At 28.0% G+C, this 57,671-nt stretch carries 50 protein-coding genes and 1 other RNA gene (1 of these 51 running past the window's edge); 10 read left to right on the plus strand and 41 right to left on the minus strand.

Annotated features, from left to right (window positions below; all coding sequences use genetic code 11):
• Positions 1-470: 470 nt before the first annotated feature.
• The 23 genes from KGF48_RS06230 to KGF48_RS06335 form a co-directional block, all read right to left on the minus strand.
• Positions 471-695, minus strand: a complete 225-nt coding sequence (locus tag KGF48_RS06230) for an AraC family ligand binding domain-containing protein (protein WP_227867827.1) — start codon at positions 693-695, stop codon at positions 471-473.
• Positions 696-794: 99 nt separating this feature from the next.
• The gene (locus KGF48_RS06235) at positions 795-1,244 is read right to left on the minus strand and encodes a PTS sugar transporter subunit IIA (RefSeq protein ID WP_227867828.1); all 450 of its coding nucleotides are present in this window, start codon (positions 1,242-1,244) and stop codon (positions 795-797) included.
• Positions 1,234-3,141, minus strand: coding sequence for a BglG family transcription antiterminator (locus KGF48_RS06240; RefSeq protein ID WP_227841117.1), 1,908 nt, complete (start codon positions 3,139-3,141; stop codon positions 1,234-1,236). Before KGF48_RS06240 ends, KGF48_RS06235 begins: the two co-directional genes overlap by 11 nt.
• 221 nt (positions 3,142-3,362) lie before the next feature.
• Positions 3,363-5,258, minus strand: a complete 1,896-nt coding sequence (locus KGF48_RS06245; protein ID WP_227867829.1) for a fructose-specific PTS transporter subunit EIIC — start codon at positions 5,256-5,258, stop codon at positions 3,363-3,365.
• A gap of 24 nt (positions 5,259-5,282) precedes the next feature.
• Positions 5,283-6,173 (minus strand): ketose-bisphosphate aldolase, encoded by an 891-nt coding sequence (locus KGF48_RS06250; RefSeq protein WP_227841115.1) that lies wholly within the window; start codon positions 6,171-6,173, stop codon positions 5,283-5,285.
• Positions 6,174-6,405: 232 nt separating this feature from the next.
• Positions 6,406-6,540 (minus strand): hypothetical protein, encoded by a 135-nt coding sequence (locus KGF48_RS20245; protein ID WP_255611787.1) that lies wholly within the window; start codon positions 6,538-6,540, stop codon positions 6,406-6,408.
• A 240-nt stretch (positions 6,541-6,780) separates the two neighbouring features.
• Positions 6,781-8,475, minus strand: coding sequence for an ABC transporter permease (locus KGF48_RS06255; protein WP_227867830.1), 1,695 nt, complete (start codon positions 8,473-8,475; stop codon positions 6,781-6,783).
• A 1-nt stretch (position 8,476) separates the two neighbouring features.
• Entirely contained in the window at positions 8,477-9,469 is a 993-nt protein-coding gene (locus KGF48_RS06260; protein ID WP_227841113.1) for an ABC transporter ATP-binding protein, read from the minus strand.
• A gap of 18 nt (positions 9,470-9,487) precedes the next feature.
• Entirely contained in the window at positions 9,488-9,634 is a 147-nt protein-coding gene (locus KGF48_RS06265) for a hypothetical protein (protein WP_227867831.1), read from the minus strand.
• Between the two features lie 328 nt (positions 9,635-9,962).
• Positions 9,963-11,006: an extracellular solute-binding protein gene (locus KGF48_RS06270; protein ID WP_227867832.1), complete on the minus strand. Its 1,044-nt coding sequence runs from the start codon at positions 11,004-11,006 to the stop codon at positions 9,963-9,965.
• Between the two features lie 640 nt (positions 11,007-11,646).
• Positions 11,647-11,847, minus strand: coding sequence for a helix-turn-helix transcriptional regulator (locus tag KGF48_RS06275; protein WP_255611550.1), 201 nt, complete (start codon positions 11,845-11,847; stop codon positions 11,647-11,649).
• 12 nt (positions 11,848-11,859) lie between these two features.
• Positions 11,860-12,276 carry a hypothetical protein gene (locus tag KGF48_RS06280; RefSeq protein ID WP_227857089.1) on the minus strand — a complete coding sequence of 139 codons (417 nt, stop codon included), beginning with the start codon at positions 12,274-12,276 and terminating at the stop codon, positions 11,860-11,862.
• 69 nt (positions 12,277-12,345) lie between these two features.
• Complete coding sequence (locus KGF48_RS06285; protein ID WP_227839651.1) at positions 12,346-12,759, minus strand: hypothetical protein; 414 nt, start codon at positions 12,757-12,759, stop codon at positions 12,346-12,348.
• A 946-nt stretch (positions 12,760-13,705) separates the two neighbouring features.
• The gene (locus KGF48_RS06290; RefSeq protein ID WP_227867833.1) at positions 13,706-14,341 is read right to left on the minus strand and encodes a type 1 glutamine amidotransferase family protein; all 636 of its coding nucleotides are present in this window, start codon (positions 14,339-14,341) and stop codon (positions 13,706-13,708) included.
• Between the two features lie 76 nt (positions 14,342-14,417).
• A complete protein-coding gene (locus KGF48_RS06295) occupies positions 14,418-15,380 on the minus strand; it encodes a helix-turn-helix transcriptional regulator (protein WP_227867834.1) in 963 nt (320 codons plus the stop codon).
• A 345-nt stretch (positions 15,381-15,725) separates the two neighbouring features.
• Positions 15,726-18,707, minus strand: a complete 2,982-nt coding sequence (locus KGF48_RS06300) for a DEAD/DEAH box helicase family protein (protein ID WP_227866080.1) — start codon at positions 18,705-18,707, stop codon at positions 15,726-15,728.
• 2 nt (positions 18,708-18,709) lie between these two features.
• Positions 18,710-20,653: a site-specific DNA-methyltransferase gene (locus KGF48_RS06305; protein WP_227866081.1), complete on the minus strand. Its 1,944-nt coding sequence runs from the start codon at positions 20,651-20,653 to the stop codon at positions 18,710-18,712.
• A 38-nt stretch (positions 20,654-20,691) separates the two neighbouring features.
• On the minus strand, positions 20,692-21,489 hold the full coding sequence (locus tag KGF48_RS06310) for a hypothetical protein (RefSeq protein ID WP_227866082.1): 798 nt from the start codon (positions 21,487-21,489) through the stop codon (positions 20,692-20,694).
• Between the two features lie 382 nt (positions 21,490-21,871).
• Positions 21,872-22,150, minus strand: coding sequence for a DUF6809 family protein (locus KGF48_RS06315; RefSeq protein WP_227866066.1), 279 nt, complete (start codon positions 22,148-22,150; stop codon positions 21,872-21,874).
• Positions 22,151-22,385: 235 nt separating this feature from the next.
• The gene (locus tag KGF48_RS06320; RefSeq protein WP_413894789.1) at positions 22,386-23,723 is read right to left on the minus strand and encodes a replicative DNA helicase; all 1,338 of its coding nucleotides are present in this window, start codon (positions 23,721-23,723) and stop codon (positions 22,386-22,388) included.
• Positions 23,724-23,732: 9 nt separating this feature from the next.
• Positions 23,733-24,476 carry a hypothetical protein gene (locus KGF48_RS06325; protein ID WP_227866065.1) on the minus strand — a complete coding sequence of 248 codons (744 nt, stop codon included), beginning with the start codon at positions 24,474-24,476 and terminating at the stop codon, positions 23,733-23,735.
• 21 nt (positions 24,477-24,497) lie between these two features.
• Complete coding sequence (locus KGF48_RS06330) at positions 24,498-24,812, minus strand: hypothetical protein (protein WP_227866064.1); 315 nt, start codon at positions 24,810-24,812, stop codon at positions 24,498-24,500.
• A 3-nt stretch (positions 24,813-24,815) separates the two neighbouring features.
• Positions 24,816-25,016 (minus strand): helix-turn-helix domain-containing protein, encoded by a 201-nt coding sequence (locus KGF48_RS06335; RefSeq protein WP_227866063.1) that lies wholly within the window; start codon positions 25,014-25,016, stop codon positions 24,816-24,818.
• A gap of 137 nt (positions 25,017-25,153) precedes the next feature.
• On the opposite strand from KGF48_RS06335, the gene KGF48_RS06340 reads away from it, so the two are divergent.
• The 3 genes from KGF48_RS06340 to KGF48_RS06350 are packed head-to-tail and all read left to right on the plus strand — an operon-like array spanning position 25,154 to position 27,892.
• A complete protein-coding gene (locus tag KGF48_RS06340; RefSeq protein WP_227866062.1) occupies positions 25,154-25,927 on the plus strand; it encodes a helix-turn-helix transcriptional regulator in 774 nt (257 codons plus the stop codon).
• Between the two features lie 56 nt (positions 25,928-25,983).
• Positions 25,984-26,736: a Fic family protein gene (locus KGF48_RS06345; RefSeq protein WP_227866061.1), complete on the plus strand. Its 753-nt coding sequence runs from the start codon at positions 25,984-25,986 to the stop codon at positions 26,734-26,736.
• Entirely contained in the window at positions 26,726-27,892 is a 1,167-nt protein-coding gene (locus tag KGF48_RS06350; protein ID WP_227867835.1) for a site-specific integrase, read from the plus strand. Before KGF48_RS06345 ends, KGF48_RS06350 begins: the two co-directional genes overlap by 11 nt.
• Before the next feature lie 194 nt (positions 27,893-28,086).
• On the opposite strand, the gene KGF48_RS06355 is transcribed toward KGF48_RS06350, so the two are convergent.
• The 3 genes from KGF48_RS06355 to smpB form a co-directional block, all read right to left on the minus strand.
• On the minus strand, positions 28,087-28,935 hold the full coding sequence (locus KGF48_RS06355; RefSeq protein ID WP_227867836.1) for a GIY-YIG nuclease family protein: 849 nt from the start codon (positions 28,933-28,935) through the stop codon (positions 28,087-28,089).
• 518 nt (positions 28,936-29,453) lie between these two features.
• Positions 29,454-29,803, minus strand: a transfer-messenger RNA (tmRNA) gene (gene ssrA, locus KGF48_RS06360).
• A gap of 157 nt (positions 29,804-29,960) precedes the next feature.
• Positions 29,961-30,416, minus strand: a complete 456-nt coding sequence (gene smpB, locus KGF48_RS06365; RefSeq protein WP_054275121.1) for an SsrA-binding protein SmpB — start codon at positions 30,414-30,416, stop codon at positions 29,961-29,963.
• 513 nt (positions 30,417-30,929) lie between these two features.
• Between smpB and KGF48_RS06370 the strand changes: the two genes are divergently transcribed.
• Positions 30,930-31,757: an AIM24 family protein gene (locus KGF48_RS06370; RefSeq protein WP_227861331.1), complete on the plus strand. Its 828-nt coding sequence runs from the start codon at positions 30,930-30,932 to the stop codon at positions 31,755-31,757.
• Between the two features lie 492 nt (positions 31,758-32,249).
• Here KGF48_RS06370 and KGF48_RS06375 read toward each other — a convergent pair whose 3' ends face one another.
• The 4 genes from KGF48_RS06375 to rnr form a co-directional block, all read right to left on the minus strand.
• On the minus strand, positions 32,250-32,894 hold the full coding sequence (locus KGF48_RS06375; RefSeq protein WP_227867837.1) for an ABC transporter permease: 645 nt from the start codon (positions 32,892-32,894) through the stop codon (positions 32,250-32,252).
• Positions 32,824-34,113, minus strand: a complete 1,290-nt coding sequence (locus KGF48_RS06380; protein ID WP_227867838.1) for an ABC transporter permease — start codon at positions 34,111-34,113, stop codon at positions 32,824-32,826. The genes KGF48_RS06375 and KGF48_RS06380 overlap by 71 nt, the downstream gene beginning before the upstream one ends.
• The gene (locus KGF48_RS06385; RefSeq protein ID WP_227867839.1) at positions 34,110-34,982 is read right to left on the minus strand and encodes an ABC transporter ATP-binding protein; all 873 of its coding nucleotides are present in this window, start codon (positions 34,980-34,982) and stop codon (positions 34,110-34,112) included. The genes KGF48_RS06380 and KGF48_RS06385 overlap by 4 nt, the downstream gene beginning before the upstream one ends.
• A 773-nt stretch (positions 34,983-35,755) precedes the next feature.
• Complete coding sequence (rnr, locus tag KGF48_RS06390; RefSeq protein ID WP_227839645.1) at positions 35,756-37,891, minus strand: ribonuclease R; 2,136 nt, start codon at positions 37,889-37,891, stop codon at positions 35,756-35,758.
• Positions 37,892-38,504: 613 nt separating this feature from the next.
• On the opposite strand from rnr, the gene KGF48_RS06395 reads away from it, so the two are divergent.
• The 5 genes from KGF48_RS06395 to KGF48_RS06415 all read left to right on the plus strand — a co-directional run bounded on the left by KGF48_RS06395 (position 38,505) and on the right by KGF48_RS06415 (position 41,717).
• The gene (locus tag KGF48_RS06395; RefSeq protein ID WP_227839644.1) at positions 38,505-39,119 is read left to right on the plus strand and encodes a DNA alkylation repair protein; all 615 of its coding nucleotides are present in this window, start codon (positions 38,505-38,507) and stop codon (positions 39,117-39,119) included.
• 17 nt (positions 39,120-39,136) lie between these two features.
• Positions 39,137-39,496 (plus strand): winged helix-turn-helix transcriptional regulator, encoded by a 360-nt coding sequence (locus tag KGF48_RS06400; RefSeq protein ID WP_227830264.1) that lies wholly within the window; start codon positions 39,137-39,139, stop codon positions 39,494-39,496.
• A gap of 111 nt (positions 39,497-39,607) precedes the next feature.
• Positions 39,608-40,105, plus strand: coding sequence for a YbhB/YbcL family Raf kinase inhibitor-like protein (locus KGF48_RS06405; RefSeq protein ID WP_227862226.1), 498 nt, complete (start codon positions 39,608-39,610; stop codon positions 40,103-40,105).
• A gap of 295 nt (positions 40,106-40,400) precedes the next feature.
• Positions 40,401-40,775 carry a VOC family protein gene (locus KGF48_RS06410; protein ID WP_227839641.1) on the plus strand — a complete coding sequence of 125 codons (375 nt, stop codon included), beginning with the start codon at positions 40,401-40,403 and terminating at the stop codon, positions 40,773-40,775.
• A gap of 3 nt (positions 40,776-40,778) precedes the next feature.
• Positions 40,779-41,717 (plus strand): AEC family transporter, encoded by a 939-nt coding sequence (locus tag KGF48_RS06415; RefSeq protein ID WP_227839640.1) that lies wholly within the window; start codon positions 40,779-40,781, stop codon positions 41,715-41,717.
• Positions 41,718-42,099: 382 nt separating this feature from the next.
• Here KGF48_RS06415 and KGF48_RS06420 read toward each other — a convergent pair whose 3' ends face one another.
• Positions 42,100-43,188: a rhodanese-like domain-containing protein gene (locus KGF48_RS06420; RefSeq protein ID WP_227839639.1), complete on the minus strand. Its 1,089-nt coding sequence runs from the start codon at positions 43,186-43,188 to the stop codon at positions 42,100-42,102.
• Between the two features lie 276 nt (positions 43,189-43,464).
• Here KGF48_RS06420 and KGF48_RS06425 point away from each other — a divergent pair, with 276 nt between their 5' ends.
• Entirely contained in the window at positions 43,465-43,893 is a 429-nt protein-coding gene (locus KGF48_RS06425; RefSeq protein ID WP_227839638.1) for a hypothetical protein, read from the plus strand.
• Positions 43,894-44,161: 268 nt separating this feature from the next.
• Here the strand turns inward: KGF48_RS06425 and secG are convergent, their stop codons facing one another.
• From secG to hydA, 10 genes are all read right to left on the minus strand, one after another.
• Positions 44,162-44,386 carry a preprotein translocase subunit SecG gene (gene secG / locus KGF48_RS06430; RefSeq protein ID WP_003421948.1) on the minus strand — a complete coding sequence of 75 codons (225 nt, stop codon included), beginning with the start codon at positions 44,384-44,386 and terminating at the stop codon, positions 44,162-44,164.
• Between the two features lie 362 nt (positions 44,387-44,748).
• Positions 44,749-46,041 (minus strand): phosphopyruvate hydratase, encoded by a 1,293-nt coding sequence (gene eno, locus KGF48_RS06435; RefSeq protein WP_227433777.1) that lies wholly within the window; start codon positions 46,039-46,041, stop codon positions 44,749-44,751.
• A 411-nt stretch (positions 46,042-46,452) separates the two neighbouring features.
• A complete protein-coding gene (gene gpmI, locus KGF48_RS06440) occupies positions 46,453-47,982 on the minus strand; it encodes a 2,3-bisphosphoglycerate-independent phosphoglycerate mutase (protein ID WP_413894787.1) in 1,530 nt (509 codons plus the stop codon).
• A gap of 26 nt (positions 47,983-48,008) precedes the next feature.
• Positions 48,009-48,752, minus strand: a complete 744-nt coding sequence (tpiA, locus tag KGF48_RS06445; RefSeq protein ID WP_227867840.1) for a triose-phosphate isomerase — start codon at positions 48,750-48,752, stop codon at positions 48,009-48,011.
• Positions 48,753-48,777: 25 nt separating this feature from the next.
• On the minus strand, positions 48,778-49,980 hold the full coding sequence (locus tag KGF48_RS06450; protein ID WP_227839635.1) for a phosphoglycerate kinase: 1,203 nt from the start codon (positions 49,978-49,980) through the stop codon (positions 48,778-48,780).
• 221 nt (positions 49,981-50,201) lie between these two features.
• Complete coding sequence (gap, locus tag KGF48_RS06455; protein WP_227433773.1) at positions 50,202-51,209, minus strand: type I glyceraldehyde-3-phosphate dehydrogenase; 1,008 nt, start codon at positions 51,207-51,209, stop codon at positions 50,202-50,204.
• A 59-nt stretch (positions 51,210-51,268) separates the two neighbouring features.
• Positions 51,269-52,291, minus strand: a complete 1,023-nt coding sequence (locus KGF48_RS06460) for a sugar-binding domain-containing protein (protein WP_227839634.1) — start codon at positions 52,289-52,291, stop codon at positions 51,269-51,271.
• A gap of 480 nt (positions 52,292-52,771) precedes the next feature.
• A complete protein-coding gene (gene rpoN / locus KGF48_RS06465; protein WP_227867841.1) occupies positions 52,772-54,118 on the minus strand; it encodes an RNA polymerase factor sigma-54 in 1,347 nt (448 codons plus the stop codon).
• Between the two features lie 151 nt (positions 54,119-54,269).
• Complete coding sequence (gene xdh / locus KGF48_RS06470; RefSeq protein WP_227867842.1) at positions 54,270-56,831, minus strand: selenium-dependent xanthine dehydrogenase; 2,562 nt, start codon at positions 56,829-56,831, stop codon at positions 54,270-54,272.
• Positions 56,825-57,671, minus strand: partial view of a dihydropyrimidinase gene (gene hydA, locus KGF48_RS06475; protein WP_227828386.1) — the 3' portion only. 545 nt of this gene lie beyond the right edge of the window; the window shows 847 of its 1,392 coding nt (coding positions 546-1,392); its start codon lies beyond the right edge, outside the window; the stop codon is at positions 56,825-56,827. Before hydA ends, xdh begins: the two co-directional genes overlap by 7 nt.

The following is a 57,671-nucleotide window of genomic DNA, read 5'->3' on the forward strand; positions in this document are numbered from 1 at the left end:
TAACTATATTATACACTATTTTACAATTTCAGATTATATTGACTGTACATAAAATAGTACATATTAGATAATGACAATAAAAAAACTAGAGCTTGAAGAAAATTTATCAGCACTAGTTTAAGTATTATTTATATATTTTGAATCTCTGTTTTTATTTATTAGTATAATAACAACTTAAATCCTTAATTGTAAATGTCAACCCAAAATTGTTCCAAATTTTAAATGAAAATAAGACCACTTTTCATTTTACCTTTTATTACATAACTATATCCTTCTATTTTGTACATGTCTTCATTGTAGATGTCTATCAATATATCGAAAACTGACCTTCTTATTTTTGATGGCCAATCTCTACTACATTTTTTTATACTACCTAATAAATTAATTAATCTTTCTTTTTCCTCATTTAATAAAATTAACTCATTAAAAAAAGATATATCAAACTGGAATACTAATATTTCACTTACTGGTTATGGCAGTATATAATGAATATCGCCTCCGTTTATTATCACTATCTCACCTTTTTTTAGTTGGATGGGCTTATCATTTATAAATAGATTTACTACACCTTCTGTTATAAGTAATATTTCTATTTCCTTATGCCAGTGTGGTGTTGTTAATACTTCTCCTTCATTTGATAGACTACGAAAAGGAAATTCGTGTATTAATTTAGGCATTTCTAAATATATTGCCATAGATATCCTCCCCTTTCTAGTGTTTAAAAATTAATCTATACTATTTAAAAGAATACACACTTTATTTTAAATACCCTCAATTTATAGTTTATACAACATCTATACTTCATAAAATATATCTAATATTTCTTTTTTTGTATGTGCATTTAAAAGTCTTTCACTTATATCTTTACCACCTAAAATATAAGATATTTTAGACATTAATATCATATCCTCAGTGCCTCCAGATTGTGGCATAGCAAACATAATTATTACCTTTACAGGCAAGCCATCTATACTTGGCCAATCTACACCTTCTCTAGATTTACCTATTACCACAGATGCTTTCTTTACATACTTTGTTTTTCCATGTGGCATGGCCATTTGATAACCTATACTTGTAGAGCCTATTTTCTCCCTATGCTTTAGTGCCTTTATAAACTTGCTTTTTGAAGTTATACTTCCTGTATCGTATAATTTATCTACTAATTCGTGTATTATACCTTCTTTTGTAGTTGATTTTAAGTCTAAAATAACACTTTCTTCGCTTAATATTTCTCTAATTTCCATTTGTTTTCTCCAGTACATTATTGTCAAATAATATTTTAATATCCTCTTTTCTTTTGCAGTCTATTATATAGTTTATATAGTTCTTTTGCCTATATAAATTTGATATTTCCATTAAAATATTCTTTAAAAAACTTTTATTGCTAGTTTCTAAATAAATATCAATCGTTCTATTAACATTATTGATATTCATTATCCCCTTATTTAATTTACTTTGATTATGTATATATATATTTAAATCTTTTCCTAATGAAATAGATTTATATTTACTACCTAAACTCACACCTATTAAACTTTCCATCTGCATTACATCAAAATTAAAATATATATTATCTTTTAAATACATTCCTAACAAGTTTGTATCTAAGGTCATGCTTTTCTTAGGTTTAGTAACCAAAGCATTTTTTATATTATTAATATCACTTTCCATTAATAGTACTGATACAACTATATGTAATTTGTCTTTCAAGTCTAAATTTACAGTAGATATTACAAAGTCTACATCATCTAAATTTCGCTTATTCAACTGATGCATAGGAATTATATCAACTATAGTCCATTCAGGAAATTCTCTTTTTAATCTAGCTGCAAGGAGCTGAGATGTTCCATATCCTGTATGGCAAACTACTATTACTCTTTTACTACTCATATTTCTTTCTATTGCTGCTTGAAAATATGTAGCAAGATACGAAACTTCATCTATACTAATATTCTTTAGATTTTCATACTCTGTCATAATATTCATAGTCATCATGCATAATCCCAATACATCTGAAAATCGCTCTTGTATCTCTCCCAATAATGGGTTTTTTATTTGGATATCATATCTTAATCTGTTTAACATAGGTCTTACATGAGATGCTAGACTTTTTTGTAGTAAGTCATCATTTTTGAGATTTATATTTAAAAATTGTGACATATTCTCTATCATTATAGATGATACCTTTTCACTTTCACTTAATATATCTGATTCATCATTGTAACTACTATTACTTTCACTACTAAATCCAGATGATACTAAAAAAATATATATGTACATAATTTCATCTTTCGTTATTTTTACTTTGTATCTATTTTCTATTTTACTTATAAGTGTAGTGACATTTTGATATACTAACTCGTCCAAATTATCTACAGAAACTTCTCTTTCTTCCTGAGACTCTATTTGATTACCTTCTTCGATTCTCTTTAAACATATAAGTATATGGGTAATTAAATTTATATAGTAGGGCTGACTTATAGTGTATCCTAAATTATGTTCTAACTCTGTAATTATAGTTTCTACAAATATAATAGAATCAATATCAAATAAATTCATCAACGCACTAAACGTAGCATAATCTAATCTTGTTAACTCAGATATATCATGCTGTTCATAATTTTCATCTAATAAATCATCCATCATTTTGGCAATCGATTTCCTTATATCCACTTCTTTACCTATAATCTTAGTTCCTTCTAAAGTCTTATTAAGTTTTAAATTGTATTCTTTTATCCATTCCTCTATATATTTAAAATCATTTACTATAGAAGTTTTACTTACATAATATTTATCCGATAACTGATTTATTGAAGTTATATTACTTGAATTTAGTAATAGATACTTTAAAATTTCCATTCTTCTTTGCTCTACTGATAAAGATTTATTTTCCTTCGATTGTATATTTAAACTGTTGATTAAGTCTATGTTCTTTTTTGCTAAAGCTTCTATTAATATTCCATAGCCTCTTTTTATATCAATTTTTATATTAAAAGTTTCTAAATATCTCTCAATCATCTTCAAATCTTTTTGTAAAGTTTTATCTGATACATTTAATTTATCTTTAAAATATTTTATAGGTCTATATTTATTTTCGTTTAATATCAATTTAAGAAATTCAATTTGCCTCGATATAAGCATACTTATCCCTCCCTACTATGTTTATATGTTTATATTAACTACTATTTTAACATATTTCCTAACTACGTAAAATTACTAAGATACTTCCGTATCATAAAAGAATTTATGATACACCTTACTAAATTGATATAATAGATAATATAATTTCGAAATAAAAAGTAAGGATATTTAGAAGTAGTCAACTGATTCTAAATATCCTTACTTTTACTCTTATTTATAATTTAAGCACCAAGTACTTCAACTTCACTATTTTCACTCTTTATAGTAGGCTTTGTTACCCCTATAATTAATGCTGTTATTACTGTACCAACTAATATACAAGCTATATATGCAACTGGTGCACTACATGCAAATGGTATTACAAATATTCCTCCATGTGGTGCCATTAAAGTTATATCTAGACTCATACATATTGCCCCACCTATACAAGAACCAATTATGTTTGCTGGAATCATTCTTAATGGATCTGCAGCTGCAAATGGTATTGCTCCTTCTGTTATGAAAGATGCCCCCATTATAGCAGTTGGTAGGGATGACTTTCTTTCTTCTTTAGTAAACTTGTTTTTGAATATTAACATAGCTAACGATATCGCTAATGGTGGTACCATTCCACCTACCATTAATGCTGCTGATGGTTCAAATATATTACTAGAGAACATCGCCAATCCAAATGCTGAAGCTGTTTTATTAATAGGTCCTCCCATATCTGATGCCATCATTCCTGCTAATATTGCACCTAATAATACTTTATTAGTTCCAGACATACTTTGTAACCATGACTGTAAAGCTTCATTTAACCATGATGCTGGTGTATTAACTACGAAGAACATTATAGCCCCACTTGTGAATGCAATCAGCAGTGGACATATCAGTACGGCATTTAACCCCTTTAATACATCTGGTAAGTTTTCTGTTATCTTCATTACTCCTAAAGCTATATATCCAGTTGCAAATCCTGCGACCATACCTCCTAAGAATCCTGAACCTCCAATAACTGCCATGAAACCAGCTATCATAGCAGGAGCAAAACCTTGTCTTCCTGCAATTGATTTAGCTATAAAACCAGCAAGTATTGGTATGAATAACTTAAATGCTGAATCGCCTCCAAGTTGTCCAAAGAATCCAGCTATAGGGTTGTATGTTTCATGAGTTGGGTCTGATGCAAATATACCAAACATAAATGCTATAGCTATACCAATCCCACCTATTACTACAAATGGAATCATTTCAGATACACCATTCATTAAGTGCTTATAAATACCTTTTTTCTCTGACCCTTGAAGTATTTCTTTTGAATCTTCTAAAGTTTTTCCACCTGGCTTAATTTCTTTAGCCATTCCATTTTCAGCATTTATAATTAAATTTTTGGCTAATGAAACATTCTTAGCATCTGCTACTTTCTTTTGTAATACTTTCTTTCCTATAAACCTACTTGTTTGAACTTCTCTATCACAAGCTATTATTACGTATTCAGCTCTTTTTATATCTTCTTTAGTTAACTTATTTTCTACACCTATGGCTCCATGTGTTTCTATTTTAACTTCATACCCAAGTTCTTGCCCTGCTTCTTCTAACGCTTTTTTTGCCATAAAAGTATGAGCTATCCCTGTTGGACATCCTGTTATTCCAACTATAAGACCTTTATTTTGATTATTACTTGAATCTCCTGATTCTACAGCTTTATAATTAAATATATCTAATATTTCATATGGAGTTTCTGCACTTAGTAAGTTCTTAATAAGATTTTCATCCATTAAATATGTAGCTAGTTTAGATATAATCTTAAGGTGTTCGTCTAAACTTGACTCTGGAACTGCTATCATAAAAAATGACCTAAGTTTTTGACCATCATTATCCGTGATGTCCTTATCTGTTCTTAAATACATCATCACAGGTCGCTTTACTGTACTTGACTTAGCATGAGGGATAGATATTAAATTTCCCATGTTAGTTGGTGATTCTTTTTCACGTTTATTAATATCAATTATAAACTTTTCTTTATCATTTATATAATTTCCATGATACAAATGATTTGCCATATAATCAATTACATCTTTTTTGGTTTGTAATTGTTTATCTAATACAATACAATCACTACGTAATATTTTGTCTACCATAAATTCTGCCCTCCTTTTAATTTGTTATCCAATCACTGATTCTTCTTTTGGTGAAAAGCATTTTAATTTATCTATGTCATTAAATAAATTCATTTTAAACTCTATAACTTCCCTTGCAGCTTCTATACATTGTGGATATATAGCATCTGGTTCATATAAACTTGGATTTTGTTCTAATACTTCTCTGCACTTCTTATAATACGCTGATTTAACATCACTTGAAATATTTACTTTACAAACTCCTAGTTTAACTGCTTGTGCTATTTCTTCATCTGGATTTGACGATCCTCCATGAAGGACTAAAGGTATATCTACTACTTCTTTTATTTCTTTTAATAAATCTAGTTTAAGCTCTGGTTTAAACCCTTTTGGATATATACCATGTGCTGTACCAATTGCAATAGCTAGTGTATCTACTCCTGTTTTTTCAACAAAATCCCTAGCTAATTTTGAATCTGTATATATTATTTCATCACAGCCACCTTCTCCTGATGTCCCTGTTGTTCCTATTGTTCCAAGTTCTCCTTCTACAGATACATTTAATCCTTTTGCTATTTCTACTACTTCCCTAGATATAGCTACATTTTTTTCATATGGTAAGTGTGATCCATCAATCATTACTGATGTAAATCCACATCTTATCGCTCTTAATATTTGCTCTTTATTTGCTCCATGATCTAAGTGTATTACCATAGGTACCTTACTCTTATTTGCTTCTTCTATACAACTAGCTACAAAGCTATCTTCTAAGAAACTTAACTCATTTGGGTGTATTGCAAGTATTACTGGTGCATTTTTTTCATTAGCACTCTGTACTACCGCTTTAAGTATTTGCCCACTCCCTATATTAAATGCTGGTACAGCAAATTGATTTTCTTGTGCGACTTTTAACATTTCCTTCATATTTATTAACATATTGTACCTCCAGATATTTTAAATTTTAGTTTTGATTTGTTTGTTATTTATTTTGTCGTTGTTATATTTAAATAATATCAGGATAATAAATGTTAGAAAATAACAATCGTTTTCCTTTTTAAAAAGGAATTTTTATTATACACTCTAAGTTCCTTTTCACTAAATAATTTTTAGAAGTCTGTATAAGTGGACTCCAATAATTACGATTACTTTGTAAGTATTAATTTAAATTCTATCCTCTAGCTATATCATCTAATTTATAAAAAGATATAAACATATCAAATATACTACTTTCATTTACTAGAAAATTAACGGTTAATAATGGTATATTTGATATACCTGTAGTTATAAATTTAAAGATACTCATCCCACAGTTAATACTATATTGGTATCAAAAAAATTAAAAAGATATTAGCTATTTAGCCAATATCTTGTTGTAGATTTCAATGGTAGAGATGATTTATAGGAATCATACTCACGATTATCTAATTTTTTACTTCCATAAACTTGACATAAAACACCAAAAATGGCACCCATCGAGTTCATATCTAAGGAATAAAGTGACTTGGTTTTCTAAACACCAATTTATAAATTATCCTTTGTTATTTTATGTAAATCTTTTTCTATCTAATTTAAAAATTATTCCTAATGCTATATAGCATATACCAATTACTAATACACCATAAGCCATAGATACTCCTATCTTAAATTCTTGCATATTAGTTACAATAGAAATTGAAATAGGTCTATTGTAAACACCATAAAGTAAGGCTGACATTGTATATTCTCCAATTGTGCGAATGAATACTAATATAGCTCCTGAAATTATTCCTGGCATCATATTAGGGATTATTACATTATAAAAAGTTTTTATCCTTCCAGCACCTAAACTCCTTGACGATTCTTCTAGTCCTAAATTTATTGACTTCATAGCAACCTCATTGGATGAAAATAATAATGGTAAGGCATAAATTGTATATGCTATAGGTAAAATATAAAAACCACCTATTAAAGATTCATTAAAAGCAAATATACTTTTTTGATTAAATGTATTAATTAGGTTAACTGCAATGGCACTTGCAGGCATACTCCAAGGTAACATTATAATAAATTTTGCTAGTCGATTATATGTATTATCCTTTTTAATTACTAAATACGATACTGGTACAGTAATTATCAATCCTACTACCACTGCCATTAAAGACATTTTCAAACTGTTTAATATAGGCTGTAATACACGTGATTTTTGGAAAATCATCTGATAGTTTTCCAGTGTAAAGTCTCTAGGAAATATAGTTGTCATAATTGAATGTGTACTTACAAAGGATAAATATACAATAGTAATTATAGGAAGCATAATCATAATAATTTGCATTTCAATAATAATCTTGCATACAAATGTAAATATGTCTTTTTTTCTATTATCAACTTTATAACTTTGAGATTTTAAGGATGATACTACTCCATATTTTTTGCCATAATACTGTAATAAAATCATAAATGAAATCCCCATTAGTAATAAAATAATTACTTGAACTGATGCTATATCCATATGGTTATTAGCCTTAGACCTAACAATCTGGGTACTTAAAACTTTAAAACCACCACCTATAAGATTTGGAGCTGAGAAAGAACTAATTCCTGATGCAAAAGTTATAATAGTAGAGGTTATAACAGCAGGTGTAATAACAGGCCATATTACATCAAAAAATACTCTTAGCCTTGATGCTCCCATTCCTTTTGCAGCTTCAACTGTTGAGTAATCCACATATTTTAAGGCAACATATACATTTAAATAAAAATACACATACTGAGTATAGGCAACCACAAATAAAATTCCTTTTAATCCACTAAAATCATAAGGTTTGTTGATAAAGGAGAGTAAAATTTCTATAGATTTTGTAACTATCCCACTTTCTCCATAAAGCTGAATACATGCAATTACCATAATTACTCCAGGAATCATCATTGGACTTAGTAAAAGAATATGTATGATTTTTTTGTGTTTATCACAAACAAATGTCATATATAAGGCAAGTGATATTCCCATAATTCCACATACGAGTACAGAACCCAATCCCAAAATTATAGTATTGCTTACTACCCTTAAATTATTAGTATTTGAAAAGTATTCTTTAAAAACTTCAAAAGAATATCCACCATTACCTTGGAATGCTTGTGCAAAAGTATTACCTATTGGTACAATAATATATCCAATCAAAATCCAAAATAATATACTGTATAAAATAATAGAAATAACATTTTTAGTTGTGAATTTACTATGGTTTATTTTTTTAATCATATTATTCACCTTGTAGCACACCTAAATATGCCCTATCCCCTACATTTAGTTTATTGCTATTATTCAGTCTATTAAGTTCAGTTACTTGATATTTTTTTCCATTATTTGATACTGTATATTCTAAAATTGCTCCTAGAAAATTCTTAGATTCTACTTTTACTTTTACAAAACCACTTTGGTTGGTATTTTGCAATAATACCATTTCTTCAGGTCTTTTATAAATATAAGGCTTTGTCTCTTTTTCAATATTAAAATTAACATAATCTTCTTTTTCAATACAATTTGAAGTCCCTACAAAGTTTGCTACAAAATCATTCAATGGGCTTTTGTAAACTTCCATTGGCACACCAATTTGAAGAACTTTACCCTTATCCATTACAGCTATTCTATCAGAAATAGCTAAGGCTTCTTGTTGATCATGGGTAATAAATAAAGTAGTAATACCTATCTTTTGCTGTATCTCTCTTATTTCTTCTCTCATCTTGATTCTTAAAGCTATATCTAGATTAGACATTGGCTCATCTAATAAAAGCATAGTAGGCTCAGTCGCTAATGCTCTTGCTACTGCTACCCTTTGTTGCTGTCCACCAGATAGTTCATCAATCTTTCTTTTTCTAAAATCTTTCATTCCTGCCAATTCTAAATAATTATCACATTTTTCCACTATAATTTTTTTAGATAACTTTTTTATTTTCAATCCATAAGATACATTTTCTTCTACTGTCATATTTGGAAACAGTGCATAGTTTTGAAAAACAGTTCCCATATTTCTATTTTCTGGTTCTAGGTTAGTAATATTTTTATCACCAACATAAATACTTCCAGAAGAAGGTTTTATAAATCCACCAATTATTCTTAAAATAGTCGTTTTTCCACATCCGGAAGGACCTAATAAAGTAAAAAACTCTCCTTCCTTAATGGATATATTAACATCATGTAATACTTTTTCTTTTCCATAATAATGATTAATTTCTTTTAATTCTATATTCTTCATATCGTCTCCACAAATTATCTAATATTTATAATTCTCCAAATATACACATGATGAATCATCATAGATTTTAAATTTAGGAAGCTCTACTGCCATTTCATCATCCTTTTCTAGTTCCCTAACTTTTCTATATATATAATCTATACCTTTAATCTCTGCTATTTTCATCATTTTATCTTTATCAAAAATCTTCTATCTAACTAATTTTCAGTCCCATTTTCATCTCCTTGCCCACATAAATTGTACTTTTACTATAATTAAAAGTTTTGCATAGTAAAAAATTCACTTCACTTGAGCGACTACGTCTACGAATTACTTCATATCGTTAACTACTTCGTCAGTTGCTTAAAAGCTATTTTATTTAATATTGGTGTGTTAGTATCATTTAGTTGTATGAGTTATACAAAAACCATGAGATATCATAGTTCCCTTATACGTAAAATAGCGAGGAAAATCCTCACTATTTTTGTATATAATATTAAATTATTTAATTAGACTATTTTATAGTTTTATTGTTATCTATTATATCTGTTTCCCACTTTTCAATCCAGTTAGATTGATTTTTTCCAATTACAGACCAATCTACATCCATAGCTTTATATTCTTTTGACATCCACTTTGGTGAATCTTTAAGTGCAGAATCTAATGTTGGAATACGGTTAAAATCATTTGCAACCATAGCTTGAACCTTAGCACTTCCAACAAAATCTACAAACTTAGCTGCTACATTTGGATGTGGTGCATTTTTTAGAGCCGCTACACAGTCTGTGATTACGACAGAACCACTCTCTGCATCCACAACTTCTAATGGCATATTATTTTTTTCTTTATTATCTATTATATCACTTAATACTGCAATAGATATAGCAGCTTCACCTTTACCTATTGCGGAATACATAACACTTCCGCTATTGTAGTAGTTCTTTATATTTTTATTTAAACCCTCAAGGTACTTCCAAGCTTCATCTTCACTCTTAGTAGTTGAGTAGTAATTGATTAAGTTACTAACAGTAGAACGCATAGATGATGATAATGAATCTCTAGAAACTATTAAGTCTTTATATTCTTCTTTTGTTAAATCGCTCCAATCTTTTGGTGCTTTATCAGCTGATAATAGTTTTGTGTTATAAAACATCATTACTGGTGTTTTTATAGTTCCATACCAATATCCTCCTGAATCTTTGTAAGACTTATCTAATTCATTATTCCAGCTTGGTTCAGTCTTTTCATATAATCCTTCTTCTTTTAATTGCATGTATGTAGATGTATCTCCACCAAACATTATATCTGCTTGTGGATTATCTTTTTCACTTCTAACACGATCTGCTAGTTCACCTTTTAAGTTTATGAATTCAACATTAACGCCTGTTTCCTTTGTAAATTCTTCAGAAATTGCTCCTAGCATATCCTCTCCATGTGTAGTATATACTACTAATGTATCCTCTAATTCATCACTTTTTGATGTGCTATCATTGCTACAAGCTACAAGTGATAATGACATTGCTACAGTTAATAAGACAGCTGCTATTTTTATCTTCATATCAATTCCTCCCCCATATTCTCCATGTTCATTTTAAATGTTATTATTCTTATAGTCAACGATTCAACAATAATCTATATAATTGTATTTTTCTATAACTACTGATTTTATTATTGTTTTTTTCTATGGCTATACTTATTTTTATACATATAATTTTTATATTCACATTAATCCATTTTTCAATCTGGGTATTTTATTTCTTTAAAACATATTTTAAATATTAATATTATCATTATTTTTATGCATAAAAAATGACCTATGAATAGGTCACCTAAACCAATACTTATATGGTATATGAGATACTTTCTTAAATCACTTATTATTTTTTTATCTAGACTAGCTTCAGTAAATAATGCATGTATGTGTGGTTTCCATTTTAAGTCTTAATTAAAAGTATGAACTACTGTAAAACTATACCTCATCCTCACATCTAAACTTTAAATTTTTATCTATTATTTATTAGTTGACTGTATATTCACTAATTTTTATCATTTACAATACTCTTATTATCTTAAAATAATTATAATCTAACTTTAATCATATATTATATTACATATAAATATTTTTAACAAATTTAATAATTAAATAACTAAATAACTATATTTCATTAACCATCTTATAAATATTTATAGACTATTCACTAGTCTTCTTCAATAAATTCAAACAAATTTTCTACTGTGGTATCGAATACTTTAGCAATATCCATCGCTAACTTTAAAGAAGGATTATATTTTCCATTTTCTAAGTGTACAATAGTCTCACGTCTTACCTCAACTGATTTAGCAAGTTCATTTTGCGTCATAAGGAGTTTTTCTCTATATTCTTTAATTTTTGTTTTCATCAATATTGCCACTTAGTTACATATCCCCCTTTTATCAAAGTATATATACAACACTAATTTAGATAAAGATTGTATAAATAAAACTGCAATAAGAATTATACCAGTATCCAAGTTTGATATATTTATATTCCTTGTATAAGGCGTTGCAAAGAAAATAGCTATTATTACTATAGAATATATCATTATTTTTATTGCAATTTGATTAACCTTTGATAGTATAAATTTAGATGATTCATCAACTAAATCATTATATTTTTTAGTATAAATTGAATAACATCCAAAAACTATTAACCAACTCAGTCCTGGAAGAGATGCAGTACTTGGACCTTTAAAAATATACTTAGTCGCTAATACAGCTATAAAAAAATAAGTCATTAAAAGTAATTCTAAGATTAGCTTTGATCTTACACCAGTTTCTGATTTATACATATAAAATCACTCCTTAAAAATTATATATTCTCTATACTCTTTAATTTTTGTTTTCTTCAATATTATCACTTAGTTGCATATTCCCCTTTTATCAAAATATATATACAAAATTAATTTAGATAAAGATTGTATAAATAAAACTGCTAAGAGAATTACACCTATATCCAAATTTGATATATCCAAAGCTCTTGTATGATTTGCTGAAAAGAAAACAGCTATTACAAAAACAGAGTATAACATTATTTTTGATGCAATTTGATTAACCTTTAATAACATAAGTTTTGATGCCTCATCAACTAAATCATTATATTTTTTATTATACATGAAGTCACATGCCCAAAAAGCGAATAAAATTATAAAAGTAATCCAAATATCTTCCCCTTTAAAAATAAACTTTTTTAATAATAAGTCTATAAAAAAATAGGATATCATAAGTAACTCTGAAACAAGATTTGCTTTAACACCAATCTCTGATCTAGACATATAAAATCACTCCTTAAAAGTTATATATTTATAACACTTGATGTTATAAATATATAACTTTTTCAAATAAATTGCAATAGAATATTGTAAATATTTAGTAATATATTTATAAATATAGTTTATAAAAGATTTCATAATAACCATCAAATAGTTACAAATAATATTATAAAACTACTTCTTTATTCACTTTTATAGAACTTTCTCTCTAAAAAAATTCTTATAATATATAAAATATATTTTTTAATAAATATTACAATACAATACTAGATTAGTTTATTATATCTATTCTCTCAATCATATCATTTACTAACTATTATCCTAATGAACATGTAATATTGAAATGTATAATTATACAACCTAAATGCACCCCAATATACCCTCAAAAAAACCTCTTTTTCTGTGGTTGGAGTATGGTTGGTGGATTTCATCACCAAAATAAAAAATACTAGTCAATATTGACTAGTATTCCCAAGTATTTCATTATTCATTTTTACAAATTGGTGGAGACGAATCACAGGAATAATACCCATGATTAATTCATTTCATATACAACTCTAAGTTTTTATTAAAAATATACATCACTTTACTATTCTATGATATAACACAACAAAAGAAACTACAATCTATGAGTGATGGTTTCATATAGTCTTAGTTCCTACAGTAAGTAAGTAGGAAGGGAGTGTACTCTATATGGAACTAATTATAAATTTTATTATAGGAGCTATCGTTTCTATTTGTATTGGTATAAGTACCAATTACATATATGATAAAATAAAAAAACACTTATCTATTGGTCGTAGTGTGATTTAAAATTTGAATTTAAAATTAAATTCAAATTCACTAAAAAGCAATCTATACTAGAAACCACTACTCTACCCACTAGATTTCAGTTTCTTTTTATTTTATCTAAAACTACATTGTACTACATTACATTTAAAAATAAACCTTAAATTTCTTTATTACAATTCATTAGTTCGAAAAAATATTTAGAGTCATGAGTTTTATAAAGGTTTAACCAAGAACTTAATGCTTCTTCTTTAAAAACATCTAAAACTTTTAAAACTTGTATCGTAAATTCCAATGGTGCGATTCCCGAAGCAGTAATTAAATTTTCATCATTAACTGCAGATTCCATTTTATAATATTTTTCTCCAGTATAACTTGGTATCACCATTTTTAGAAATTCTAAATCATTACTTGTATGATCTCTAGAATCTAGTAAACCTGTTTTAGCTAGCCCTAAAGTAGCACCACAAATAGCTGCAACTATAGCCCCTTGTCCCAAAGCCTCTTTAGCTTTTTCTAATATTATCTCATGAGCTATAGATATCCAAGTATCTCCCCCTGGCAAAATTAATAAATCATTACTTTCCAAATTAAACTCATCAACTGTAATCTCAGGTAAAACTTTTAACCCACCCATTGTTATAATAGGATTTTTATCAACTCCTACTGTAATTACTTTTAGTGGTTTTAATCCTTTTTTAAAATATCTTCCTGTATTTAATTCCGCAGTTAAATATCCAACTTCCCAATCTGACATAGTATCAAACACATACATATATACTTTTCTATTTTTCATCTTTTGCTCCTTATATGATTAATTAATATACCTAATTGTAAAATAACTTAACTGACATACTCTGTCAGTTAAGTTATTAAATTTGATAATGATTAATTAATTCGAGTAAATTTTCAACTATTTTATCTCTAAGACTTAATGGTTCAATTATTTGTATCGATTTTCTATAAGGTATAAGTATATTTGGTATATATGTATATATTACCTCTTCTTGAAGTTTAAATATTGCTTTATTTGAAGTTCTTTCTTTCAAATAATATCCTAGAAGCCAATGCTGACATAAGTTATCTAATGCATTTATACTTCCTTCTATAACTAATGGTATAAGATTATCCTCATCTTTTGTTTCATCCATAATCCCTCTTATAAAAAATTCACTTGCTGAAAATTCCTTTGGTCTATTAAAAGTATTTGATGTTTCTATAACATTACTAATTCTATCTATCCTAAAACTACGAATCTCATTTCTCATTTGACAAAATGCTACTATGTACCAATTATTATTCCAACGAACAATTCCATATGGATTTATAATCCTACATTTTGATTTTTCTTCACGAGCTGTACGGTAGTTAATTTCTACAGATAATTCATTTGCTATACTATTTTTTAACTTTTTAAGTACAGATTCTATGGATATTTTTCCAGTGGGTTTTATTACTTCAAAACCTATTAAATGTTTTGTTAAAATTTCCTCTTGTTTTTGATTTGAATACATTTTTAACTTTGATGTTGCCTTATCTAATGTGTCATCTAAGAAACATCCCTCTTCTTTAGCAAATATAGCTGCATGAAGTAGAGCAGTTTGCTCCTCTGTATCGAAAAAAAGAGGTGCTTTAATGAAATTATTCAAAAGTGTATATCCACCATTATGACCTGTATCTGAAATTATAGGTACTCCACTAGCAGATAATGCATCAATGTATCTGTAGACAGTTCTTATATTTATTTCTAATTTTTCAGATATTTGTTTTGCAGTAACTTTTTTATCTGAGTTTAATATCCATAATATAGACATCATATTGTCAATTTTAGCCATATAGTTTTACTCCTTCATATATGTTTTATAAATTAATTATATAGGTTATTAGATTAATTTTCACAAAAAAAATATTAGCAAATTGCTAATATTTTTCGTGGATTTTAATGGTGGAGACGAGGGGAATCTATAAGTTATATTCACTGTATTTTTTATATTACAAAAACATAGTATATATAAGTATCATATTAAATTTTGTCTTTTATTATATATGATTTTTTCAATACTTTTTCTTTTAATTGGGGTATTGTTGGGGGGTAAGATGAATCATATGAAATATCTAAATAAATAACTACAGAAAAAAATGTCACAAGTTTATTCTAAAATACTGTGACATTTTTATATTTACTTCATAAATTTATCTATATTACTTATAGGTCCTTTAAATATAGCTTTTGTATTCAACGCTTCAAAGTGCTTTTCTGCACACTCTATCTTAGCTTTTTCCTCTGGTCTTAGTAAATGTAAATCACTTACCCCTTTTGTTTCGATAACAAAATACAATTTTTCTATTCCTCTTTTTTCCATAACAACAGCCCAATCAGGGTTATAATTACCTAAAGGAGTATCTATTTTAAACCAGTTTGGAAGCTTAATATAGATTTTCACTCTAGGATCACTTTCAAATCTCTTAGCAAAACTTAACTCCACATTAGAATCACAAACAGCATAATTATATGGAGATTTGCTGCTTTTAATTACTTTATCATTAAGATATGCAAGTAATGTTTCATCTTCACTATTAAAAGACTCAACTGAATAATAGTCATCTATTTTTTCATATTTAATTCCTTCAATAACAAATATTCTAAGCTCTGAATTAATAATCTTTATAACCTCTTCTATAAATTTTTGAGGGTTTCTTTTAAAATCATCTAGTCTATTAGATCTTACTAATATACTTATTATAGTCTTTCTAGTTAAATTAGTTTTATTTTGAAGTTCTGCAATAATATCTGGTAAATAATTAGCTCTGTATGATTCTTCTTCTGCTTCTTCCACTTTTAACCTGGATGTTACACCAGTATCTTTAGCTATACTAACACTATCTTTTCTTGATATTATTCTAGGAGTCTGTATTTTTTCAATTTTAGATATACGTCTGATACAATTTTCAATCAACTTTTCACTACTAAAATCAACTGAATAAATAGTTTTTATATTAATTTTTTGCCATAACTCTACAAACTCATCACTATCTATAATTCCTTTATTCAGCTTAACTTTTTCTTTTTTAGTAGCATCTTTTATCTCATAGACACTACATCTGTGTATCAGATCTTTAACAATCTCACCAAAAAATTCTTTTAATTCTTCACAGCATAAGGTAAATTTATTTTGTTCTGTATTACTTGATACAAATGTATCTAAATCTTTCTTTAGCTTACTCTGTACATTTCCTTTTTTATCAATATATTCATTTTTAATAAGATAATTAAACACTTTTTCAGATCCATCATGTCCAAGAAAAACATCTATTTGCTTTTCATCGTCAAAAACTTTAATATTAGCAAATGAATATCTTTCTATAACTCCAAATCTCATGCCTGTATCCTCTTGCAACTCATTTTGTAAATTATTTACAAAATCTTTATAAGATTCATTAGCCATAACAGTTAATATATTTATATTACTATTATTAATGCGTTCTCCATCTTGATTAACACAAAGTCTAAGACCTCTACCTATCTCTTGTCTACGCTTTATATAAGTACCTGCACTGTCTTTTAAAGTACATATTTGAAATACATTAGGATTATCCCAGCCTTCTTTAAGTGCAGAGTGAGAAAATATAAATCTCAGAGGATTACTCATATCAAGTAACCTTTCTTTATCTTTCATTATTAAATTATATACATTTTCATCATCTTGAGTATTTCCTTTAGTATCCTTTAATTTTCCTTTTTTATCTTTTGCAAAATATCCATTGTGTGTAGATGTTATGGATATGTTTTTATTTATGTTACCTTTAAATCTATCTTGTTTTATAAGATCATTATATTCTTGTTCAAACATATTAACATATTTTCCAGGTATTATAACTCCATTTTCTGAATAATCCCTGTAATTAGCGACCTTATCTATAAAGAATAAACTAAGTACTTTTATACCTTTCTTATTTAGTATAGTTTCCTTTTCTAAATGTGTTTCTATAGTTTTTCTTATTTGAAATCGCTTTATAATATCATTATCTATATCACCTATAGATTCATTTATACCTATGTATTTACCATTTACAACTATATATTCCTCATCTTTACCCCAACTTATATCTTCAATAAAATAATTCCTATATATCTCTCGTTTACCAGATATATCAAATAAATCATCTCCCAATCTTACTCTTTTGTTTGTTCTTTTGATGACACCTTTTTTACCTTGAACATCCATCTCAATTTCAGCTTTGAGTTCTCCAACTCCTATAAGTTTAATATATGGCTTATTGAATGATTCTTCTCCTCTAACAGATAATACTTCAATTTTCTTTACTAATTTTTGTTCATAAGCATCAACAGCATCTAACCTATATACCATATTGTACTTATCTATATGAGTTGCAGAATACCTTAGTGTGCACATATAATTAAGCTCATTTATAGCCTCCTTTGATTTTGGTGTAGTATCAACACTTTGTGGCTCATCTATTATAACTACTGGATTAGTATTCTTTATTAAATCAATTGGCCTTTGTCCATTTAGTTTGTCTAGTTCTCTATGAATTATATTTAATTTAGCATCTTTTTTAGAACTATCAAATCCTTTTCTAAATGCATCTATATTTATAATCATTATTTGTAAATTATTGGAAGTTGAAAAGTTTCTGACTTGTTCTAATTTAGAAGAATCATAAATAAAATATTCAACAGATTCATTGTCATATATATTATTAAAATGTTCTTTAGTTATTTGTAAGAACTTATTAACACCTTCACGAATTGCAACCGAAGGAACAACTATTACAAATTTTTTAAATCCATAATTCTTATTTAATTCATATATACTTTTTAGATATACATATGTTTTCCCTGTACCTGTTTCCATCTCTATTGTAAAATTCATTCCATTAAGATTTTCTGACTTAGGTAAATTATTTCTAACTTGTATATTTTGAACATTTCTCAGAATACTTTCTTCATTTATATTTAATTTATTACCTATAATATTATTATTTTGAAGTTCTCTTATTTGAAGTTGCTTTTCATTTAAGTTACTATCTGTACATATAGTAAAATTTGATTGTTGTTGAGTTTGACCCTTAAATATATCTACAACAGATTTTATAGCTTCCTCTTGATATTTTAGATCTGATCTAAATTTTAATTTCATGCTTATATACTCCTTACATCATTTATCCCAAATCGTTTTAAGCTTAACATGGCATTCATCTTGGCAGAATCCGTTTTAAATCCAGTTTCTTTAAACACTATTTTCATTTCTATAGACTCTGACTTATATTTAAGCATTTCTTTTATAATTTCTTCGGTTATTTCATCTTCTAAACAGATTAACAATGAACCACTGCCTATATTAAATATAATTTTATCTTCTAAAGTTATTTTTTCAATAGAAGTAGCCAATTCTATTCCCATTTTTATAAGTATTTCATAGAGTAAATCTTCTTTACTCCTTCCTATTTTTAAGTTATCTAATCTATCATACAATTTAGATTCTAATTCATTATAATCTAAATCCCACTCTTTTATATTAGAACTATCCAATTTAAATACTTTGAATCCTATATCTAAATCAGATTTTCCACTTTCTGCAATTATCTTTTCTCCTGCTCGTCTTATACGTTCTTTTCCTATCTCACATATGTTATTATATCCTGATTTATATGCTTCATTTGTTTCGTCAATTAATTCTGGAAGCTGTACCATTATAAAACTTCGCTTTCCATTATCCTCTTGATTAAGTTGAATAACTGAGTGTGCTGTTGTTGAAGAACCTGAAAAGAAATCTAACACTATACTATCCTTATCTGTTGCTTGCTCAAGAAGCAATTTTATTAACTTAACTGGTTTAGGGTGATCAAATATTTTATTTTCCAATAAATTAACTAATTCACTAGTTCCAGAAGAACTTGTAATTCCATTTATAATATTTTTGTATTTATATTCTTTTTCATTATTAGCATCTAATCTGTTTTTAGAGTAAAACATATATTTTCCATTTTTTTCTTCAAGTAACATTAATTCTGTATCATTTTCTTCAATAAATTTAGTTATGCTCCACCTCCAACACCCTATTTTGTTATTAGTTTTTCTTAATGGTGGAATTACTTTTATCCACTCATCTCCCAATTTATTCTCTTCATCTATAGTTATTGTTCCATCTTTTTTTGTGTATTTTTCATCAATACATCTTTTTTCATTAGTATTTTTATTAATATATATTGAATATACCAAATTAGGACGAGTTTCAATATTAAACTTACTATTATTATTAAATAGAGGATCTCCTTTTTTATAATAAGATTTACTATCTTTCAAGCAATATTCTTTTAGGAGCTCCTTCCCTGATTCTTTTCTTTGATTTATACTTACTAAATTAATGTTTTTAGCATACATAAGTATATATTCATTAGTATTTGATATAAACTTATCTATACTTCTTCCCCTTTCATTATTAGCCCATATTAATGTAGATATTAAATTATCTTCTGAAAATATTTCATCACATATTTTTTTTAAATTTACCATCTCATTTTCATCTATACTTATAAATATGACTCCATCTTCTTTAAGTAGATTCTTAGCTAACTTTAATCGTGGATACATCATATTTAGCCATTCAGTATGATGTCTACCATTAGTTTCTGTATTTGCCTTAGTAGATTGTTTTGTAATTTCCTTATAATTAATTATATTATCGCTAAAATCATCTTTATAAACAAAATCTTTACCAGTATTATATGGAGGATCTATATATATCATTTTAATTTTCCCAAAGTAACTCTTATGAAGGAGCTTAAGTACCTCCAGATTATCTCCCTCTATATATAAATTATTTGTATCATCCCAATTCTTACTACTTTCTTTATCTGGTCTTAAAGTTCCTCTTGATGGAGTTTGTGCTATTTTTATTGAATTACTTTTCCCATTCCATCTAAATTCATATCTTTCCTCATTTACCTCTATCTCACTACCAAGTAATAATTTTAATTTATCAAAATCTATTTTCCCTTCAATAAATACTTCTGGAAAAAAGCTTTTTAATTTTTCTATATTCATGTGTATTAAATCCATGCTTTGTCCATTTAATTTATTCATTTTTTTCTCCTTTAGTTAAGTTGATTAATTAGCTTAAACTAACACATAGTATTAACACCCTTTAATTCCCCTAATAATTCTTCAAATGTTAAAGACATTTTGTTTGCCTTTTCTTTTGAAATTATGAATCCTAAAGATGTATCTCTTTTTGCTTTAACCATTCTACATCCACTTACACCTCTAGACTGATTTAGTTCCTCATATAAATCTAAAAGATCTCGTTTCCTTAATATCCAAAATAATTCTTTAGTTCCAATTAAAAAGTATCTTGTATTATCATTTTTAAATATTCCACTATTTACCCAATCTTTATTATGAGAATTTAATTTTTCTGCATATTCTATATATAAATTTCCTGTTTCTTTTGATTTCATATCATATTTAATTTCTATTCCAGCCTCACATTCACCTTTACTATATTGACCTTCCTCATTATAAAACAATCCTATGTCTACGCCAAACTCAAGAAATTTATGATCAATAAATACTTCAAATTGATGTGATAGTAAAAGATTTTTTATAAAATATCCATTTTTTTTTCTGTCATTCCATATAACTGGTTTTGAATATTCCCATGGTTCAGTATCAAAACCCGCTAATAATGATTTTATAATCTCTAAATTTTCTTTTAGTACTTTAATAAAATCTGTTCTAAAATAATTGTTTTTAATATCATAATTATATTTTTTTATTAGATCATTAGTTATTATAAATTCTGAGTATTTAAGTTCTCTATTTTGATCAAGTATATAATTGCATTCATATAAATACAATAATATATGTTCTCTAGGTGTCAATTTTCTGTCATACTTAATTTCATCCTTGTTATTATTCATAATATTTATCCCCCTATAATATATTTATTTGAATATATTATATCATAGCATTTTATATCATAAATATATAAATAATATCTTTATATAAGTAAAACTATATAAAATTTATATTAACTAAAAATAAATCAAGTATTTTAATATTTATTTTTATTATCAAGTGATAAATATAGTAATAATTAGCTTTATTAAAATTTTTCTTTATATAACTTAAAAAACTAAAAAATTAAGTCTTCCCAAATTTGAATAACTATTATAAGCCATTATTTAACCCAATTGAATCAAAAGATATCAAAATAATTTTAGCCTCTACTAAACATAAATTTATCATGATGTACATAAAAAAATCACCTTATAATAAACTCTCTGCTTTTAATATTCAAATTTATTTTTCTAACAATTCTATCATAAACTTTCCTCCTGATTTAAACCCCAATTTATAGTAATGTTCTCTTTCAATTTCTATCAATGAATTAAATAAATCATTTAATTCAATTAGTTCTTTAGTCTTATTTTCTTCTAACAATTTCTTTTCTAATGAGTTATTAAGTTTCTTAATTTTTTCCCAGCTTTCAAGATAATACTTGTCTTTTTTTGAATTGATCTTATATACATATTCATTTATCCAGTAATCAAAATATATTTCTATAATTTCATCGTACATGTTAGTACCTCCTTGACTTTCATTAGGTACTTAATATATACTTAATTTGTTAGGTTAGTGTACATTAAGTGCCTAATTTATAAAGGTAGTTGTTATATTTATATGGCAACTACCTTTTTCTAATAAATTTTTCAATCTAATTCTATATATTTTAAATCTTTATTTCAGAATTATACACTTACTATCTAATACTATTTAAACCATAATTTGTATATTATTTAATAAGTCATATTCTTTAAATCTCTTGTATCTTCTTACATTCTTCGAAAGAAAACAAATTTCCTATATACCAATATGGTCTAAATCCTGATTCACCATCTCTATTTTTAGCAATAATAATCTCACTTAAATTAGCACCAAAACCTTTTTCTCTTCGTCTCAGTTCTCTTATATCCTCAATTCCCATTGTCTTACAATAATTAAGAGCTTCTTTTTCTGTAGGTCTATGAATATATACAACTGAATTAGAATCCATATAGATCTGCTTTGAGCTTCTCATTACTCTATCCCCTTTTGGTCTCTCATCCTTCAATTCATCATTTAGTTGAGCAAGTTGAATAACTGGTATATTAAAGTCTAAAGTAATCTTTTTTATTTGCCTTGATAAATCAGCGAATTTAGATTCTCCTACTTCTTTACCTTCATAATCCAAAATTTGCAAATAATCAATTATGACTAAACTAGGCTTAATACTCTTTATTTCTCTCTTTATTCCTGATACTGTATTTACAGAGTCATTTATATAAAGATTATTTTCTTGATTTATTATGCTTAAAGCTTGTATATATTTGACTATTTCTTTATCATCTAAATTTCTATTCTTCATTTTTACAACTGATATTCCAGTTAGTGATGCTATATTTCTAAACAAAATCTGTATATCACTCATTTCTCCACTTATAAAAAGTACTTTCTTCCCTTGAAATATTACATTTCTAAGTATTTGTAACGCCAATGCCGTTTTCCCTCTTCCACTTTTGGCTGCTATTGTAGTTAGTTCACCCCCATATAAACCTCCTATAGTCTCATCTAAGAATTTTATTCCAGTCTTAATACCTTCATTTATTTCATCATTTATATATTCAAAGGCTCTCTCTGATATGGCTGTTATACTTGAATCCTTTTTTATTAATTTTTGATTAGCTTTATTTATATCATTTTCTAACTGATATATAAGAGTATTATCATCTATTTCTCCAAGGCTGAATTTATTAAATTTATCAATTATATTTCTATTTTTATATTTTTCAATAACTATACTGACATAACTCATGAAATTTGATACTGTTGGAACTATTGTTGACAAACTAGTGATATAGCTTATACCTCCAATATTATTCAAATGACCTTTTCTCTTTAATTCTTCTGTAAGAGTTATTATATCTATTACTTCATTTCTCTTATTTATTTCTTTTATAGCACTAAATATATATTTATGTTCCTCATGATAAAACATGTCTTCACTTAACATTTGCTCTAACTCTTCTATTATTGTTGAATCTAATAAAATGCTTCCTAATATTGATTGCTCTGCTTCTGTATTTTTAATTAAGTTATTTGAATTATTTATAATATAACCTCCTTACCACTTTAATTGTGAGTCATCTGGATTATATATCTTTTCATCTTTCTTTAGGTCAATTTCCTTACTATAATAATTTCCTTCTAGTATCTTAGTAAAATTACTTGAATTCATTATCCAATCAAAGTTTGCTTTCCATCCTGTATTATTATTTCCATTTAGAAAACTTGTCTTACTAACTATATTTATAACCTCTAATACAGTTTCTTTATCATATTCTCTTATTCTTGAATTTATTCTCCTCTTTCTTGTATCTGTTAGTTTCTTTACCTTTGAAAGTTCAATACAAGTTGAGTTAAATTTACTTATAATTTCACTATATATAATATTATTTTCATTCTTTATATTCTTGATTGTTGTTGATTGATTGTTAATCGTCTGTTGATTAGGTTGTTGATTTTCTATGTTATCTTGGTAAAGTTCCCAATTTTCAATAGTTATGACTATATATTTGTTTGTTGTTTCATATGTTAGAAAACCAGCATTTTTAAAAACCAACAAACAACTTCTAACCATTTGATAACTAACTCCTTTACCACATCTTTCAGCTATTTTGCTATAGGAAGAAATAAATTGTCCAGACTTTATTTTTGTCCTTTTATTCTCTATAAAAATATAGTTTTCTTTATGACTAGCCATAAGTAATATAGTTATTAATATTACTTTTCTTTCTGGCTTAATATCTTTCCAAATTGATTTATCCAACAACTCCCTATAAAGCTTTATCCACCCCTTATTGCTCAATTACAAACACCTACTTTAAGACTATAACTTAATACCATTTGCATTTTCAATAAACCAATCATCTAATTTATTTTTTATTATGTATACTCGATTATTTATCCATATACAAGGGAATCCTTTATTTTTAGAATGACATAACTGCCTAAATTTTGATTCTCCTATAGGATAAAGCTTTGATGCTTCTTTACATGTTATAAGTTCAGCTTTATTTATTTTAGCATTTTCAATAATTTTATATCCTTGCTTTTTTTCTTGTGCTTCCTCTTCATTCTTTACAATAATGTTTAAAGTAGCTTGTAATGTCTTTAAAACTTCCAAATTATTATTCTCTTTCATATTTTATTCCTCCTTACTAAAAAATAATTCTTCTACTGTTGTATCTAAAACTCTAGATAGTTTAATCATCAAATCATTGCTTGGATTATTAGCCTTACCTGTTTCCAAGTTTGACAAATAATATCTTGATATACCAACTCTATCTGCTAATTCTTGTTGCTTTATACCTTTTTTAATCCTAAATATTTTCAAATTGATTCCCATACTTTTTCCTCCTTTTTTCTAGTTTACATTCGTAAACTTCACACTTTAATTATAATGTCGACATATGTGTACTGTCAATAAAAATATATTATTTTTCTGTTCTCATTTGTGTACTTTTGGGCTATACTTTATACGAGGTGATAATATTGCAAATTGGAAAAAACTTAAAAAAGATAAGAAAACAAAAAGAACTAACACAGATTCAACTTGCTGAAATTAGTGGCATCTCAAGAAATGCTCTAATAAATTATGAAAATGATAAAAGAATCCCTAGTATAGATACCTTATCAAAACTCGCTAAATCTTTGAAAGTTGAAAAGACTATATTTTATTTTGATATTGAAAATGAAGTAATGATCAATGAAGATATTTTATATTTTTTACAGTCTTTATTCCCAGAAGAATACTATTCTTTTGATGAATTTTTAAATGCTATTTCAAATCTTATGGAAGATGATGATATTAGAATTACCTCAAGTTTATTGCTAGGTGCTTGGTCTGACAAAGACCAATATTATAAACTTGGCGAAAAATTAGAACTAAATGAAAGTCAAATTTATAATTGGATACTTTCAGATTGTATATCTAATGCTGAATTAGAATTTTCATTACATCCTGACAACATAAAAGAAATTATTAAAAATGATATTCTTACAAAACAATCAATTGATGAATTACTAGATATTGGTCTATCAGAAGAAAATATAGAAATAATCTATGATTACTTTAGTGAACCAACAGATAATGGGATTAATATTCGACTAAAAAAATTAATATCTCAAAAAGAAAATATGACTATAAAAAATAATGATTACTTTAAATTATTACAAGAAAATAATGAATTAAAGGAGAAAAATAAAAAGCTTGAAAATACACTTAAAGAAATAAAAAAACTACTAACTAAAATATAAAATAATATCAATACTATCTAAAGCAATGATAAAAAACTATGAAAGGAGCTATAATCATGAATAAATCATATATACCAAAATACATATATAAATTCCCTACTAACCTACCTCATGGAGATAAAAAATATACTTTAACATATATTAGAAGAATGATAAGTGAATTTGTATATGATATGGGTAATCTAGAAAATAACCCCTTCACATTCCCAGAAGTACAAACATTACTGGATGGTATAACAGTAGGTGGACATAAATTAAGTGACCAAAATCAAATACTAAATATAAAATCATCATGGGATTATGTAATCAAATTAAGTAACAAAGAAAACTTATCTTTAAATAAAGATACAATTTGCTCTATACATAAAATAGTTGCAAAAGATGAAGCTCTAATCGTTGGAGATTTCAGAAATGGTAATATAGGTATAGCTGGTACCACTCAATATGAGTGCATAGAAGCCACTTTATTAAATGATTTATTTGTAAGTGACATAGATATCATAAATAAAATAACTAACCCCTTAGAAAAGGCTATAATAATAAATTTATGGTTGTCATATTGCCAATTCTTCTATGATGGCAACAAAAGAACTGCTAGACTTATCTCAAACCTAATACTTATAAGTAATGATCTAGGAGTTCTATCAATCCCAGCTAAACATAAACAAGAATACAACACATTAATGCTAAACTTCTATGAAACACTAGAAGCTGATGAAGTTATAAAATTCTTATTAGAGAAATGTATTACATTCTTTGATGGATATAACTATAAATCATATAAGGAGCTGTTTAAAAATGGCAACTAAAAGAGCTAATGGAGAAGGCTCTATCGGAAAATATAAAGATGGTTGGCGTTCCCGTATAATGATTGGTTACAATGAAGATGGAAAACCAATAAGAAAAGAATTTTATGGTAAGACTCAAAAGGAAGTTAAAGATAAATTAGATGCTTATAAAAAACAATATTATTTAAGCTCTGATATTTCAGATGATAAAATAACTTTAGAGTATTGGTTTTACAATTGGTTGTTTGAATATAGAATAAACGATTTAAAACCCAAGTCATTTGAAAGATATGAAAGCATCTATCGTAATTATATTAAAGATACTGATTTAGGGAATATCAAGTTAAAGGACTTAAGAGTATCTCACATACAAAAATATTACAATAGATTGCTTGATTCCAATAAAAGTATACCTACTGTAAGACAAATAAACACTAAACTGAAAACCTGCTTATCAGAAGCTGAAAAACAAGGTCTTATACAACGTAACTATTGTACTATGGCAAATATACCAGTTGAAAAAAAAGAAAATAAGCTTGAAATATTGACTCTTGAACAACAAAAGAGTTTTATAAAAGCTATAGAGAGGCATAAATTAGAAGTATTATTTTTGGTTGCTCTTGGTACTGGACTTAGATTAGGAGAATTATTAGGACTTAAATGGTCTGATATTGATTTTAAGAATTCTAATTTAACAGTTAAAAGAACGCTTCAAAGAACATATTTTATAGATAAAACCGGAAATAGAGAGCTTAAAGTATTAGAGCAAGAGCCAAAGACATCAAATTCTTACAGAACTGTACCTATTCCAAAGGATGTCTTAAATAAATTGAAAGAACATAAAGTAAATCAAAATACAGATATATTAAAGGCTGGAGAATTATATAGAAATGATAATTATGTATTTTGCAATGAATTAGGTCTCCCTGTAGATGATAAAAGGCCTTTAAGGAATCTAAAATCTGTATTAAACAGTTTAGATATAGAGCCTATAAAGTTTCATGGTCTTAGGAAAACTTATGCAACTAGACTTTTTGAGAATGATGTCCCTCCTAAAACTGTACAAGTTTTAATGGGTCATTATGATATATCAATAACTTTAAATATATATACTCAAGTTATGGAAAATAAGAAAGTTGAAGCTGTAGAAAAGTTGGATAAGATATTTTCATTGTAAATATTAAATAAATTAATATAGTCTTTTGACTCCTATATTCAATTTATGACCTATATAAATCTGATTTTTTAATATAAACACATTACCAAATTTGCTAAGATCATATTGTAAAACTGTAAGTAGATTTATTTTCTCATAAATTTACTTACAGTTACATATAAAATATTTAATATATTCTACAATATAGCTATAGATTAAAAACTTTCTTCTTCAATTTGTTTTAATGTCTTTGTTTTGTACTTCCATTCGATCCTTCCATTCGTTGATGAGCCCAATATGACATCTGATGCAGTACTTGGACTATTAAATATATAATCTCGAGTAAATATGTAATTTCCATCTGTATCTCTTTTTAATATACCATTCTCTATAAGACTTTCTCTTCTATTTATCGTACCTTTACTTGCAGAAATTACACAATCTTCTACTGACTTAGAGCCTTTAAGTACGACATATTTATAATCAATTATTTTCATATTAGCTACTACATTTTTTCTGTTTATTGTATAAATATTTTCATCATTATTTGCTACTACATCTATTTGATCTTTTACATTGTTAAATATATCAATTCCTAAAGATGACAAAATTAATTTTATAGAGTCTATAAACTGATTAACTTCTGCTTCATCAACCTCAGATATATTTGGTTTAGCTGGACTATTTCCGTTTTCCATTTCTATATCCTGAGTTTTATTAGCTATATCTATAAGTTCTGATTCTATATATTGTATTTGAGTTTTAGTTATATAACCATCTTTTGATGTAAATACTATTGCTTCATTCCAAAAATCTTTTTTCAAAACATGACTTTTAAGCCTTGGAAGTACAGGATCACCTTCACCTATATAGATTTTCTTTTTACCATCTTCTAATCCCAAAAGGATATATACACCTGGTTTTTGAGATTCTTCTCTTTTCGAGAATGCCTTAATCTTTTGTCTTGGAAATAAGGTTGTATGTATTGTCATATTTGAAATCTCAACTGTTCTTAATCCATTTCCTTCTCCATCTACTAAAAATAGTCTAATAAGTCTTCCCATACTAATAATCTCCTTAATCATAGAGTTTTTAATTTTACACTAATTAATAAAAACTAAAAATATCAACATTAACATTATTTATAGATTTTATTATCTTGGTTAATTGTGATTTAGATCTCATATCTTTTATATATTTTTTATTTATATTCAAAAAAACTTTCTTTAATTTTACTAATCATAATTATCAAATAGTTATTATTATATTATAAGGCAGTTTTATTTTATAATATAGACTAAATTTATCTTTATTCATTATAAATTTTAATAACTTACATAAGGTTTCATATAATATACACCATTAATATCTTTGTAGTCCTTTAATTCAACTTTTTGAAACCCTAGCTAATAATGTTATTGATAAAACAACTTAAAATTCTGAAAATGCACCCCAATATACCCTCAAAAAAACCTCTTTTTCTGTGGTTGGGGTACGGTTGGTGGATTTCATCACCAAAATAAAAAATACTAGTCAACAAAGACTAGTATTTTCAAGTATTTCATCATTCTTTTTTCAAAATTGGTGGAGACGAGGGGAGTCGAACCCCTGTCCGCAAATCTTTTCCTCGCTGCATCTACATGTGTAGCCAACTTTACTAGTATCTCGCCTCACATAACGCCAAGTGGCAGGCTCTATGCTTAGCCAGTCCCAATTAATCTACCCTAAGTCGAGACACCCTCAAAGTAGTTCCCTGCATAATGACGTCCAGTCTTAGCCGGCAGGAGGGCTAAGAGGGACGAGCAGCAACTAGGCTGCTATCGCGAAATTATCGTCTGCGTTTATTTTAAAGTTCCCCAGTTTTTACGTGACCCAGAGTAACACGACACGCAGCCTCAAGTTCCAAACCCACGTCGAAACCTTTACGCCCCCTTGAGTAGTTTATAGTCCATTAGACTCTTCGCAAACTTTATCACCATTTTTATTAAATTTTTAATGTATATATAATATAATACTTTTAAGAATAAAAATCAATGTTATGTTCTAGATAATAAAGAATTTTATTCTAAAAAATACAATTTTAACTAGTTTAATATTTCCCTGTCATTTCTCTTTCTATACGTCTTTGGGCATCTTTCTTAGCCATATCTTGACGCTTATCATATAACTTCTTACCTTTCGCTAAAGCAATCTCTACTTTAACTTTACCATTTTTTAAATATAAACTAAGTGGTATAAGTGAATACCCCTTTATAGTAGTTGCTCCAATAAGCTTTCTTATCTCATGCTTGTGAAGCAATAATTTTCTCACTCTTAGAGGGTCAACATTAAATATATTTCCTTGCTCATATGGACTTATATGAACTTGTTTTAAAAATACTTCACTGTTATCTACAGATGCAAATCCATCACTTAGGTTGACTTTACCTTGTCTTATCGACTTTACTTCTGTTCCTTTTAATTCAATTCCACACTCATATGTTTCCTCTATAAAATATTCATGTCTTGCTCTTTTGTTTGTTGCTAATATTTTTTTACCAGCCATATAAATCTCACCTTCTTTGCTAGAAATTTCTTTAATACACACTAAGAATTTGCTAAATATTTCATATCTATAAATCTTTTGACTACCCTGTATGATAACATATTCAAGAGCTTTAGTCAATATGACAACTCATACATTAAACTAATGGGACAAGATATGATAAATAATGTAACAATATATTGTAGGAAATTGCATCAACTATATTTAGTGCAAAGTCAAAATCAATTACTAAAAATAATCTATCAAACTCAAAACAAAAATTTTAATACTCCAATACCTATTTTTCGCTTTTAGCTTTTAACACTCTCATAAAATATAATACCCACAAATTATAAATACTACTCAAAATACATACTCAAATAGTATACTTCAATTATAAGTATTCTTAAAATTTCTTAATATCTATGTAAAACTTTGATGATAAAGTAGCCAATTTTCCAAAAAAAATGTAATATATAGTTATATCTTATAATATTTTAGAGATAAATTTTAATATAGTAGGGAGAAATTTGTATGGATTTAAGCAAAAAAGTAAAAATTTTAGAAAATACATCAGATGGTAGAAGTGAATTTGAAATATTAGAATTTGAAAAACTTGAAGGAGCTTCTAGCCCAATGATGGCAATGGGATTATATTTTGCTAGAGAAGCTGGCTTGAAAGCTAGACAAATTAAGATAAAATTAAATAATTCATCAATAAAAACAGAAGCTGGTGCATTGTACTATTATAAAGGAAAGATATCTTCTGAAACTAAAATTGGTGGTGTTGGAGGTCTTTTCAAAAAAGGAATATCAGGAGCACTTACTAATGAGTCAATGATGAAACCTACATATAAAGGTACTGGTGAAGTTTACTTAGAGCCTTCTTTTAGACACTATTTATTTATGAGCCTTGACAATGATTCTATAATCGTCGATAAAGGATTATTCTATTGTTGCTCTGACACTATAGAAGTAAAGGCCTTTACACAAAAGAACTTCTCTTCTGCTTTACTTGGTGGTGAAGGTTTCTTCCAAATAGAGTTAAGTGGTACTGGTGTAGTTGTTCTAGAATGTGTTGTACCTCAAAGTGAAATTATAGAGTATGAATTGAGTAATGGAGAAGAATTAAAAGTAGATGGTAACTTTGCAATAGCAAGAACATCTGGAGTTAATTTTTCTGTTACAAAGTCAGATAAATCTTTAATTGGTTCTGCTTTAAATGGTGAAGGTTTCTTAAATACATTTACTGGAAATGGTACAGTTTGGTTAGCTCCTACTCAAGTAATGTACGAAAAACTAAGCTTTGGAGCCATGCCTACTAATGATAATATGAATAATAAGGTTTCTAAGCAAAAATAGAAATTTTATGAAAATTTTATAAACCCATTCATATAAAGTTAATATAAAATATACTTTTGATAGCTTTAGATAAAATTTAGTAAAGAGATATATTTTATAATATAAAGATATCAGTATAAATATAAAAAGGCTGTAGGTAAATTTGTTTCTACATAAATCTACTTACAGCCTCAAATCTAATAATAGCCTCTTTTATAAATATAAATTCATATTTAAAGATATATTTATTTTACCTAATGCACTAATTCAAATCTTATCTGCGTTAAATCATTCAGTTATCAATAAATCCATATTGCATAAAATTATTGATAGCATATATTATAAATCTAAAAACTTTTATTATAGTTCTAATTATTAACCTAAAAATGCCTATTATTAATCTATTTAGTTTTACTACAATAAACAATTTTTATATTAGTATACTTAGTTTACCAATAAACAACTTTTATATTACTCTATTTAATTTGCCTACAGTAAACAATTTTAATCTAACTAACTAATCTTTCTTTTTATTGGCTTTATCAAAAGAGACACAATTATCAACACAATACTACCACATATCAACCAATACTTTTCATCAAAGCTACCTCGACTCATAGACATTATAAAGAAATTTCCGACGTACTTATCTCTAGTCATCATATTTAAAATTAAATATCCTATAGATACCATATATCCTATAATAGTATTATTAAATAAATTTGAAAATAACATACCTAAACTTCCGATAAACATAGCTGATGCAAAACTCCCCACAATATATTTAAATATAGGGAAATTGCCTCCAAGATGTTTTAAAACCAGAACAAATCCAGTAATTAACACAAGCATACTTATAATTGACATTATTATTCTTATTAATTGTATAACTACTTGAGATACTGATTTTGATGATACTATCTCATCAATTTCCTTTGATTGCTCTAAGTAAAATATAGGAACTAGCATTATTATTCCCACTATTACGACATAGTTTTCAAGACATATAGCTGCTGAAACACTATCTAAATTTGCTACCCCTTGTATAAATGGAATCAAACATAACATTCCAATTGAACATATTAGATTAATTAGAGTGCTTAATTTGAAGTTTTCTTTTATTAAAACTAAATAATTTTGAAAACTTTGAACCAACATTAAGATTCCCCCTTCTTTTTTGTTCATATAAGGATGTAGTTAACAAGACAATTATTAAAGCTCCTAATCCCATTAAAAGTCTATTACTCATAATAGTATTAAAGTTTTCTGATATAATAGTTCCATTTAGTACATTATTATGTCTTATCATTAGTCCCATTGATGGATAATCTCCTTCAAGACCTATAGAGTTTATACTGTAAAACCACCAAATTAATTGAACAATAATTGCTACTGGTGTGTCTGTTAATACAGTCAGACTCACTCCTACAGCTGTAACTATCATAAGGGTTGGTAACAACCACCACAGTGTATATTTTACAAATGCTAAATTATCAATAGAAATACCTTCATCTTTAGCAAATGAAATTAAAGGAAGCAATTCTTTTATTCCTAAAATTAAAACTGGCAACATCATCATAAATACAAGAGCAAAATATCTTGATAAAATTATTTTAGATGTTGATGCTTGTTTTGAGTAGACAATTTCGCTCATTCTTGAACGTCTATCTTTCATTGACATAAAGACTGCTACGAACACTGGAAATATACTTAAAATTATACCTATATAGTCACAAAAAATTCTTGCATAGCCATTAGTTACTTTATCTTTTTGTATTGTATAGTTATAATCTTGCATAGCTTCTTCATAAGTAACTGGAATCATACCAAATCTTTCTAATTTATCAATAGAATACGCAGACCCACCACCTAAAATTTCATCTACACTTCGCATTATTTCTTGAAATCTTTCAAATGATAATTTAGAAGTATTTACTTCTATATTTTCCCCACTTTTCCAAATTGAGTTTACTTTGTCAATACTGTTACCAGTTATCTCCTCAATATACTTCTCTATAGTTTGGGTCTTACTTTCATTTAATTTTATATACTTAATAATTCCCATTGGATATGTTGTATATGAATTTGCTTGATATTCTCTAATCAAACTTATAGTTGCACTTGGAATCACTTTATCAGACTTCAAAGATTCTTTTTGACCATATGGATATTGATTGTTCTTTAGGTAGTATTCATCAATATTTTCTACCCTTTGAGGTGCAACCAATGGATTTCCATCATTAGGAATATTTTTGCTTGCGTCTTCTGAAACTGAGCTTCCAAGTTGTGAAATATAGAAAACTACCAATACTACAATAAAAACATAATAAACTGTGCTTTTTAATATGTTTTTACACTCTTTTATAAATAGATTCATATCTTATCTCCTCCCATCATAAGCATATAGCCATCTTCAATAGTCGGATTACATTCTACTGCTGTTTCAAAAGGTTTGTCTTTTGATATGATTCTAAGTGTAGCTTTTCCACCTTGAGTCAACATACCTATAACTACAAATCTATTTTTTATATTTTCTATGTCTTTTTTATCTACTTCAACACTATATACCTTTCCATCAGCAAGTTTTGATAATGCCTCAGTTGTACCATTGTATATAACTTTTCCATTATCTAATATAGCTATATTTTCACATGTTGCCTCTATATCCCCTACAATATGTGTTGATAATATAACTATTCTATCATTGGCAATCTCACATAATAAATTTCTAAATCGTATACGTTCTTCTGGGTCAAGTCCTGCTGTTGGTTCATCTACGATTAAAATTTTAGGATTGTGAATCAGCGCTTGTGCAATTCCAAGTCTTCTATTCATACCTCCAGATAAAGATTTTACTTTTACTCTTTGATAATTAGTTAGATTTACTTTGCTTAATAACTTATTGATAATTTTTCTTCTTTTTCCTGATGGTATATTTGATAAAACAGCTAGATAATCCATTGCTCCATACACTGTCATATTAGGATACATTGAAAAATCTTGAGGAAGGTAACCAACCATATTTCTAATTTCTTTCGTTTTTTCTATAGGAATCCCACACATATCTATTGAACCATCTGTCTTTGATAACAAAGTAGCTAGAATTCGCATAAATGTTGTTTTTCCTGCTCCATTTCTTCCCAAAAGTCCAAACATTCCACTATCAATTTCAATGTTTACATTTTCAAGAGCCATTTTTGAACCAAACCTCTTGCTGAGATTAGACACTGATATTTTCATTTCCATATATAAGTACACCCCCACAAATCATTTTATAGTATTTTATTTTTATGAATTTTTTATTATATTTCATTATATTTCCATAATAGATTCTAAAACTTAAGATATTATTTAGAAATTTCTAAATTTTTTCTAAAGATTTTAATTTCTCTTAATAAATAAAATAAATGTGCTTATATACTAATGACTTCTGTACTATAGTGATTTAAAAATAATTGAAGTGTCTAAAGATATTATCATCATCTCCACCAAAATGACAACCAGTCAGAGTAAACTGAATTGCATGCCCATAATTACTTACCTCCTAAGTAGTATTTTTATAATTTCAACTCATAGCAAAGAGTATTGAAAAGAAAAGCTACTTATAAAAATATCATTACTTCTTAAAAATTAAAGTGTGCATAAGGTAATATTTCTGATGTGGAATCAAAGAATTTTATTACGCACACATACACAAAGATTACATCAATTAGTTCTATCTTTTGAGTAAAATACATGTGTTGTAGTGTCAAAATTATATAAAATAAAAAATAAGTGTATCTCAAGTTCTGAATGATACACTTATTTCCTATTAAAAAATCTATTTTTTTAATATATACTTTTCGCTAAATATTGTAAACATCTACTTTTTATCAAAGATTCTACATTTAGTCATACTATAAACACTACAAATTCTCATTTCTACTTTTAAATATTCCTGTATTTTCTTATTTTAGGATATTAATTTTTCCCTGTTTACTCTTATTTTCAAATAGTAAACCTTATTCTTTATATTTTATTTATTCTTCAATCTTTTCAACTATCTCAAAGTCAATTTCTTTAAAATCTACATTTACACCTTCAACCTTTATCTTAACAAGGTCACCTATTTTATATGACTTCTTAGTTCTCTCACCTAACACACTATAAGAACTTTCATCATAGATATAATAGTCGTCATTCATATTTGCAAGTCTTATCAATCCTTCTATAGTATTACCTAGCTCAACAAATATTCCAAATGAAGTCACACTAGATACAACACCTTCAAACTCTTGACCAACTTTATCCTTCATATAAAGAGCCTTGTAGAAGTCATGTACATCTCTTTCCGCCAATTCTGCTTTTCTTTCTTTTTCAGATGATTGAACAGATGCATAATCCACTATAGTAGTAAGTTGTTCTTGTCTCTTTCCATTTATCTTATTATTTAAAGATTCTTTTATTATTCTATGAATTTGAAGGTCTGGATATCTTCTTATTGGTGACGTAAAATGACAATAGAATTTAGCTGCTAACCCAAAGTGACCACTACATTCTGGTGAATACTTAGCCTGTTTTAAAGAACGAAGCATTATGGTACTGATTGCTCCCTCTTCTGTTTTGCCTTTTATCTTCTCTATTATCCCTTGTAATGCCTTTGGATGTACTTCTTCCTTATCACCTTTTATTGTATATCCAAATGTAGATATAAACTTACTCAATTCTTCCATTTTTTCTAAAGATGGTGTTTCATGTATTCTATACACAAATGGTATACCCATCCAGTAAAAATGTTCAGCAATTGTTTCATTACTTATAAGCATAAACTCTTCTATTATTTTATTAGAAATTCTTCTCTCATATGGTTTTATATCTGCAACTTCTCCATTTCCATTTAGAATTATCTTTGCTTCTGGGAAGTTAAAGTCTATAGCCCCTCTTTTTTCTCTTCTTGACATAAGAATTCTAGCCAAAGTTTCAGAGTTCTTAAAATCATCTACAACATGTTCAAAAGTCTTTTTAAGCTTTTCATCATCTTTTTCTAATATATCAGATACTTCTGTATAAGTCATTCTAGCTTTTGAATTTATTATAGATTCACATATTTCATGCTTAACTACATTTCCCTTATGGTCTATTTCCATAAATATAGAAAGAGTTAATTTGTCTTCAAATGGATTTAAACTACACACTCCATTAGAAAGAGTCTTTGGCAACATTGGAATTACTTTATCTACTAAGTACACAGATGTAGCCCTTTTTAAAGCTTCTTTATCTAATTTATTTTTTTCTCTTACATAATGTGTAACATCAGCTATATGAACTCCTAATTTAAAGTTTCCATTAGATAATACCTCTATTGATATAGCATCATCTAAATCTTTTGCGTCATCTCCATCTATAGTAAATATGTTTAAATCTCTTAAATCTCTTCTTCTTTTTACCTCTTCTTCTGGAATTTCAACAGCTACAGCTTCTGCTTCTTGCAATACCTTCTTAGGAAATTCTTCTGGAAGACCATGTTCTCTTATTATAGAGTCTATTTCTACTCCTCTTTCGCCTTTTTGACCCAGTATTTCTATAATCTTTCCTTCTGGTTTTCTATCTTCTTGTGGCCATACTGTAATTTCACAAACTACCTTATCATTATCTACTGCTCCACTAAAATATCTTTTAGGTATATATATATCCTTAGTAAATTTTTTATTGTCTGGTGTTACAAACCCAAAAGTTTTACTTGATTGAAAAGTACCTACTATTTTAGTTATTTCTCTCTTTATAATTTTTATTATTCTTCCTTCTGCTCTTTTTTCTTCAGTTGCAGGTACAACTATCTCTGCCATAACTCTATCATTATGCATAGCTCCATTTATATTGTCACTTGAGATAAATAAATCTTGTGTGTATTCAACATCAGATTCTACAAATCCAAAGCCTTTTTTATGTGCTGTAAATTTACCAACAAAATATCCCATTTGATTTGGTGATACTATTTTATTTTTCTTAGTAAAACATATATAGCCATCTTCCTCTAATTCTTCTAAAAAATTATAGAACATTGGCATTTCTGATGAATGTATATCAAAAATTTCTGCTAATTCTTCCTTTTTTAGAGGATTATATGCACTTTCGTTTATTAATCCTAACAAACTCTCTTTAAGTCCTGGTATCATTTTTTCCTCCTATTTTACTTTCTTGTTATATTATTTTTTAGTTTTCTATTATATTGCCCTTTGTATATCTTCTATATTACCTTTCATATATCTTCGCACACCGTCTTTTATATTCTTTTATTATTGTTTCAAGTTAAATCAATTATTATATATTTTTATATTAATTGAAACTATCTTAATAAAGCTTTAAAAAAGTTATGATAATTCTCTAATAATATTTTAAGTCATCATAAGCACAATTGTAATTTACTCAAAATATCCTTATTACATCTGCTTTATCACCTAATTATACACCATCATATAGAATTGGTAAAATATTCATTCCATCTAAGTATTACTATATAATAATTTATTCTATTAGTATACGCAAATTAAGTTAAATTTATATAACTCAATTAATTTTTTAAATATAGCTTTTTATAATATAAAACTCATAATAAAAGTAAATTTATATGTTAAATTAGGTTGATTTTTTATTGTTTTTTATTTATTCTAATACTAAAGGCTTGCAAACGTTTTTTGACAAGTCTTTATTTTATCTAAATTAAATAAATTTTTTTATTATGAATAATGTATTAAATTTAAAATAATCTACTTATTGGAGGAGATATACTTGGAAGAAATAATTGCAAAAATTATTACCATAGAAAATGGTTTTAAAGAAATTGAAAATATTGCTAAAAAAATTGTGAAAAATAATGACTCAAAGAAGTGTTATTATCTATCAATTTACTTATATAGATCAGAATACTATCAAGTAAGAGAATTAGCAGTGTTTATATTAGGCTTTATATCAATACATATTTCTGAAGCCTTATTATTTTTAAAAAACAATGTGAGTAAAGATGAAAACTGGAGAGTACAAGAAATATTAGCTAAATCATTTGATTATTATTGTAGTGAAGTTGGATATGATAAATCACTTCCTGTGATAAAAGAATGGTTAAGTTCTGACAATCCAAATATAAAGAGAGCTGTGACAGAGGGTCTTAGAGTTTGGACTATCCGAGACTATTTTAAAACCAACCCCACTGTAGCTATATCATTGCTTTCTAGTTTGAAAGATGATGACAGTGAATACTTAAGAAAATCTGTTGGAAATGCTCTCAGAGACATAAGCAAAAAACATCCAGATTTAGTAAAAAACGAATTAAACTCATGGGATGTTTCAAATAAAAAAGTTGAGCTTGTATATAATCTTGCTTCAAAACGTATTTTGGCAAAATAAATTGGAGGTGACTATACTTGAAGCTTCGTGAAAAATATACATGTCCATTAGAACTAACACATGATATGATAAAAGGTAAATGGAAGTCTATTATATTATGGAGATTACGTATAGGTCCAACTTCTCTATCAAAACTAGAAAAAGAGATTAATGGAATCAACCAAAAAATGTTGCTCGAACAACTTAAAGAATTGATTGAATTTGGGCTGGTTGATAAAAAGACATATGAAGGATATCCACTTAAAGTTGAATATTCACTTACACCTATTCGTGGGAAACAGATGTTAGATGCTTTAGCTATAATGCAAGATATAGGAATTAATTTTATGCTAGAGAATGGTATGGAAGATATTCTTGAGGAAAAAGGGATTTTATAATAAACTAATACACACAAAAAAGTAAGTAATTTACCATTATTTACAACTAGTATATAATAAACTTACAGAAAATTTTTATTAATTTATTATATATTTAGGAGGTAAATTATTGTGAAAGTAACTAGTACAGGTATAGTAAATGGTGTTATAGAAGATAAATATGGGAAAAGAGGAAATCAATTTAATAAAGGTGGTATGCCTACATATTCATTACCTCTAAAATTTGAAGATGCTCCAGAGCATACAGTGTCCTTTGCTGTATTTTTAGAGGACAAAGATTCAGTTCCTGTATGTGGATTTGCATGGATACATTGGCTAGCTGCAAATATAACAAAAGATGAACTAAAGGAAAATGAAAGCATAACAGCTACTGATTTTATTCAAGGAACTACTAGTTGGCATAGTAAATTAGGTGATATTGGTAGATTAGAAGCTAGTGTTTATGGTGGTATGGCTCCTCCAGATAGACCACATGTTTATGAAATACATGTGTTTGCACTTGATACTACTCTTAATCTTGAAAAGGGATTTTATATGAATGAGCTTTTTGAAGCCATGGATGGACATATTTTAGATAGATTTACACTTAAAGGAAGTTATTCTAATTAATTAGATTTACTATAGCTAATCATTAATTTGTCTCACTTAATTAATGATTAGCTTAATTGTTATTAAATTATTTTTCTATTTTAATTAATTATTGATTCAATAGATTTAAATTATTTCTTATATTTTGTTTAACTACTAAATCAATGAATTTCAGATTATTTCTTATATTTTGTTTAACTATTAAATCAATGAATTTTAAATTATTTCTTATATTTTACTAAATCTTATTTTACAGCTTATTAAAAGAAAATATCAACATAGTTAATAAATCTATATAAAATTTCGAGGAGTTATTATGATAAAAAAAATAGACCATGTGGTCATTACTACTAATAATATAGAAAACTGTATCAGTTTTTATAAAAAACTTGGTTTTACATTAAAGAAAATAAATGAAAGATATGAACTTTACTCTGGAGATTTCAAAATAAATGTCCATTTAAAAGGTCATGAACTTACACCTCACAGCAAAAACGTACAAACAGGTAGTGCTGATTTGTGTTTTGAAATAAATACTAATATTGACATGACAAAAACAAACTTAGAACAAAATGGGATTCAAATTGAGCAAGGAATTGTAGAACGCACAGGAGTCTTTGGTAAAATGAAGTCTATTTACTTAAGAGACCCTGATGGAAATTTAATCGAATTGTCAAGTTATGGAGAATAAACTTTGGAAAATTTAATTCTATCTATAAATGTCGTTCTTCCTTTGTTTCTCACAATGTCACTTGGGTATGCTCTGAAAAAATTAGGTTTATTTGATGAACATACCTTAAATAAAATGAATAATGTTTGTTTCAAATCTTTCCTGCCATTATTATTATTTTTTAATATATACAATACAGATTTAAATGGTTCTCTCAACCTCAAACTTATGGCTGTAGCTGTTATAAGTATTTTTTCAATCTTTTTACTCTTAGTTTTTATTATACCTAAAATTGAAAAAGATAATAAAACAAGAGGTGCTTTAATACAAGGTATATTTCGCAGTAACTTTGTTATATTTGGTATACCTGTAACAATTTCACTATTTGGTGATAAAAATATCGGTGTTACATCCTTATTAATTGCAGTTATTGTTCCTATGTTCAATGTATTATCAGTCGTAATACTTGAAATTTTTAGAGGTGGTAAAATAAATATAAAACACATGATTAAAGGTGTTTTAACAAATCCACTCATAATCGCTTCTGTAATAGGATTTATAATGCTCATTTTAAATATTAATATACCTGAGTTTTTACATAAAACTATTGGTGATATTTCTAAAATTGCTACTCCTCTATCACTTATAATTCTAGGAGGGTCTTTTAGCTTCTCTGCTATAAAGGGTCATATAAGACCAATTATACTGGGTGTGTGTGGAAAACTTATTCTTATACCTGCTATATTTTTACCAATTAGCATTTTCCTTGGATTTAGAAATGTCGAATTAGCCTCACTTATGATAATGTTATCTGCTCCAACTGCTATTTCTTCATTTACAATGGCTCAACAGATGAATTCTGATAGTGAGTTAGCTGGACAAATTGTAGTATTTACTTCTGCATTTTCCATAATTACAGTATTTATAATAATATTTATCTTAAAACAGAATAATCTTATTTAGTAATATCCTATAGTATAAGTTGGTATAATAACAAATATATATTTTTATTGTAATAAACATATATTGATAGCATAGTAAATATATATTGATATTGTAATAAATATATACAGAAAATAAGTACTACTCATAACTCAAAAAAATATAGAAAAAGGGGGGTCTCAAAATTAGCTTTTTAGTTCATGAGACACTCTTTTTTGTATGAAATCAACTATATTTCCATTATTTCAACAATGAAAAAGAGGCTTATTTTTCTATTTTGAAACAGCCCCTTTTCTATTGAAACTTGTATTCTTTACTGAAACTTATAAAACTTCAAGTTTTTTTTAAATAGGATATAACTTATTACTTCTAAAAACTATATTAATATATCCTCTTTTTTATATTATTTTTTAGCTTTATCAGTTGATAATTCACCTACAGTTGTATACTTAACATCCCCATCTTTAGGATTTCCCACTTGTACTGGTAGATTAGGTTGTGTTTGCCATTGCCACCATCCACCATCAAATAAAGTGATGTTTTTCCATCCATTTTCATAGCACATTAACCAAGGAATAGTTGCTCTCCATCCAGTTCCACAATAAAATGCTGTATTTGTATCTTTTGTTACATCAATATCTTTAAAATAACCTAATACTTTATCAAAATCTACATAACTTCCATCTTCATTCATATAATCTTGCATACTGCTTGCATCAGTACCTGCACGTCCCCATACAGCACCCTTTGGCTCTCCAGCTTTATCAATATAATTGTATCCACTCGTTTTTCCAGAGAACTCTTCTAAGCTTCTTATACTTACTAATCTAAAGTTAGGGTCATTTTTTAATTTATTTTCTACATCTTTTATGTCCATTACATATTCTGGATGTTCTGGAACTTTTACACCAAACTCTTTTTGAGGTTTTGGCTCTACTGCTCCTTTTTCTACATCATATTTTGCATTTTTCCATGCTTCAATACTTCCATCCATAACTTTAACATTTTTAACACCAGCCCAAAGACAAATGAATGCTATTCTATCTACTCCTGAATCAGAACCATATAGTATAACAGTTGTATCTGATGTAATTCCATTGCTAAGTAATACTTTTTCAACTACATCTGCTGGTTTGATATTGTAGTTATCAAAGTCTTTTACTCCTTCATCATTATCATATTCTAAAGAGTCTGTATCAATATGAATAGCTCCTGGTATATGCTGTTTCAGGTAGCCCTCATTTTGTTCAGTTGCTCCCCATGAGCCTTCTGCTATAACATAATTTTTAGACTCTGGTTGATTTCCATCAATAACACTTTTTACCCACTTAGGTGATACAAATACTTTTGTTGTATCAACTGGGTCAGCTGTAACCTTTTCTGCATTAGCATCTTTATTACTTGCTTCATTTGAATTGTTGTTTGAACACCCAACTAATAATGTCACAATCATAGCTATACATAATAGTAAACTTAATAACCTTTTTTTCACGTTTTTCCCTCCATCTTATCTAGTTTTCACCTAAAAAGTATATCATATAGCTTTTTTCTATTCAATAATTCTACAGCTTATACATAATATTGGATATACAAATTTTCTATACTTCATCTTATCCTTTATACAAAATTTCTATACAACATTCTATTTATGTCTTACTATTAAATTCTATTGATTTATATTATAATATTTGAGTAGTAAACATTATAATATAAATCAACATAATATTTTTAGTTTGTCTATAATTTAATATAATAAGGAGAAATACTAATGAAGAAAATACTCTATAGTATTACAATACTATTTCAAATTGCTTTTCTAATAGGATGTAAGGTCTTTGAAAAATATGCAAATACAAGAATGGGAATGCACAGGTGGGTCACATACACTAACAGAAACTTTGAAAGAGATTATCCTATTGAATCACTTAAAATAGCTCTAGTAGGTATTCTTATCGTTTTTACTATAATTGCAATTATATTGCTAATTCAAAACACCATTTTAAAAAAGAACTATAATTTATTTGGTAAATTAATGGGGCTTTTGACAATAATAATCAACACTCTTTTATTAAAGTTTATATTAACAAATACACAATATACTAATAGTTCCTACTTTTTTTTAATAATGATGCTTAGTGTGGTATCTATTTTGCAAATCATCAAGTTGATTGTGTATACTAGAATGATTAAAAATTAGATATATCAAAGCTATATATATCTAAACTAGATATTAAAAGCTATATATTAGAAACTAAATATTAAAAACTAGATATTAAAAAATTTATTTTATAAATATCTAACTCCATTCATAAAATAAAAGCTGGACTAATAATATAAAATCATTAGTCCAGCTTTTATTTTACGTACTTTTTTATGTTGACGTGCTTTTATTAAAAACTAAATTTAATTTTTAAATGTAACCAAAATGCACTAATTAAATAATGGCCAGTTATTCAACAATATCACTACTTCTTAACTATAAGTAGTGCCAATGCATTTATAAAAAATAATACTGCTGTTATTTTTGTAACTCTAGCAAGAAATGCTTGTTTTCCTTTTGGTTTAAAGTAAGCTTGACTTCCTTCTCCACCAAACTCTGAAGGTAAAGCATTCTTAGAATCTTGAGGCATTATGCTAATTACTAGTAAAATCCCTAGTACTACTTGCACACCCATTAAAATGTTGCTCATTCTTGCCCCTCCTATCTTTTTATTACTTAAATTTCATTACTCTTTAGTGTATCATAATAATATAGTCATTTCAAGACCATTTCGTCATAAATCACGAACAAAACTTATATCAAACTGCTAGAAGATTTTACTGTATTTTTACATAGGAAAATTAATAAATTTTAGAAAGAAAAATATTTAAATCAAAATATATCTATAGTTTTGAATTATAGCAATTATTTCAAAGCTTTTATTTATTTTCTTCATAATAACTTAAATACAAAAAGGGACAAGTGCTTTGAAAAATCAATTAACACTAATCCCTTTTATTTCTTATAAGATAAACTTAAAATCTTTTATACTATCTTTTTAATCTTTAAAAATTATTTTTTTAAGTTATAGAAAGATTTTAATCCACAGTATCTAGCTTGTTCTCCAACCATTTCTTCTATTCTTAATAATTGGTTGTATTTAGCAACTCTATCAGTTCTTGATGGAGCACCAGTTTTTATTTGTCCAGCATTTACTGCAACAGCTAAATCTGCTATAGTAGAATCTTCAGTTTCTCCTGATCTATGAGATATAACAGCAGTGTATCCTGCTCTCTTAGCCATTTCTATTGCATCTAGAGTTTCAGTTATTGTACCTATTTGGTTAACTTTAACTAATATAGAGTTAGCTACTCCATTTTCAATTCCTTTTTCTAATCTTTCTGTATTAGTAACAAATAAGTCATCTCCAACTAATTGTAATTTGTTTCCTAATTTTTCAGTTAATAATTTCCATCCATCCCAATCTTCTTCATCTAAACCATCTTCTATAGTTATTATTGGGAAGTTGTTTGACCAGTCTTCATATAAAGCAACCATTTCAGCAGCAGTTAATTCTTTTCCTTCTCCAGCTAAAACGTATTTTTTAGTTTCTTTGTTGTACATTTCTGTAGCAGCAACGTCAAGTCCTAACATAACATCTTCACCTGGCTTATATCCAGCTTTTGTTATAGCTTCAACTATTAATTCTAAAGCTTCTCTGTTTGAACCTAAGTTTGGAGCGAATCCACCTTCGTCACCTACACCACAAGCTAATCCTTTTTCTCCTAAAACTTTCTTTAATGAATGGAATACTTCTGCTCCCATTCTTAAACCTTCTTTAAAGCAACAAGCTCCTACTGGTAATATCATGAACTCTTGAACATCAACGTTATTATCAGCATGTTCTCCACCATTTAATATGTTCATCATTGGAACAGGTAATTGCTTAGCATTTACTCCACCTAAGTATTGGAATAATGGTAAACCTATTTCATCAGCAGCTGCTCTAGCTACTGCCATTGAAACACCTAATATAGCATTAGCTCCTAATTTACCTTTGTTTGGAGTTCCATCTAATTCTATCATCATTGCATCTATAGCTGGTTGGTCAAATGCATCCATTCCTTCGATTTCTGGTGCTATTATTTCATTTACGTTAGCAACAGCTGTTTCTACACCTTTTCCTAAGTATCTTCCTTTGTCTCCATCTCTTAATTCAACAGCTTCAAAAGCTCCTGTAGATGCACCTGATGGAACTATTGCTCTTCCCATTGCTCCATCTTCTAATACTACTTCAACTTCTACAGTTGGATTTCCTCTTGAGTCTAATACTTCTCTAGCATATACTAATTCAATAACTGACATTTGTATATCTCCCTTCGATTTTTCTATTAGTTAAATTTTCATTTACTGTAAACATCCGTCTACTAGTTTTAATCTACTTATTATATTATAGTACAGAAAGTTATTTTTGAAAATTAGATACAAATTTATTTGATGGGTAAATTTGTAAAAGTTTCTATTTTTATTTTATTTTTTATAATTTTTAACTTATCTGTTATTCAAAATCAATCTTCAATACATAAATATATAGATAGATTTAAAACATAAAACACAAAATGTACAACTAATGATTCTAATAATTTTTGATTTTATAATATATATTAATTATTATTTTTTACATCATTTTATTTAAACTTTATAAAATGCACTTAAACTGAAATACTTTTTAAGTTTATTTTATTGTAAGTTACTATCTTACTTACTTAAATTTAACTATTTTGAAATAAGTGAATGACCAGTCATTTCTTCTGGTTTTTCTAACTTCATCATATCTAAAACAGTTGGCGCTATATCAGATAATCTTCCTGAATCTAATAATTTTGCACCTTCAAATTCTTGTCCAACAACCACAAATGGCACTGGATTAATAGAGTGGGCTGTTACAGTCTTTCCTGTTTGTGGGTCTAACATGTATTCAGCATTTCCGTGGTCAGCAGTTATTATTGCACTTCCACCTAGCTCTATTATTTTATCTACTAATTTTCCTACACAAGTATCTACAGTCTCAACAGCCTTTATAGCTGCTTCAATACTTCCTGTATGTCCTACCATGTCAGGGTTTGCAAAGTTTAAAACTATAAAGTCAAACTTATCTTCTCCTAGTTTTTCTAAAGCTTTGTCTGTTAATTCATATGCAGACATCTCTGGTTGTAAGTCGTAAGTTGCAACTTTTGGAGAAGGTATTAATAATCTCTCTTCACCTTTGTTTGGCTCTTCTACTCCACCATTAAAGAAGAAAGTAACATGTGCATATTTTTCAGTTTCAGCAGCTCTTAATTGAGTTTTTCCATTCTTAGCTAAATACTCACCTAGAGTGTTAGTTAAAGATTGTGGACCAAATGCTATATGCACTTCTTTTATAGTTATATCGTACTCTGTTAAACATACAAAGAAGTTTTTAATTTCTTCTCTTTTAAATCCATCAAACTCTTCACTTACTAAAGCTCTTGTTATTTGTCTTGCTCTATCTGGTCTGAAATTGAAGAATATAATTGAATCATTTTCTTTTATACTTCCAACTGCTTTATCATCTTTAACAATAACTGTTGGCATTATAAATTCATCATTTTTTCCATTATCATAAGAGTTTTGAATAGCTTCTTCAATAGAAGTTGCTTTTTCACCAATACCTCTAACCATAGCATTGTATGCAAGCTCTACTCTTTCCCATCTCTTATCTCTATCCATTGCATAGTATCTACCAGAAACTGTAGCAAATTCCCCTACTCCAATTTCATTCATACTAGATTGTACTTCCTTAGCATATTCCAATGCACTTTGAGGGTCAGTATCTCTACCATCAGTAAATGCATGAACATACACTTTTTCTACACCTTTATCTTTTGCCATTTTGATTATGGCTTTAAGATGGTCTATATGTGAATGTACTCCACCATCAGACAAAAGACCCATTACATGAAGAGAATGTTCTTTTGCATTGTCCATAGCTTCACATAAAACTTCATTATTAAAAAAGTCACCATCTTTTATAGATTTTGTTATTCTAGTTAAATCTTGATATACAATTCTACCTGCACCTATATTAGTATGACCAACTTCTGAATTTCCCATTTGACCATCAGGTAGACCAACATCAAGACCACTAGCATTTATTAATGTATTTGGATATTTTTTCATTATTCTGTCTAAATTAGGAATTTTGGATTCAGCAATTGCATTTCCCTTAACTTCCTTATTATATCCAAACCCGTCCATAATAATTAAAGCAACTGGTTTTTTCATCATTTCACTCCTTAGAAATTAACGCCTTAGAAATTAACAAGGTCTAAATAGTCATTAGCAGCTAAACTAGCTCCACCTACTAAAGCTCCATCTATATCACTTTGACCCATTATTTCAGCTACATTTGAAGGTTTAACACTTCCACCATATTGTATTCTAACTTCATTAGCTAATTCTCCATATAATCCTTTTATAACTTCTCTTATATAAGATATAACATCATTAGCATCTTCAGCAGTTGCAGTTTTACCAGTTCCAATAGCCCAGATTGGTTCATATGCAACAACTACTTTTGCTAAATCATCTTTAAGAACATTCTCTAAAGCTTTTTCAACTTGAACTTTACAAACATCTTTAGTTTTTCCAGCTTCTCTTTGTTCTAAAGTTTCACCAACACATAATATTGGGTCTATTTCTACTTCTAAAGCTTTTAAAACTTTTTTGTTTACAGTTTCATCAGTTTCATTGAAGTATTGTCTTCTTTCTGAATGTCCTATTATAACATAGTCCATATCTATTTCTTTTAACATAAGAGGTGAAACTTCTCCTGTAAATGCTCCTTTTTCTTCAAAGTGCATATTTTGAGCACCTATCTTTATATTTGTACCCTTAGTAGCTTCTTTTAAATCCTTCAATAAAGTAAATGGTGCACATATAACAGCTTCTGCTTTACCAGCATTAACTTTCCCTTTAACTTCATTTACAAACTCTAAAGCTTCTTTTATTGTTTTATGCATTTTCCAGTTTCCTGCAATTATAGGTTTTCTCATTTTACAATCTCCTCTATATAGTAGTTTATTTATTATCTAATGCTGCAATACCTGGTAATTCTTTACCTTCTAAAAATTCTAGTGATGCTCCTCCACCTGTTGATACGTGAGTCATCTTATCACCAAATCCTAATTGATTAACTGCTGCTGCACTATCTCCACCACCAATTACAGTAGTTGCATCAGTTAATTCTGCCATAGCTTTAGCTACTGATAGTGTTCCATTTGCAAAGTTTTCAAATTCAAATACTCCCATTGGTCCGTTCCATACTACAGTTTTTGATTCTTTTATAGTTTTTACAAAGTTTGCTATAGTCTTAGGTCCCATATCTAGTCCCATATAATCTTCTTTTACATTAGCATCTTCTGTTACTATTGGAGTTGCATCTGGTGCAAAGTGGTCTGCCATAACAACATCTACTGGTAATAATAAATTAACGCCTTTTGCCTTAGCTTTTTCCATCATTTCTTTTGCATATTCTACTTTATCTATTTCAAGTAAAGATGTACCTACTTCATAACCTTGAGCTTTTAAGAATGTATAAGCCATGCCTCCACCTATTATTAGATTATCAACTTTTTCTAATAGTTCATTTATAACAGCTAATTTATCAGAAACTTTAGCCCCTCCAAGTATAGCTGTAAATGGTCTTACAGGATTTGCAACAGCTTCTCCTAAGAATTTTAATTCTTTTTGAATTAAGTATCCACAAACTCTCTCTTGTAAAAATTCTCCTGCTCCAACTGTTGAACAATGTGCTCTATGAGCAGTTCCAAATGCATCATTTACAAATATTTCAGCAAGTGAAGCTAATTCTTTAGAGTAGTTTTCTTCGTTTTTAGTTTCTTCTTTTCTATATCTAGTATTTTCTAATAATACTACATCTCCGTTTTCCATTTTTTCAGTAGCTTTTTTTGCATTTTCTCCTACAACATTATCATCTGCTGCAAATACAACTTCTTTACCTAACATTTCAGATAATCTCTTTGCAACTGGTGCTAAAGATAATTCTGGTTTAGCTTCTCCTTTTGGTTTTCCTAAATGAGAACATAATATAACTTTTGCTCCTTTAGAAATTAAATATTGAATTGTTGGTAAAGCTCCGTTTAATCTATTTTCATCAGTAATTACACCATCTTGTAATGGTACATTAAAGTCACATCTCACTAATACTTTTTTCCCGCACACATCGATATCTTCTATAGTTTTTTTGTTTAGCATTGACATAAATATCTCTCCTTTTAATAAAGTAATTTTTTATTGCCAAGTATAATATAGTACATACTTTTACCCTATTAAATATATCATATTATCATATTTTTATATATAGTATGTAACATTATTTAGGTGTATTTTATATATTTTTTCTTAAAAAAAGTCCAGAGTCCGTAGTGTTAAACTACAAACTCGGACTTTGTCAATCTACTTTTCTATTTTCTAAAAGCTGACTATTTTGCTAATTGTGCAAAGTATCCTAAAGTTCTTATTAATTGAGAAGTATAAGACATTTCATTGTCATACCAAGAAACAACTTTAACTAATTGTTTTCCATCTACTTCCATAACTTTTGTTTGAGTAGCGTCAAATAATGAACCGTAGCTTATTCCGATTATATCAGAAGATACTAACATTTCTTCAGTGTATCCGAAAGATTCGTTTGAAGCTTCTTTCATAGCTGCATTTATTTCTTCAACTGTAACATTTTTTCCTAATGTACAAACTAATTCAGTTATTGAACCAGTTACAACTGGTACTCTTTGTGCTGCTCCATCTAATTTTCCTTTTAATGCAGGTATTACTAGACCGATTGCTTTTGCAGCTCCTGTAGTGTTTGGAACTATGTTTCCAGCAGCAGCTCTAGCTCTTCTTAAATCACCTTTTGGATGAGGACCATCTAAAGTATTTTGGTCATTAGTGTATGCATGTATAGTAGTCATTAATCCTTTTTCTATACCATATTTATCATTTAATACTTTAGCCATTGGAGCTAAACAGTTAGTTGTACAAGAAGCTCCTGATATAACTGTTTCAGAACCATCTAATATGTCACTGTTTGTGTTGAATACTATTGTTTTTAAATCTCCAGTTGCTGGTGCAGATATAACAACTTTTTTAGCTCCTGCTTGTATATGAGCTTCTGCTTTATCTTTAGAAGTAAAGAATCCTGTACATTCTAATACTATATCTACTCCTAATTCAGCCCATGGTAGGTCAGCAGGATTTCTTTCTGCTGTTACTTTTATTTCTTTTCCGTTTACTATAAAAGCACCTTCTTTAACTTCTATTTCACCGTTAAATCTTCCTTGAGCTGTATCATATTTAAATAAATGAGCTAACATTTTAGCATCTGTTAAGTCGTTTATTGCAACAACTTCAAACTTATCTTGTTGCTCCATCATTTTTCTTAATGCTAATCTTCCTATTCTTCCAAATCCATTTATAGCTACTTTAACCATTTTCGCTACCTCCTATAAAGTAAATGTATGTTGTCTAGCTCTGTGCTAGTTCTTGACTTTTATAATAATGACAATATCTTATAAGCACTTTCTTCATCTGTTACAAGAACCATGTTTTTATGCATATTTGATATGGCTAATAAGGCTTCTGCTTTTTCTGTTCCTGCAAAGATTGCAATAGTTTCCTTTACTTCTTTAACTGTCTCTAAATCAATTCCAACAGTATTTAATTTGTAAACTATTTCTCCATCTTTGTTGAAATAATATCCAAATGCTTCTCCAACTGCATTTTTAGATAATATCTCATTAACTTTATCTTCTGGAAGTTTTCTTCTCTTTGCCATGACATCTGCTCTACCTATGCTGAAAACTAAAATGTCTGTTCTTTTAATATACTCCAAAGTTGTCTTAATCTCTGGCACTTGGCTAAGAGTTTTCATTGCACTCTCGTCCAGCTCATCTGGTATATGTAAAAGTTTGCAATTAGAGTGTAATTTCTTACTTACTGAAGCAACTATACTATTAGACTGCATCTCTACATCAGTTCCCATGCTTCCTCTAGCTGGCACTATTGTAGAATTTGGATACCTTTTATCAGTTTTAATAACGTTTGAAAACTCCAACATAGTGCTTCCCCCTGTTATTGAAACGATATCTCCATCTTTTAAAATACTTAAGAAATGCTCACATCCATATCTAGTTACATCTTTTAGTAAGCTTCCATTTTCATCACAGCTTCCAGGAACTAGTATTACCTTTTTTATTCCAAGCTTTTCTCTGACCCTATCTTGTAAATTAGACAATCCCATGATGTCACTCATGATGTCTTTAAGTTTATCTAACAAATCAGAACCTTCTTTAGTGATAGTCATTCCAGATACAGCAACATCTATAAGTCCTTGTTCTTTTAAAAACTCTGTTTCTGACCTGATTATTCTTTCACTAATTTCTAATACATTTGATAAAGTTCTTCTACCTATTGGTTCACTTAAAGATATTTGTCTTAAAATAGAGTATCTTCTTTCCATAAGTTCAATTGCCTGTGGAATTAGTTTCTTTTGAATTTCTAATAAGTTCTTCATAACATACTCCTTATTGCTTTCCTTTAGGGACTTTTTTTGTCCCTAGTGTTTATTTCAGTCCCACAAGATAATTTTATTTTATAGGATTTGCGTATAGATTTCAATAGTTTTTCAAAAACTTTTTTATTTTTTTGTTTTATAGCAATTTCTCCACCATTTTCAAAGTACAGTATTTTTTCTTTTTTATATAATATTTTTATGGTTTTTATTCTAATATTTTTGACTCAATCTTATATGTTCTACTCTGCTAGATTCTATATGTCTTTGTTTTTATACTTTATGTTTTTATTTTTATACTCTCAAAATTAACAATAACAGTTTATTTATCTTTGTATTTTTTAACTCTAGTTATCGTTATAATTCCTGATTTTTTCCTAATATTTAATTTTCTTTCCAATACTTAAATTCATTTATATAATGCTCATTTGTCTTGTAATTAACCTTTTCCCCTTATTTTACTAATATTCTTTTCTCTTTTTACTAATATTCTTTTCTCTTACTTGAAGACAAAATTCCTAATTCTTCACGATACTTGGCAACTGTTCTTCTTGCAACATTGATTCCTTTTTCTTTTAATAGCTTAGATATATGGTCATCACTTAAAGGTTTCTTTTTATTTTCGTCTTTTATTGTTTCCTTTATAATTTTTTTTATGCTTGTACTAGATGCCATTTCATGGTTTTCTGTTTCAATAGCACTACTGAAAAAGTATCTAAATTCATATACTCCAAAAGGTGTCAGCATATATTTCCCATTTACACCTCTACTTATAGTAGATTCATGAAAATCTAATTTTTCTGCTATGTCTTTCATTTTTAAGGGCTTTATATATTTTGTTCCTTTTCGCAAAAATTCATCTTGTGCTTTTACTATTTCTTCTGCAATTCTAAGTACTGTAGTCTTTCTACTTTCTATATTTTTCATAAGCCCTGTTGCTGAATTTAGTCTTTCTTTTATAAATTCTTTTGCACTTTCATCAGACTGTGAATTTTTTAGTATGTCTTTATAATAACTGTTTATTTTTATTTGATAGGAGTCTTTTTCATTTAAATATACAATAAATTCATCATCAATTTTTTCAACTGTTACATCTGGTTGGATATATACACTTTTTTCTACTGAACATGTTCTTCCTGGCTTAGGGTCTAATGTCTTAATTATATTTATTAGTTCAACGCATTTTTGTAGTGACATATTGTATTTTTTGCTTATCTCTTTATATTTATTATTTGCAATTAAATTTAAGTCTTTTGTAACGATTTCCTCTAAAATTTCATTATATATTCCTAAGCTTGCCATTTGAATCATCAGACATTCCGAAAGACTTCTTGCACCTACTCCACTAGGTTCCAATTGCTGAACACTAATCAAGCATTTTTCAAAAAATTCTTCATCTATCTTTAAAGTATCAACAATTACTTTTTCCTCAGTTCTCAAATATCCGTCCTCATCTAAACTATCAATTATATATTCACAGACTTCCATTTGTTTATCTGTTAGCTTATATAGGCTTATCTGAAACTTCAAATCCTCATATAAATTTGACGAATATTTAACTAAATTTTCTAGATTAACTTCATTGTCGGGATTATAACTTATTTCTGTTCTATCTAAACGTCTTGATTTTTCCATATCTTTTATATATTCTTCCCAATTTATCTCCCCACTTTTCTCAACTTCGACTAATGGGTTATTCTCTGCTTCCCTTTTAATCTCTTCTTCTAACTCTAACTTACTCATATTTAATATTGATAATGATTGCTTAAGTTGTGTAGTCATTATTAGCTTCTGAGACTGAGTTAACTCTAGACTATTATTAAAATTCATTTTGCTCACCTCTCAATTTTATTAAACTTATTTTATAAAAGAAAAACCCTCCTGTATATGTATATTCTATCATTTAAAATATACCTTATGCAAAAGGGTTTTTTTTATTTACAATTTAATTGATTTTTTTTATTTAATATTTATTTTTTTGTTATTTTTTTTTACTATATGGCGTATTTTGAAGTGGTAGTTCAGTTCTAAACTCTTTATCAAATACATAATAAGCATTTTGCACTGCTGGTGCAGTAGGAACTGTACAAATCTCTCCTACACCTTTTGCTCCATACGCCAATAAATCTTTGTTTTTTTCAACTATTACAGCTTGTATTTCTGGTATATCTGTAGATTTAAATAAGCCTAATGTACCAAATTTAGCTGTAGGTACAGAGTTAACTACTGGGTAATCCTCTGTTAAGGCATATCCAAGACCCATAACAACTCCACCTTCTATTTGCCCTTCTAAACTGATTGGGTTTATAGCTCTTCCTACGTCATGTGCTGCTACTACTTTTTCTAATTTTCCATTTTCATCTAGCATTACAACTTGTGTTGCATATCCATAAGCTACATGGCTTACTGGATTTTCTTTATCAGAACCCATTTTGTCTGTAACACTTGCATATTCTCCGTAAAATTCTTCTCCCTCTAAATCAGACAATACTTTACCAGTTGCTAAAGCTTCTTTTAACTTAATTGATGCAACCTTAGTAGCTTCCCCTGTAAACACGGTCTGTCTTGAAGCTGTAGTATTACCAGAGTCTGGTGTCAAGTGAGTATCTGGAACTTCATGTACTATGTTTTCAGGTAGTAAATTAGCAGTTTCACAAACCACTTGAGTCATAACAGTACCAAGACCTTGACCTATACAAGAAGCACTTGTTCTTATATGAACTTTGCCATCTTTTATTACCAATCTACATCTTCCCACATCAGGTATACCTACCCCTACACCACTATTTTTCATTGCACAAGCTATACCTGCACGTGGGTGTTTTTCATACTCTTCTTTTACAGCTTCTAATGTTTCTGCCATTGCTGTTCCTTCATCTGCAAATTGACCATTTGGTAAAACTTGACCAGGTCTTATTGCATTTTTATATCTTATTTCCCAAGGTGATATTCCAGCCATTTCAGCAAGTAAATTTAGATTACATTCTGTAGCAAAACAACTTTGTGTAACTCCAAAACCTCTAAATGCTCCCCCAGGAGGATTATTAGTATATACTGCTGTTCCAGTTATATCAATATCCTGATAATTGTATGGTCCTGCTGCATGAGTACATAATCTTTGTAATACTGGCCCTCCAAGAGATGCATAAGCACCTGTATCAGATATTATAGTTGCTTTCATACCTGTTAGATATCCATTTTCATCACATGCTGTTGTAAATTCCATTTCTGTAGCGTGTCTTTTTGGATGAACAATAATACTTTCTTTTCTTGTAAGCTGTACTTTTACAAATCTCTTTGTGTGGTATGCAAGTAAGGCTGCATGGTGTTGAACACTCATATCTTCTTTTCCACCAAATCCGCCTCCTACCATCTTATTTATCACTCTTACTTTTTCATGTGGTAATCCTAACATATCTGCACATTCATGTTGAGTAGCAAATACTCCTTGGTCTGTTGAGTAAATTATTACTCCATCTTCTTCATAAGGACCTGCTACTGCACATTCAGGTTCTAAAAATGCATGTTCTGTTGCAGGTGTAGTGTATTTTTTAGTTACAACATATTTTGAATTCCTTATTTTTTCTTCAGCATTTCCTCTTACTAAGTGTTCCTTAACAAGTACATTACCTGTTTCATGTATCTTTGGAGCATCTTCTTTAAGAGCCTCTGCTGTAGTACTTAAAGGTGTCAATTCTTCATAATCTATCTTAACTAGTTTTTTCGCTTCTTCTAATGCTTCTCTAGTTTCTGCTGCTACTAAAACTATTCCATCTCCTAAATATCTAGTTATTTCACCTTCTGGGATTAATGTATCCCAATCTTTCTTTAAGTGACCTACTTTTATAGTTCCTGGAATATCTTTAGCTGTAAGAACTGTAACAACTCCTGGATAAGCTTTTGCTTCTTCTATATCTATCTTTTTAACTAACGCTCTTGGATATTTAGCTCTAACTGCTGAACCATAAATCATACCTTCTAATCTCATATCATCTACATATTCAGAGTATCCAAGTGTTTTACCTACTGCATCAACTCTGTGAAGACTTTCACCAACTAGACCTTTGCAGTTTACTTTTGGCACATCTATATCTTCTCTAAATATCTTTGCTGCCAAACTCACAGCTTTAATTATTTTTACATAACCTGTACATCTACATATATTACCTTTTAAAGCTTTTTTTATGTCATCTTCAGTAGGATTATTATTAACGTCTATAAGTGCTTTTGAACTAATTACCATACCTGGGATGCAAAATCCACATTGAACAGCTCCTTGGCTGGCAAAAGAATATGCAAAAACATCTCTTTCTCTTTCTGATAATCCTTCTATAGTTGTTATATTTTTTCCAGCTAATTTATCAGTTTTAAATACACATGCTTTGGTTGCTTTACCATCTATTATAACCATACAAGTTCCGCAAGCACCTTCTGAACAGCCATTTTTAACTGAAGTTATATTCATATCTTCTCTAAGGAAGTCTAAAAGTTTTTTACCTTCTTTTGCAACAACTTTCTCTCCGTTTAATATAAATTCTACCATTCTCTAGCCCCCTCTGTTAGACGCCTTTTTATATATCTCCCACTTGGAGTATTACAAATTAATTCTCCCTCTCTAACAACTTCTTTTCCTCTTAAATAAACATGTTCTATTTGACAATCTACTTCATAACCTTCATAAGGCGTATAATCTACATTTTGTAATTGTTTTTTTGCTTCTATTTTAGATTTTTTATTTGGATTTAAAACTAATATATCTGCATCACTACCTATTTCTATAGTGCCTTTTTCAGGATACATTCCAAACAATTTAGCGGCATTAGTTGATGTTACCTCTACCATCTTGTTGATAGATATTTTATTTTTACAGACTCCATATGTGTATAAAAGACTCATCCTATGTTCCACACCTGGAGAACCATTAGGAATTTTACTAAAATCGTTTATTCCAAGCTCCTTTTGCCCCTTATAATTAAAAGAACAGTGGTCTGTACCTATAGTATCTATTTGATTATTTAAAATAGCATTCCATAAAATTTCATTATTTTCTTTATCTCTTAAAGGTGGTGACATTACATATTTAGCACTTTCAAATCCATCTAAATCGTATAATTCATCACTTAATAGAAGGTATTGAGGACAAGTTTCAACTATCACATCTACTCCTCTTTGCTTAGCCTTTAGAACTTCTTCCAAAGATTCTTTACAACTTAGGTGAACAACATACACCTTAGAATTTGCAACTTCTGCTATCTTCATAAGTCTTGAAGTAGCTTCTGCTTCTAATATAGCTGGTCTAGTTAATTGATGATATTTTGGAGATAAGTTATTTTCTTCTTTTGCTTTATCCACAAGTTCACATATTATATCCCCATTTTCACAA

Source organism: Clostridioides sp. ZZV15-6388, from assembly GCF_020657755.1.
GTDB lineage: Bacteria > Bacillota > Clostridia > Peptostreptococcales > Peptostreptococcaceae > Clostridioides.

Excerpts from the sequence above, each read along its gene's own strand:
- gpmI (WP_413894787.1), bottom strand. The coding sequence starts at position 47,982 with ATGAAAAAACCAGTTGCTTTAATTATTATGGACGGGTTTGGATATAAT.
- KGF48_RS06280 (WP_227857089.1), bottom strand. The coding sequence starts at position 12,276 with ATGTATAAATCAGAAACTGGTGTAAGATCAAAGCTAATCTTAGAATTA.
- KGF48_RS06245 (WP_227867829.1), bottom strand. The coding sequence starts at position 5,258 with ATGGTAGACAAAATATTACGTAGTGATTGTATTGTATTAGATAAACAA.
- KGF48_RS06355 (WP_227867836.1), bottom strand. The coding sequence starts at position 28,935 with ATGGGAAGACTTATTAGACTATTTTTAGTAGATGGAGAAGGAAATGGA.
- KGF48_RS06380 (WP_227867838.1), bottom strand. The coding sequence starts at position 34,113 with ATGAATCTATTTATAAAAGAGTGTAAAAACATATTAAAAAGCACAGTT.
- KGF48_RS06265 (WP_227867831.1), bottom strand. The coding sequence starts at position 9,634 with ATGAAAATAGCAGAGATTAAAGGTATAGATTATATATATAGAAAAGTT.
- KGF48_RS06460 (WP_227839634.1), bottom strand. The coding sequence starts at position 52,291 with ATGAAGAACTTATTAGAAATTCAAAAGAAACTAATTCCACAGGCAATT.
- KGF48_RS06385 (WP_227867839.1), bottom strand. The coding sequence starts at position 34,982 with ATGGAAATGAAAATATCAGTGTCTAATCTCAGCAAGAGGTTTGGTTCA.
- KGF48_RS06375 (WP_227867837.1), bottom strand. The coding sequence starts at position 32,894 with ATGTTGGTTCAAAGTTTTCAAAATTATTTAGTTTTAATAAAAGAAAAC.
- KGF48_RS06230 (WP_227867827.1), bottom strand. The coding sequence starts at position 695 with ATGGCAATATATTTAGAAATGCCTAAATTAATACACGAATTTCCTTTT.
- KGF48_RS06275 (WP_255611550.1), bottom strand. The coding sequence starts at position 11,847 with ATGAAAACAAAAATTAAAGAATATAGAGAAAAACTCCTTATGACGCAA.
- KGF48_RS06305 (WP_227866081.1), bottom strand. The coding sequence starts at position 20,653 with ATGAATAAATTAAATGGACAAAGCATGGATTTAATACACATGAATATA.
- KGF48_RS06335 (WP_227866063.1), bottom strand. The coding sequence starts at position 25,016 with ATGGGAATCAATTTGAAAATATTTAGGATTAAAAAAGGTATAAAGCAA.
- rnr (WP_227839645.1), bottom strand. The coding sequence starts at position 37,891 with ATGATACCAGGACTTAAAGAGAGTTTGTTAGGATTAATAAACGAAAGT.
- KGF48_RS06370 (WP_227861331.1), top strand. The coding sequence starts at position 30,930 with ATGGATTTAAGCAAAAAAGTAAAAATTTTAGAAAATACATCAGATGGT.
- gap (WP_227433773.1), bottom strand. The coding sequence starts at position 51,209 with ATGGTTAAAGTAGCTATAAATGGATTTGGAAGAATAGGAAGATTAGCA.
- KGF48_RS06310 (WP_227866082.1), bottom strand. The coding sequence starts at position 21,489 with ATGAATAATAACAAGGATGAAATTAAGTATGACAGAAAATTGACACCT.
- KGF48_RS06270 (WP_227867832.1), bottom strand. The coding sequence starts at position 11,006 with ATGAAGATAAAAATAGCAGCTGTCTTATTAACTGTAGCAATGTCATTA.
- KGF48_RS06255 (WP_227867830.1), bottom strand. The coding sequence starts at position 8,475 with ATGATTAAAAAAATAAACCATAGTAAATTCACAACTAAAAATGTTATT.
- KGF48_RS06350 (WP_227867835.1), top strand. The coding sequence starts at position 26,726 with ATGGCAACTAAAAGAGCTAATGGAGAAGGCTCTATCGGAAAATATAAA.
- secG (WP_003421948.1), bottom strand. The coding sequence starts at position 44,386 with ATGAGCAACATTTTAATGGGTGTGCAAGTAGTACTAGGGATTTTACTA.
- rpoN (WP_227867841.1), bottom strand. The coding sequence starts at position 54,118 with ATGAATTTTAATAATAGTCTAGAGTTAACTCAGTCTCAGAAGCTAATA.
- tpiA (WP_227867840.1), bottom strand. The coding sequence starts at position 48,752 with ATGAGAAAACCTATAATTGCAGGAAACTGGAAAATGCATAAAACAATA.
- KGF48_RS06315 (WP_227866066.1), bottom strand. The coding sequence starts at position 22,150 with ATGTACGATGAAATTATAGAAATATATTTTGATTACTGGATAAATGAA.
- KGF48_RS06290 (WP_227867833.1), bottom strand. The coding sequence starts at position 14,341 with ATGAAAAATAGAAAAGTATATATGTATGTGTTTGATACTATGTCAGAT.
- KGF48_RS06240 (WP_227841117.1), bottom strand. The coding sequence starts at position 3,141 with ATGCTTATATCGAGGCAAATTGAATTTCTTAAATTGATATTAAACGAA.
- KGF48_RS06410 (WP_227839641.1), top strand. The coding sequence starts at position 40,401 with ATGATAAAAAAAATAGACCATGTGGTCATTACTACTAATAATATAGAA.
- KGF48_RS06295 (WP_227867834.1), bottom strand. The coding sequence starts at position 15,380 with ATGGCTAAAATTGACAATATGATGTCTATATTATGGATATTAAACTCA.
- KGF48_RS06330 (WP_227866064.1), bottom strand. The coding sequence starts at position 24,812 with ATGAAAGAGAATAATAATTTGGAAGTTTTAAAGACATTACAAGCTACT.
- KGF48_RS06425 (WP_227839638.1), top strand. The coding sequence starts at position 43,465 with ATGAAGAAAATACTCTATAGTATTACAATACTATTTCAAATTGCTTTT.
- KGF48_RS06300 (WP_227866080.1), bottom strand. The coding sequence starts at position 18,707 with ATGAAATTAAAATTTAGATCAGATCTAAAATATCAAGAGGAAGCTATA.
- smpB (WP_054275121.1), bottom strand. The coding sequence starts at position 30,416 with ATGGCTGGTAAAAAAATATTAGCAACAAACAAAAGAGCAAGACATGAA.
- KGF48_RS06450 (WP_227839635.1), bottom strand. The coding sequence starts at position 49,980 with ATGTCAATGCTAAACAAAAAAACTATAGAAGATATCGATGTGTGCGGG.
- KGF48_RS06260 (WP_227841113.1), bottom strand. The coding sequence starts at position 9,469 with ATGAAGAATATAGAATTAAAAGAAATTAATCATTATTATGGAAAAGAA.
- KGF48_RS20245 (WP_255611787.1), bottom strand. The coding sequence starts at position 6,540 with ATGAGTATCTTTAAATTTATAACTACAGGTATATCAAATATACCATTA.
- KGF48_RS06285 (WP_227839651.1), bottom strand. The coding sequence starts at position 12,759 with ATGTCTAGATCAGAGATTGGTGTTAAAGCAAATCTTGTTTCAGAGTTA.
- KGF48_RS06235 (WP_227867828.1), bottom strand. The coding sequence starts at position 1,244 with ATGGAAATTAGAGAAATATTAAGCGAAGAAAGTGTTATTTTAGACTTA.
- eno (WP_227433777.1), bottom strand. The coding sequence starts at position 46,041 with ATGTCAGTTATTGAATTAGTATATGCTAGAGAAGTATTAGACTCAAGA.
- KGF48_RS06250 (WP_227841115.1), bottom strand. The coding sequence starts at position 6,173 with ATGTTAATAAATATGAAGGAAATGTTAAAAGTCGCACAAGAAAATCAA.
- xdh (WP_227867842.1), bottom strand. The coding sequence starts at position 56,831 with ATGGTAGAATTTATATTAAACGGAGAGAAAGTTGTTGCAAAAGAAGGT.
- KGF48_RS06345 (WP_227866061.1), top strand. The coding sequence starts at position 25,984 with ATGAATAAATCATATATACCAAAATACATATATAAATTCCCTACTAAC.